Source organism: Vibrio sp. Vb1554 (assembly GCF_033344235.1).
Genome location: NZ_JAWPOJ010000004.1, coordinates 115,344 through 173,014, shown reverse-complemented (window position 1 = coordinate 173,014; position 57,671 = coordinate 115,344). Strand labels below are relative to the sequence as shown.

General features: G+C 43.9%; 50 protein-coding genes (2 of these 50 cut by a window edge). 27 read left to right on the top strand and 23 right to left on the bottom strand.

All coding sequences use genetic code 11. The features are described 5' to 3' along the window. From R8N28_RS05640 to R8N28_RS05630, 3 genes are all read left to right on the top strand, one after another. Positions 1 to 639 carry the end of a VolA/Pla-1 family phospholipase gene (locus R8N28_RS05640; protein WP_065275279.1) on the top strand. It extends 1,770 nt beyond the left edge of the window, so 639 of the gene's 2,409 nt are visible here — the last part of the coding sequence; the start codon falls outside the window, past its left edge; its stop codon occupies positions 637 to 639. A 135-nt stretch (positions 640 to 774) separates the two neighbouring features. Next, complete coding sequence (locus tag R8N28_RS05635; RefSeq protein ID WP_017634171.1) at positions 775 to 984, top strand: YgdI/YgdR family lipoprotein; 210 nt, start codon at positions 775 to 777, stop codon at positions 982 to 984. Between the two features lie 289 nt (positions 985 to 1,273). Continuing rightward, positions 1,274 to 1,831, top strand: a complete 558-nt coding sequence (locus R8N28_RS05630; RefSeq protein WP_005376350.1) for a PhnA domain-containing protein — start codon at positions 1,274 to 1,276, stop codon at positions 1,829 to 1,831. A gap of 185 nt (positions 1,832 to 2,016) precedes the next feature. Here the strand turns inward: R8N28_RS05630 and R8N28_RS05625 are convergent, their stop codons facing one another. The 3 genes from R8N28_RS05625 to R8N28_RS05615 all read right to left on the bottom strand — a co-directional run bounded on the left by R8N28_RS05625 (position 2,017) and on the right by R8N28_RS05615 (position 5,873). Next, a complete protein-coding gene (locus R8N28_RS05625) occupies positions 2,017 to 2,208 on the bottom strand; it encodes a hypothetical protein (protein WP_005376351.1) in 192 nt (63 codons plus the stop codon). Between the two features lie 279 nt (positions 2,209 to 2,487). Continuing rightward, a complete protein-coding gene (locus tag R8N28_RS05620) occupies positions 2,488 to 3,507 on the bottom strand; it encodes a TerC/Alx family metal homeostasis membrane protein (protein WP_031781325.1) in 1,020 nt (339 codons plus the stop codon). Between the two features lie 623 nt (positions 3,508 to 4,130). Next, positions 4,131 to 5,873 carry a bifunctional metallophosphatase/5'-nucleotidase gene (locus tag R8N28_RS05615; RefSeq protein WP_025767787.1) on the bottom strand — a complete coding sequence of 581 codons (1,743 nt, stop codon included), beginning with the start codon at positions 5,871 to 5,873 and terminating at the stop codon, positions 4,131 to 4,133. A 268-nt stretch (positions 5,874 to 6,141) separates the two neighbouring features. Here R8N28_RS05615 and R8N28_RS05610 point away from each other — a divergent pair, with 268 nt between their 5' ends. Further along, positions 6,142 to 7,776, top strand: a complete 1,635-nt coding sequence (locus R8N28_RS05610) for an ATP-dependent endonuclease (protein ID WP_017634174.1) — start codon at positions 6,142 to 6,144, stop codon at positions 7,774 to 7,776. 153 nt (positions 7,777 to 7,929) lie between these two features. On the opposite strand, the gene R8N28_RS05605 is transcribed toward R8N28_RS05610, so the two are convergent. Beyond that, a complete protein-coding gene (locus R8N28_RS05605) occupies positions 7,930 to 8,412 on the bottom strand; it encodes a DUF1097 domain-containing protein (protein WP_017634175.1) in 483 nt (160 codons plus the stop codon). Between the two features lie 227 nt (positions 8,413 to 8,639). Next, a complete protein-coding gene (locus R8N28_RS05600) occupies positions 8,640 to 9,545 on the bottom strand; it encodes a LysR substrate-binding domain-containing protein (RefSeq protein ID WP_005376369.1) in 906 nt (301 codons plus the stop codon). A gap of 301 nt (positions 9,546 to 9,846) precedes the next feature. On the opposite strand from R8N28_RS05600, the gene focA reads away from it, so the two are divergent. Beyond that, positions 9,847 to 11,298, top strand: coding sequence for a formate transporter FocA (gene focA, locus R8N28_RS05595; RefSeq protein ID WP_005390162.1), 1,452 nt, complete (start codon positions 9,847 to 9,849; stop codon positions 11,296 to 11,298). A 137-nt stretch (positions 11,299 to 11,435) separates the two neighbouring features. Here focA and R8N28_RS05590 read toward each other — a convergent pair whose 3' ends face one another. The 3 genes from R8N28_RS05590 to R8N28_RS05580 all read right to left on the bottom strand — a co-directional run bounded on the left by R8N28_RS05590 (position 11,436) and on the right by R8N28_RS05580 (position 12,958). Further along, positions 11,436 to 12,005, bottom strand: coding sequence for a YceI family protein (locus R8N28_RS05590; protein WP_017634178.1), 570 nt, complete (start codon positions 12,003 to 12,005; stop codon positions 11,436 to 11,438). Continuing rightward, entirely contained in the window at positions 12,002 to 12,541 is a 540-nt protein-coding gene (locus R8N28_RS05585; RefSeq protein WP_025767789.1) for a cytochrome b, read from the bottom strand. The genes R8N28_RS05590 and R8N28_RS05585 overlap by 4 nt, the downstream gene beginning before the upstream one ends. Positions 12,542 to 12,715: 174 nt before the next feature. Then, complete coding sequence (locus R8N28_RS05580) at positions 12,716 to 12,958, bottom strand: DUF2164 domain-containing protein (protein WP_042520836.1); 243 nt, start codon at positions 12,956 to 12,958, stop codon at positions 12,716 to 12,718. A gap of 183 nt (positions 12,959 to 13,141) precedes the next feature. On the opposite strand from R8N28_RS05580, the gene R8N28_RS05575 reads away from it, so the two are divergent. Both R8N28_RS05575 and R8N28_RS05570 read left to right on the top strand, forming a co-directional pair. Next, positions 13,142 to 13,774 (top strand): hypothetical protein, encoded by a 633-nt coding sequence (locus R8N28_RS05575; protein ID WP_005376385.1) that lies wholly within the window; start codon positions 13,142 to 13,144, stop codon positions 13,772 to 13,774. 187 nt (positions 13,775 to 13,961) lie between these two features. Further along, entirely contained in the window at positions 13,962 to 14,750 is a 789-nt protein-coding gene (locus R8N28_RS05570) for an EAL domain-containing protein (RefSeq protein ID WP_017634180.1), read from the top strand. Between the two features lie 27 nt (positions 14,751 to 14,777). Here R8N28_RS05570 and R8N28_RS05565 read toward each other — a convergent pair whose 3' ends face one another. From R8N28_RS05565 to R8N28_RS05555, 3 genes are all read right to left on the bottom strand, one after another. Next, positions 14,778 to 16,037 carry a DEAD/DEAH box helicase gene (locus R8N28_RS05565; RefSeq protein WP_005376383.1) on the bottom strand — a complete coding sequence of 420 codons (1,260 nt, stop codon included), beginning with the start codon at positions 16,035 to 16,037 and terminating at the stop codon, positions 14,778 to 14,780. 67 nt (positions 16,038 to 16,104) lie between these two features. After that, positions 16,105 to 16,707 carry an ACP phosphodiesterase gene (locus tag R8N28_RS05560; protein ID WP_053303599.1) on the bottom strand — a complete coding sequence of 201 codons (603 nt, stop codon included), beginning with the start codon at positions 16,705 to 16,707 and terminating at the stop codon, positions 16,105 to 16,107. Positions 16,708 to 16,788: 81 nt separating this feature from the next. Further along, complete coding sequence (locus tag R8N28_RS05555) at positions 16,789 to 16,962, bottom strand: hypothetical protein (protein WP_017820948.1); 174 nt, start codon at positions 16,960 to 16,962, stop codon at positions 16,789 to 16,791. 314 nt (positions 16,963 to 17,276) lie between these two features. Between R8N28_RS05555 and R8N28_RS05550 the strand changes: the two genes are divergently transcribed. Beyond that, positions 17,277 to 18,707, top strand: a complete 1,431-nt coding sequence (locus R8N28_RS05550; RefSeq protein ID WP_005376380.1) for a methyl-accepting chemotaxis protein — start codon at positions 17,277 to 17,279, stop codon at positions 18,705 to 18,707. A 430-nt stretch (positions 18,708 to 19,137) separates the two neighbouring features. On the opposite strand, the gene R8N28_RS05545 is transcribed toward R8N28_RS05550, so the two are convergent. After that, positions 19,138 to 19,806: an HAD-IA family hydrolase gene (locus R8N28_RS05545; protein ID WP_065275278.1), complete on the bottom strand. Its 669-nt coding sequence runs from the start codon at positions 19,804 to 19,806 to the stop codon at positions 19,138 to 19,140. Between the two features lie 195 nt (positions 19,807 to 20,001). Then, positions 20,002 to 20,511 carry a hypothetical protein gene (locus R8N28_RS05540; RefSeq protein WP_005386088.1) on the bottom strand — a complete coding sequence of 170 codons (510 nt, stop codon included), beginning with the start codon at positions 20,509 to 20,511 and terminating at the stop codon, positions 20,002 to 20,004. 145 nt (positions 20,512 to 20,656) lie between these two features. Between R8N28_RS05540 and R8N28_RS05535 the strand changes: the two genes are divergently transcribed. From R8N28_RS05535 to glgC, 4 genes are all read left to right on the top strand, one after another. Then, positions 20,657 to 21,127: a CreA family protein gene (locus tag R8N28_RS05535; protein ID WP_005397614.1), complete on the top strand. Its 471-nt coding sequence runs from the start codon at positions 20,657 to 20,659 to the stop codon at positions 21,125 to 21,127. A 234-nt stretch (positions 21,128 to 21,361) separates the two neighbouring features. Beyond that, entirely contained in the window at positions 21,362 to 22,666 is a 1,305-nt protein-coding gene (locus R8N28_RS05530; protein ID WP_005376376.1) for an inosine/guanosine kinase, read from the top strand. Between the two features lie 236 nt (positions 22,667 to 22,902). Beyond that, positions 22,903 to 24,651, top strand: a complete 1,749-nt coding sequence (locus R8N28_RS05525) for a formate--tetrahydrofolate ligase (protein WP_065275277.1) — start codon at positions 22,903 to 22,905, stop codon at positions 24,649 to 24,651. A 541-nt stretch (positions 24,652 to 25,192) separates the two neighbouring features. Continuing rightward, the gene (glgC, locus tag R8N28_RS05520; RefSeq protein WP_006742254.1) at positions 25,193 to 26,410 is read left to right on the top strand and encodes a glucose-1-phosphate adenylyltransferase; all 1,218 of its coding nucleotides are present in this window, start codon (positions 25,193 to 25,195) and stop codon (positions 26,408 to 26,410) included. Between the two features lie 97 nt (positions 26,411 to 26,507). Here the strand turns inward: glgC and R8N28_RS05515 are convergent, their stop codons facing one another. Together R8N28_RS05515 and R8N28_RS05510 are read right to left on the bottom strand one after the other, a co-directional pair. Continuing rightward, positions 26,508 to 29,669: a chitinase C-terminal domain-containing protein gene (locus tag R8N28_RS05515; protein WP_065275276.1), complete on the bottom strand. Its 3,162-nt coding sequence runs from the start codon at positions 29,667 to 29,669 to the stop codon at positions 26,508 to 26,510. A gap of 277 nt (positions 29,670 to 29,946) precedes the next feature. Next, the gene (locus R8N28_RS05510; protein WP_033906538.1) at positions 29,947 to 30,828 is read right to left on the bottom strand and encodes an AraC family transcriptional regulator; all 882 of its coding nucleotides are present in this window, start codon (positions 30,826 to 30,828) and stop codon (positions 29,947 to 29,949) included. A gap of 206 nt (positions 30,829 to 31,034) precedes the next feature. On the opposite strand from R8N28_RS05510, the gene R8N28_RS05505 reads away from it, so the two are divergent. The 7 genes from R8N28_RS05505 to R8N28_RS05475 all read left to right on the top strand — a co-directional run bounded on the left by R8N28_RS05505 (position 31,035) and on the right by R8N28_RS05475 (position 37,569). Continuing rightward, positions 31,035 to 32,183, top strand: a complete 1,149-nt coding sequence (locus tag R8N28_RS05505; RefSeq protein ID WP_005386076.1) for an iron-containing alcohol dehydrogenase — start codon at positions 31,035 to 31,037, stop codon at positions 32,181 to 32,183. Positions 32,184 to 32,477: 294 nt separating this feature from the next. Next, positions 32,478 to 33,134 (top strand): lysoplasmalogenase, encoded by a 657-nt coding sequence (locus R8N28_RS05500; RefSeq protein ID WP_005376394.1) that lies wholly within the window; start codon positions 32,478 to 32,480, stop codon positions 33,132 to 33,134. Positions 33,135 to 33,296: 162 nt separating this feature from the next. Then, positions 33,297 to 34,031 carry an amino acid ABC transporter ATP-binding protein gene (locus tag R8N28_RS05495; RefSeq protein ID WP_065275275.1) on the top strand — a complete coding sequence of 245 codons (735 nt, stop codon included), beginning with the start codon at positions 33,297 to 33,299 and terminating at the stop codon, positions 34,029 to 34,031. Continuing rightward, positions 34,031 to 34,828, top strand: coding sequence for an amino acid ABC transporter permease (locus R8N28_RS05490; RefSeq protein ID WP_005376396.1), 798 nt, complete (start codon positions 34,031 to 34,033; stop codon positions 34,826 to 34,828). Before R8N28_RS05495 ends, R8N28_RS05490 begins: the two co-directional genes overlap by 1 nt. A gap of 9 nt (positions 34,829 to 34,837) precedes the next feature. Further along, positions 34,838 to 35,656, top strand: coding sequence for a transporter substrate-binding domain-containing protein (locus R8N28_RS05485; protein WP_086047417.1), 819 nt, complete (start codon positions 34,838 to 34,840; stop codon positions 35,654 to 35,656). An 81-nt stretch (positions 35,657 to 35,737) separates the two neighbouring features. Continuing rightward, positions 35,738 to 36,658 (top strand): amino acid ABC transporter permease, encoded by a 921-nt coding sequence (locus R8N28_RS05480; protein ID WP_065275273.1) that lies wholly within the window; start codon positions 35,738 to 35,740, stop codon positions 36,656 to 36,658. A 92-nt stretch (positions 36,659 to 36,750) separates the two neighbouring features. Then, positions 36,751 to 37,569 (top strand): EAL domain-containing protein, encoded by an 819-nt coding sequence (locus tag R8N28_RS05475; RefSeq protein ID WP_017820958.1) that lies wholly within the window; start codon positions 36,751 to 36,753, stop codon positions 37,567 to 37,569. A 106-nt stretch (positions 37,570 to 37,675) separates the two neighbouring features. Here R8N28_RS05475 and R8N28_RS05470 read toward each other — a convergent pair whose 3' ends face one another. Then, positions 37,676 to 38,209, bottom strand: a complete 534-nt coding sequence (locus R8N28_RS05470; RefSeq protein WP_318183329.1) for an RNA-binding S4 domain-containing protein — start codon at positions 38,207 to 38,209, stop codon at positions 37,676 to 37,678. Positions 38,210 to 38,435: 226 nt separating this feature from the next. On the opposite strand from R8N28_RS05470, the gene R8N28_RS05465 reads away from it, so the two are divergent. After that, on the top strand, positions 38,436 to 39,389 hold the full coding sequence (locus R8N28_RS05465; protein WP_025767799.1) for an endonuclease/exonuclease/phosphatase family protein: 954 nt from the start codon (positions 38,436 to 38,438) through the stop codon (positions 39,387 to 39,389). 17 nt (positions 39,390 to 39,406) lie between these two features. Here the strand turns inward: R8N28_RS05465 and cra are convergent, their stop codons facing one another. Further along, on the bottom strand, positions 39,407 to 40,387 hold the full coding sequence (gene cra / locus R8N28_RS05460; RefSeq protein ID WP_065275272.1) for a catabolite repressor/activator: 981 nt from the start codon (positions 40,385 to 40,387) through the stop codon (positions 39,407 to 39,409). 374 nt (positions 40,388 to 40,761) lie between these two features. On the opposite strand from cra, the gene fruB reads away from it, so the two are divergent. The 3 genes from fruB to fruA are packed head-to-tail and all read left to right on the top strand — an operon-like array spanning position 40,762 to position 44,634. Beyond that, a complete protein-coding gene (fruB, locus tag R8N28_RS05455) occupies positions 40,762 to 41,895 on the top strand; it encodes a fused PTS fructose transporter subunit IIA/HPr protein (RefSeq protein WP_025767801.1) in 1,134 nt (377 codons plus the stop codon). 9 nt (positions 41,896 to 41,904) lie between these two features. After that, positions 41,905 to 42,876, top strand: a complete 972-nt coding sequence (gene pfkB / locus R8N28_RS05450) for a 1-phosphofructokinase (protein ID WP_065275271.1) — start codon at positions 41,905 to 41,907, stop codon at positions 42,874 to 42,876. An 18-nt stretch (positions 42,877 to 42,894) separates the two neighbouring features. Beyond that, positions 42,895 to 44,634, top strand: coding sequence for a PTS fructose transporter subunit IIBC (gene fruA, locus R8N28_RS05445; RefSeq protein ID WP_065275270.1), 1,740 nt, complete (start codon positions 42,895 to 42,897; stop codon positions 44,632 to 44,634). Between the two features lie 82 nt (positions 44,635 to 44,716). On the opposite strand, the gene R8N28_RS05440 is transcribed toward fruA, so the two are convergent. The 4 genes from R8N28_RS05440 to R8N28_RS05425 all read right to left on the bottom strand — a co-directional run bounded on the left by R8N28_RS05440 (position 44,717) and on the right by R8N28_RS05425 (position 50,796). Next, complete coding sequence (locus R8N28_RS05440; RefSeq protein WP_065275269.1) at positions 44,717 to 45,427, bottom strand: hypothetical protein; 711 nt, start codon at positions 45,425 to 45,427, stop codon at positions 44,717 to 44,719. Between the two features lie 175 nt (positions 45,428 to 45,602). Continuing rightward, positions 45,603 to 48,662, bottom strand: a complete 3,060-nt coding sequence (locus R8N28_RS05435) for an efflux RND transporter permease subunit (protein ID WP_065275268.1) — start codon at positions 48,660 to 48,662, stop codon at positions 45,603 to 45,605. Then, positions 48,662 to 49,723 carry an efflux RND transporter periplasmic adaptor subunit gene (locus tag R8N28_RS05430; protein WP_318183328.1) on the bottom strand — a complete coding sequence of 354 codons (1,062 nt, stop codon included), beginning with the start codon at positions 49,721 to 49,723 and terminating at the stop codon, positions 48,662 to 48,664. The genes R8N28_RS05435 and R8N28_RS05430 overlap by 1 nt, the downstream gene beginning before the upstream one ends. Then, on the bottom strand, positions 49,723 to 50,796 hold the full coding sequence (locus R8N28_RS05425) for an efflux RND transporter periplasmic adaptor subunit (protein ID WP_065275267.1): 1,074 nt from the start codon (positions 50,794 to 50,796) through the stop codon (positions 49,723 to 49,725). The genes R8N28_RS05430 and R8N28_RS05425 overlap by 1 nt, the downstream gene beginning before the upstream one ends. A 160-nt stretch (positions 50,797 to 50,956) precedes the next feature. On the opposite strand from R8N28_RS05425, the gene vdeR reads away from it, so the two are divergent. Continuing rightward, positions 50,957 to 51,685: an efflux transporter transcriptional repressor VdeR gene (gene vdeR, locus R8N28_RS05420; RefSeq protein ID WP_005376423.1), complete on the top strand. Its 729-nt coding sequence runs from the start codon at positions 50,957 to 50,959 to the stop codon at positions 51,683 to 51,685. A gap of 71 nt (positions 51,686 to 51,756) precedes the next feature. Here vdeR and gcvT read toward each other — a convergent pair whose 3' ends face one another. Both gcvT and R8N28_RS05410 read right to left on the bottom strand, forming a co-directional pair. Then, positions 51,757 to 52,875, bottom strand: coding sequence for a glycine cleavage system aminomethyltransferase GcvT (gene gcvT, locus R8N28_RS05415; protein ID WP_017820967.1), 1,119 nt, complete (start codon positions 52,873 to 52,875; stop codon positions 51,757 to 51,759). 261 nt (positions 52,876 to 53,136) lie between these two features. Then, positions 53,137 to 53,760 carry a helix-turn-helix domain-containing protein gene (locus tag R8N28_RS05410; protein ID WP_005376429.1) on the bottom strand — a complete coding sequence of 208 codons (624 nt, stop codon included), beginning with the start codon at positions 53,758 to 53,760 and terminating at the stop codon, positions 53,137 to 53,139. A gap of 379 nt (positions 53,761 to 54,139) precedes the next feature. On the opposite strand from R8N28_RS05410, the gene R8N28_RS05405 reads away from it, so the two are divergent. The 3 genes from R8N28_RS05405 to gcvP all read left to right on the top strand — a co-directional run. Continuing rightward, the gene (locus R8N28_RS05405; protein WP_005376430.1) at positions 54,140 to 55,435 is read left to right on the top strand and encodes a serine hydroxymethyltransferase; all 1,296 of its coding nucleotides are present in this window, start codon (positions 54,140 to 54,142) and stop codon (positions 55,433 to 55,435) included. 53 nt (positions 55,436 to 55,488) lie between these two features. Then, a complete protein-coding gene (gene gcvH / locus R8N28_RS05400; RefSeq protein ID WP_005376432.1) occupies positions 55,489 to 55,869 on the top strand; it encodes a glycine cleavage system protein GcvH in 381 nt (126 codons plus the stop codon). A gap of 126 nt (positions 55,870 to 55,995) precedes the next feature. Beyond that, positions 55,996 to 57,671, top strand: the 5' portion of a protein-coding gene (gene gcvP / locus R8N28_RS05395) for an aminomethyl-transferring glycine dehydrogenase (protein ID WP_017820968.1). It continues 1,189 nt past the right edge of the window; 1,676 of the gene's 2,865 nt are visible here — the first part of the coding sequence; its start codon is at positions 55,996 to 55,998; its stop codon lies off the right edge, out of view.

Genomic DNA, 57,671 nt, shown 5'->3' with positions numbered 1-57,671 from the left:
GATGCGCTGTACACCTTTAGTTCTGCATCAGTACAGAACTCTGGTGGACAAATTGGTAATTTGTTACTGGGTTCAGACAATTACGGCCCTCAGATCAAACATAACCTCGCTTATGCAGCATCAAAAGACTATGCGAATTACGCTGATGCATCATGTGCGGATCTAGAAGATAAAACATGTTACGAAGCATTTGAGGCTGCGGCAACGGAAGCTCAAGTAGCAGCGCTAGAAGCAGGTTTCTCACAATTTATCTATGCAGCACAGACTACACTAGACACTGTCGATCCGTTCACAAACGCTTCAGATTTAGTGGCACCTGGTTCGCTAACGACACCATTCTTTATGACAGAAGTGGATGGCGATAGCACGGTACCAAACAGCGTTCCAAATGCACCATTCGCGGGTACTGAACCGCTTGCTAATAAGCTAGGGTTGAAGACTGTGAACAGTACGGACACTACTGTGAATGCAACTGCAAGCTTTGTACAGTTTAATGCTACTGCATCGCACAGTACTTTTGCTTCGCCAAATGGCACTTTGTCTGATATTGATCATCATGTAGAGATGCAGATGGAAAACACTGACTTCTTAATGGATGACGCACTAACAGGTGTCACTAACACTTCTGTTTTGAAGTAATCGCAACACCCTTCCTACCAAAGCCCAGTTTCTACTGGGCTTTTTCATTTAATTCTATTCAAACCCACTCATATTTCCTCTGCTATAGTTAAATCGATGTCTTTGCCTAACTCACTTGTTTAAAAGGAAAACTCTATGCGCGTATTGACTGTTATTGCCACTGTATTACTTCTTTCTGCATGCGGAAGTAGCCAATATCTGATGTCGACAAATGAAGGGAAAATTATCACCTCTTACGGTAAACCAGACCTGAACGAGGAAACGGGTATGTACGAATATGAAGACATGGATGGTAAAGAAATGAGTATTTCAAAAGAGCAAATTGTCCAGATTGTCGAACGTTAACGACAGGCCCTCTGTAAATTAGAGGGCTATGTTCTAGCCACCCTCTCTCTAAATTTACCTCTTTTAAGCTTGTAATCGTTGTAGAAATTGACACAACTAATTCATAAGCCAAAACAATTAATAGTGTCTTTTATACTTCCGTATTATTTATTTAGCGAATATTTTACATCTTCACCTTAATCAGGTTGGAGTATTGTAAAATCTAGTCTTTAATTCGCTAACACCCTTTTATTTCTCAGGATAAAGTGGATAATACCGCCACAAAATAACATTACTAAGGTGAGTCCTTATGTCTATTGAAGCTACTCTGCTTGCGCGCTGCGAGTCAAAATGTGAACTGTGTTCTTCTGAATCTCAACTAACTGCATACGCTGTCCCACCTCACGGTAATGTGACGGTTGATACTGCCATCATGGTTTGTGATAAGTGTCTGGGTGAGATCGATGAGCCAAAAGACATTAACCACTGGCGTTGTCTAAACGAAAGCATGTGGAGCCAGGTTCCTGCTGTACAAGTGACTGCATGGCGCCAACTCACTCGCCTAAACACAGAAAGCTGGGCTCAAGATGCTCTTGACATGATGTACATGGAAGAAGAGCAAATGAACTGGGCAATGAAAGGGATGTCTGCTGACGATAAAACGGTTGACTGTAACGGCACTGAACTTAAGAAAGGTGACGATGTAACAGTAATTAAAGACCTACCAGTAAAAGGCACTAACCAAGTAATCAAACAAGGTACAGTGATTCGTGGTATTAGCCTTGGCGATGACCCAAAGCTAGTTTCGGGTAAGGCAAATGGTGGTCAGTCGATGTACGTGATCGCAGAATACTGCCGCAAGAAGTAATATCGCACTTCAGTCATGTCAAAACGGGGCACCAATGGTGCCCCGTTTTTCTATACAACACTTAATCTACTATCATGTCTACCTCCTCTAGAGTGTTTCTTTTCTAGGGAGTAGGTTGAGTAGGCATGTTTTACAAATAAAAAAATACCGGCTCATAGGCCGGTATTTCTTACACTATTTCAATATTAACGGTACATACCGATGTCTTTTTGAATATGTGCTGACAAGTCTTCTGCGTAGTAACTGCGTGGCGCAGTGTTATCTACAAATAGAATGTCCAGTAAGTGAGCAATCAGTCCTTTGAAGTTAACCGCGTAGGTTTTCTTATCCATAGAGGTTGGTAAAGCTACATTTGTCATTTGCATTGCTTGTGCCATGATTGCCTCTCTTTAAAAGCAGTAGTCTGTTTAGTTGGTTGTATATTAGTCAGTTTCTTATTGTTTAAGAAATGACAAATTTTACCCATTCAAATTAGAATTTCTAATAAAACAAACTCATTACAAAACTCAAAAATACAAATGAATAATAACGGCATAAATAATCAAAATTGCTGTAATTACATTGAATAACTGAACATTACCTGCATAATCGCCCCTTAAGCAACAACATATATTTAACAATATTTTTCGTTACTTCTTTTGATTTTAGTGCTTACTTTATATTTTTTGATTAGTAATATTAACGCTAGTTTGACGCTTCGCTTTATTTTTTAGGAGTGATGCCACCACTGCCGATGTCATCACAACAACTAAAAATGTGAGAGACCATGCTGTCGGAATCTCATATTCTGTTCCAACCAATAGCATTTTTACCCCGATAAACATCATGATTACTGATAATGCTGGTTTTAAGTATACAAACTTGTCTAACATTGCTTGAAGAACAAAGTACAGCGATCGCAAACCCAATAATGCAAATACGTTCGCGGCTAAGACTAAAAATGGCTCTCGCGTTACCGCGAATATAGCTGGTATAGAATCCAACGCAAACATAACGTCCATTACTGCAATGACACCAACAACGATCAGCATCGGTGTTGCCACCCACTTACCAGCTTGCTTTAAGATTAAGTGATTTCCTTGGTAGTCATCTGTAACTGGCAATACCTTTCGAATCAACTGCTCCGGATATGGATTAACTTCTTCTGCTTCGCCTTTGTCGCGAGCTAGCTTAACACCTGTCCAAATAAGGAAAGCAGCAAATAAGTACAATACCCAGTGATACTGTGCAAGTAACTGAGCACCAACCGCAATCATGACAGCACGTAAAACTAGCGCACCTATCACCCCCCAAAGCAATGCTCTCGGACGCAAATGCTCCGGCACACTGTATTGTGCAAAGATGATGGCAAACACAAACAAGTTATCAACGCTTAACGACTTCTCTAGTAAGTAACCAGTTAAGAATGAAATCGTTGCTTTGTCGTTCGTATAAGCGCTATGTGGCGCGTAAAAGTCCCAGAATAAATAAATAGAACCTGCAAAAACAAAGGCAAGCAAGAACCAAAAAACACTCCAAACGATGGCTTTTTTCATCGTGATAGCGCCACCACGTGTTTGATAGATATCAAGCGTAACAAGAACAAGGGTAAATAAACCAAAAGCACCATACATCGCTAATGATTCTTGAAGAGGCACCGATTGGCTCAATTGGGTGGTATTTTCGATAAGAGACATATTTCCTCCCATGGCGGAAGGACTTCGTTTGGTGACCTTCCGCATACAATAACAACCAACAGCCACATAACGATTATGTGCTGCTAGTCAATGAATGCGTTGGTCTCGTTGAAGTGTTGATGTGAATAAACCACGTAACACCTTTACTTACCGGATAAGCTGATGCTTAACGAGATGACGATAAGTAAACTTGCGCTAACTACTCCCCAAACGTCGACATAATAACGCCGAGCGTCAGGCTTTCCAACAAAAAAACCTTGTCTTATCGAAATAAAATTCTTATCAAAAATCAGGAAGCACTATAAAAAAGAAAGAAATGGATTCAACCACCGCAACTATAGTAAACAGACAAAAAGCAGCAAATGGCTCAAGACAAACTCTTCATTGGTTAGAGGCCTAACGGGGAAGATAGATACAAAAAAGGAGCATTACTGCTCCCTTTTGTAGCATCCACATTCTTAGCAATTCAAAAGCCGCTTAGAGGCACAAAGTAGACCAGTGTTGACCAAATTGCGATCCAGGCAACCACGACTGCCGTATCTGCCCAATCTTTATTCCACATACTGCCATCCTCATCAACCCATGTAGTAAGTGGAGAGCAGCAAAATCAATACCAGTATCTATTATCGACGTCGCTTTGTGTAAAGTTTGTGACTTTGATTCAAACAGTTTGGCTCATCGGTCAGGAGTTCAATAAAACAATCAGCCATGGACAAACTGGTCACACGCCCTTCTCCTTTCATCTCCTGCAATGCGTCGTACCCCTCTTTCCCTTTCATCGTATAGGCAGAAGAAGTCCCTCGATACCAAACATCATCTTGAACACCTACCCATTGTTTACCATCAAAAATCACTAATGATTGAACTCTTTCACCTTTTGGGGCATCTGCGTGGTACTCGAAGTTTAAATTGTAAGTGTACGGATAACTGCCAGATCCAGTGCCTTCTACGCCATTGTTGAGTGCATTATTTATCGCGCCTTCAAGTGCACGGCGAATAGCGCTGCCTTTTACATCGTAAAAGCCGATAGGAACGGCAAAAGGCAACAGCCGTCCGGCAATGTCTGCCACTGTAATGTTGCCAGGGTTCAAAGAGGTTCGCACGCCACCCGCATTATGAATTGCAAATTGAACGTTATATCCACGTTTGTTTAAACAGTGCAGAAATGATCGGGCAACGGAGGAAGCCAACTCACTCTCACCAAATTCATCGGGAATTCTCACATGACGCTTTTTGGTGTCAACACTAGCAATGACTTGTGACTGTAACTGCCTGACCTGAGGAATATATTTATCGCTCAGGATCGCTTGAGTTTCCGGGTGTTTCTTACAAACCACGACATTCGGTTGACCATGGATGAAGTCGCACGCGGTTTCGAATACACCTTGGTCGAGCTGTTGGTTTAGCGTCGAGTCCCAAAAAATACGTCGACCCAGCAACAGTTCATTTTGTCCACTCAACATCGTTGCTTTACCGTGTTCATCAAACTCAATGACACAGTGCCCCATTGTCAAAGCATGGAAACCCGCTTGCACCACATAGGTATCATTAATTTTGATACCGTAGGGATCGTCTTGTCCTAACCCTATTGATGAAAAATCACCTTGCAACCGGTGGCTGTGTCCACCAACAATTATTCCAATACCTGCAACTTGCTCAGCTAACTCTAAATCACCTTCATAACCTAAGTGGCTCAGAAGAATAATATTTTTTATACCTGATGAATGGATTTGTTTTACGGTCGCCTTGGCGGTTTCAATTGCTGAGTGAAAAGGCGTGTCTGCATCAGGGTTTGCGATGTCGCTCATTTTATCTATGGATAATCCGAAAATCGCGACCCGCTCACCATGGAATTCTTTAACAATGTATTGAGCGCTCTGTGTATCCGGTTGGTAACTATATACATCCTTGCAATCACTGATACGGTGAGGTTTTTTAAGTGATTCATTGGATAAATCCCAGTTGCCAGCAAGCAATGGGAACTGAGTACGTTGGCAAAACAATGCAACTGGCTCATTCCCCATATCTAATTCATGGTTACCTAACGCCATTGCATCAATCTTTAATGCGTTCAATAAGTCGGCATTGGCTTTGCCTTTAAATAGTGAGAAATACAGCGTGCCTTGGAAGCAATCTCCGGCATGGAGGAACAACATCCCATGACCTTGGCGCTGAGCATCATCTCTTAACTGCTCGACTCTGGTTGCGATACGAGAAAAGCCGCCAGCACTGACATAGGGTTCTAGCGTGAGTTCATTGTTTATCTTAAGCTTTAACTGTAATGACGTTGGTTCAAAGTAGGAATGTGTGTCATTGATGTGTGCCAGTTTGATTCTCACTGGCTTATGATTGTTATTCATCTTCATCTTCTCTTTTTTCATTCCTTATAATAATAAGAAGTGAATCATGACAGAATCATGAATTTTATGAAACTGCGATTTAGGATTTCATGTTTAAGTGATCACGATGCTGTCCCCCAGCTTTGAAAGCAAGCCTCGCTTGTAACGGTCTCTATTCAGTAAGAGGCTCTCGTAATTTTGTGAACTGAGCTTAACTCAAAAATTCCGAATTCATATATGCTTAGGAGTAGCAAAATAACTCTCGATAATTCAAATAATTGCAAGGAGGATTGAGATGAGACTAGAACGCATCGAAATCTCCGGGTTTAGAGGCATCAAACGCCTTTCACTCTCTTTTGACGAACTCACCACGCTTATCGGTGAAAACACGTGGGGCAAATCATCATTGCTCGATGCCCTTTCCATCGCACTACCTGCCAATGGCTCATTGTATCAATTCAAACTGAAAGATTTTCACGTTGACTACTCAATTTCTCATCCACAAACACAACACTTACAGATCATTGTTTGTTTTAAAGCACAGGATAAAAACGAAGTAAAAGCGGGACGCTACAGACGCATAAAGCCTACATGGTGCACCAACGAAGATGGTGAGCAAGTCATTTACTATCGTATTAGTGCGTCTCGCGATGAGCACGGCATTAATACAAAGTACGCGTTTTTGGATCATAACGGCAAACCCAAAAAACTTCACCACTCAGAGAAACTCGCTATTGAGTTAATGACACTTCATCCTGTAATCCGACTACGTGACTCCCGACGCTTCCCAGATTTAAACCATGTCAACGGCGATGGTAAAAATGCTCGGATTGAAAAACGAATCAACAACACCTGTCGACGCTTATTGGCTATGCCTGGCCATGTGAATAAAGGTGAGATTCGTAGTAGCCTCGACTCAATGCAAACGCTTGTTGAACACTATTTCGCGTTCAGAAGTGTCAGTAAAGGCAACCCACGCAAACCTCGTGATGGTCTTTTCTATACAAGCCCTTCCTCTGATAAAGGCTTGAGTCAGTTCTTGAAAGAAACCAATGACAAACAAAGCCGCTTGCTTTTAATGGGGTTACTCAATGCCTATCTTCAAGCTAAGGGTCCCACCGATTTAAGGCGCTGTGCGAGACCAATACTGATCATTGAAGATCCAGAAGGTCGACTGCATCCAACTCATCTAGCGAGAGCGTGGTCCTTATTGCAATTGTTGCCAATGCAAAAGATATTAACCACCAACAGTGGCACGTTACTTGGTTCTGTTCCACTGTATTCAATCCGACGTTTAATTCGGTTATCAGACAGAACCATCGCTAAGAGTTTAAACTCAACAAAGTTTGGTCGAGACGAGTTGCGCCGAATTGGTTTCCATATTCGTTTTCATCGTTCAGGAGCATTATTTGCGCGGTGCTGGTTACTTGTTGAGGGCGAAACCGAAGTTTGGCTTTTTCATGAACTGGCTCGTCAATGCGGGTATGACTTGGCTGCCGAAGGGGTTCAAATCGTTGAGTTTGCTCAATCAGGTCTAAAATCACTCATCAAAGTAGCAAAAGAGTTTGGTATTGATTGGCATGTCGTTACTGATGGCGACCCAGCAGGGAAAAAGTACGCGCATGCAGTGCGAGCACAGCTCGACCATGATCAGGAAAGGCATCGACTTACGGAGTTACCCGACCGAGACATCGAGCACTTTCTGTACAACAATGGTTTTGAACTTTTCTTTAAGGACATCATCAAAGTTCCTCATGACCACCCTATCCCTGCTAAAAAAGTCGTAAATCGTGTTTTGAAAAAACATGCAAAACCGGACTTAGCTTTGGCTATTGTTTCTCATTGTGAAGAGAAAGGCATGGAGTGTATTCCTGTTCTTCTGCGCTGGACACTTAAACGCGTTGTTACCATGGCCAACGGCAATACATGAGTTAGGCGTATTTCACACTCAGCGTATTGTCTTGTAATACAAAAAAAGCACACCAATTTGGTGTGCTTGTATCAAACATCATTAATTTTGATTAAGGGTATTGAGAGGGATAAAACTCAATACACAGTGGATACCAATAAGATCGGGGGTTCACTACTGTGCTTGCTCAGCAAGCGAAGAAGAAGTAGCGGTTGATTTCGTATGCAACCATAGCCCTGTCGCTTTCATTAGATAGCCAAACACACCACCTAGCAACAACGATGGAATGACAAGTTGCCAGTTTCCGTCAGCCGCAAATGTTGCGCATGAACCAATAAAAGTACCAGGGATGTACGCGAGCCAAGCCTGTTTAGCTTGAATACACATGAAGAATGCCACAATAGCGGTAATCACATAGCCAATAATTTCCAACCCCACGTAAGTGGAACCGTGAATAATTACCATTGCCCAGAATACGCCTGTCATATTGGTGATTAAGCTGATGCCTAGTCCTTTCAATCCGCTCGTTGGCGCTGCAAAGTAGCTCGTGCAACCTAAAAAACCAGCCCAAGAAAGCAAACCTAAAGAGATGGCGATCCAACCCCATACGCCAGATAAAATTCCAGTAGTAATAGAAATAGCTAAAAGTGTCGTCATGGTAGTCATACCTACTCGGCTATTATCGTACCTATATGGTTCAATAACTGCCTTCATACATTGAAATCAAGGACACATGTTAGATACATCAGCTCAGCTTATCGGTGATATTGATCACAATAAGATATTATTATTTTCACAATTTACATTAAAAGTTTGACGCAACCGATAAATCAACAGATTTAGGGAATAAACCAACTCATCTCGTAGGCATATTTAATCAACCTTTAAAGAACTGAAGGCTTCCCTTTCATCATTCGCAGCCCCTCTCTTTTAATGCAGTCGACTAATGGGTTTTCTGCCATATCTGAACGCCATATAAATGAAAGCGTCCTTTCCATTTTTAACTCAGGTACATTTAATGCCACAAGGTGACCTGCTTCTATATATCGCTCTACATCTAAATACGGTAAGCAAGTAAGGTACTGACCATTAGCAACTAAACTACGTAACACCGGAACGTGTTCGTACTCGCGCCACACATCCAAATCTTCAATAAGGTGGTGAATAGAACTATCAAATGTTTTTCGTGTGCCAGAGCCATGCTCTCTTAGTACCCACTTCGCTTGCTCTAACTGCGCAAGGCTAACAGACTGATTACGCGCAAAAGGATGATGAGAAGCTGCGACAACAGTAAGATGATCACGACACCATACTTCTTGGTGTAAACGGTTATCATCACAGCGCCCTTCAATAATCCCTAAGTCATACTTGTAATCTAATACCCCATCAATCACCCCTTTTGTACTTTGTACACCGAGAGAAATACGCATTTCTGGAAAGTCATTATCAATGATACTGATAAGGTCGGGAACTAAGTGCTCTGCTGGGGTTTGACTCGCTCCCATACGAATCTCACCACTCAATAAATGTTGCTCATAGAAGCCCATTTCAATCTGCAATGCATCTTGTAGCAAGCGTTTTGCTTTTGGTCGTAACCACATCCCCCAATGGGTTAACGCCATTTGCTTGCCTTGCCTCTCAAACAACGGCCTGCCAAGCATCTTCTCTAATTGCGCAAGCGACATGCTCGTCGCTGATTGTGTCAAAGCCAATTTTTCTGCGGCTTGGCTTACACTGCCGGTATCTGCAACTGCGTCGAAAACCGCTAATTGCTTAAGTGAGTAGCGCAAAGTGTCCTCCATTATTAGTGGGTATTTCCCAATTCCCACAATTGTTAAAGCATGCCCCAATAAGCAATAGAGTTCATTTTACCTAGCCCCGTAAAGTTATCAATTAATTTGATGAGGTTTCTAAATATTATCAATTTTACCTTACTAACCGCTCTCCCTATTCTGAGTACGCGGTTCGGGAACACCGCAAGCCTCAATGGTTTTGAAACCGAAGTCATTGAGGCTCTTAATAAAAACAACAATTTCATTTTTGAGTTAATAACCAAGGATTTTTTATGCGATTACAAATTAAGGAGTCAATATGGCGGTGACCAGTTCTCAAAATCACCAGTATTTTTCTCCAAAAGAGATGATGGTTGAAGCGGAAAAATTTGCGTTAAGTAAGGCAAACAAAACCAGCAGTATGACATTAAGCCTCGCCATTATGGCCGGCGCGTTCATCGGGTTAGCATTCTTGTTTTACATCACGGTGACCACCGGCAGTACGGGCGCTGGTTGGGGCTTGAGCCGCCTAGCTGGTGGACTCGCATTTAGCATGGGATTGATCCTCATAGTGATCTGCGGTGGTGAATTATTTACCAGCTCCGTCCTATCCAGTATTTCTTGGGCCAATAAGCAAATCTCGTTCGGTAAGATGCTTTCGATCTGGGGCAAAGTTTACGTTGGTAACTTTATTGGTGCGATGTTCCTACTTGCGTTGGTTACTGCTGCTGGTCTTTATCAGATGGATGGCGGTCAATGGGGATTAAATGCGCTTAACATCGCACAACACAAACTTCACCACACTCTCATTCAAGCGTTTGCACTCGGTATTCTCTGTAACCTGTTGGTCTGCCTAGCGATTTGGCTGACATTTAGTTCTGCAAATGCAATGACAAAAGCAGCAATGACAATTTTGCCTGTGGCAATGTTTGTCAGCAGCGGTTTTGAGCACTGTGTTGCGAACATGTTTATGGTTCCACTTGGTATTGTTATCGCGAATTTTGCACCTGAATCTTTTTGGGCATCTGTCGGTGTGCCCGCGTCACAATACACAGACCTAAACATTAGCCACTTTATTACCGCTAACTTAATTCCTGTCACGCTTGGCAACATCGTCGGCGGAGCGGTATTAGTTGGCCTTTCAAACTGGTGTATTTTTCGCCGACCAGAACTAAAAGCAGCGAATATTTCTTCTATCACTACAACTACAACACTGTCGTCAGTTAAGGATTTCACCATGAAAAATGCCTCTTTTGTTAAAGACATTATGAACCAAAAACCAGTCACCATTCGTGCAGAAACGCCAATTGCAGCCGCGCTGGATGTGTTACTTGATAACAACGTAACTAGCGCACCTGTTGTAGACGTACAAAATCGATTAGTTGGCTTCTTCTCTGCTCACGATGTGATGGTAGAACTATGGTGTGAGGACTACATTCCGGTGAAAGACCAAAAAGTCGTCGACATCATGAGCCGAGATGTGGTCGCAATTGACGCTGGTGATCGTCTCGTTGATGTTGTGGAATTCCTATGTATCGATAAAGAGCAGTTGTACCCAGCGAGCAGTATGGGTATTGCCACTCGCTTGACGTCTTTGTCTCTCGAAGAACGCGCTAAAAGTATCAAAGTAAGTAAGCCACAAGTGCTTCCTGTGCTTGAAAATGGGCAGATGGTCGGGGTGGTTACTCGTACTGAAGTATTAAAAGCACTACGCCCGATTTTTGGTGAGCGTTTAAACTTGGTGGAAAAAAGTGAGTTAGAAACAGCGTAATTCGCTAAACATTTACAACGTCTATTGGCTTTCAATCGCTATCACTGACTGGTTTATCGATGTTAGTGATGTGATTAAGATAATAAAAAAGCGCTCTTCAAGTGAAGAGCGCTTTTAGTGTATCTAAAAGGAACTAATTACTTCTTAATACCTTCGATATGAAGTTCCATATCGACGTAGCTTGAAGCACCCATTACTGGGATGTCAAAGTCAGCAAGCTCTAGGCGAGTGTTGCCAACAAAGCCAGCGCGCTCGCCGCCCCATGGGTCACTGCCAGCACCAACGAATTCAGCCTCAATAGTAATAGGCTTAGTAACACCGTGTAGCGTTAGATCACCAGTTACATCTAGTTTGCCATTGCCTTTATCAACCACTTTTGTGCTCGTAAAGGTTGCTTCACTGTATTTACCAGCATCGATGAAGTCACCACTACGAATGTGTTTGTCACGTTCAGCATGGTTTGAATCTAGGCTGGTTGTATCAACAACAACATTTACTTTTGAGTCAGCAATGTTGTTTTCATCAAAAGAAAAGTCACCAGAAAATGTATTGAAACGACCTTTGATGAAACTGTAACCCAAGTGACTAACTTTAAAGTTGATTGAAGCGTGAGCACCTTTGGTATCGATGACATAATCTGCAGCTTGCGCACCAAATGGCAGTGCCATAGCGATAGCTAATCCTGTAGCGAAAAGTGACTTTTTCATTTTGAAGCTCCTAACATTTTTCTTAATGTGTTGTCTTTATCGATAAAGTGGTGTTTTAGTGCAGCAATAGCATGTAAGCCTGCAATCAGGATGACTGCCCAAGCTGCATAGAAGTGAATCTCACCTGCAATATCTGATTGGCCTGGGAATAACTCTCCCGCTCCTGGCACGGTGAACCAATTAAACACTTCGATGCCGCGTCCATCAGACGTTGAAATGAGGTAACCTGAAACAAAGATGGTGATCAATAGTAGGTACATGACACCATGCGCTGCTTTAGCAGCAAGCACTTCGTAACGTTTGCCTTCTACCTTTGGTGACGCCGTCACATGTTTCCATACGATGCGTGCCAAAGTTAAAATAGCGAGTAAAATACCGACAGAGCGATGGTAATGCGGCGCAGTTCGATACCATTCGCTGTAATAGCTAAGGTCGACCATCCACAAACCCACTGCAAATAGACCAATAATGCACAGCGCTGATAACCAATGCATCACGCGTGCAGTAAGGTTGTAATTCTTTACCAGTGTATCCATCTCAAGTTCCTAGATATATTCCTAAGTTAATGCTGAGCAAGAAACACTACATTAACCTATTTACGTCATATGAAACAGATTATTTACCATCATTTACATCCAGCCAATGGTACCGTATCTATCAAGTTGTTCGAATTTTTTGAAGGAACTTTAAATCGTTTGTAAAACTGAAACTTACAGCTTAATTTCTTGTTCTATCTCATACAGCTCTTCGGAAACTTCTAACATTCTGCGTTCAACCAGTAACTTAGCATCTTCAACACCCTTGTTATAATAAATCGGTCCTAGTTTTTCTGTAATAAAATCAATTAGAAACTCACTATCGAACTGGCCAATTTCAACATCTAGCTCGTCTTGCATGTAATCTTGAATGGCGGTGGCCAACGCCTCTTTTTGTGCGCGTTCTAGCTTTATCATTTTTTCCCTTTCAAATTTTTGTTCAACTTCTGCTTCTTTCGTGTTGCTCTATTAAAGATTAGACACGGTCATTTGTGAGAAATTTGGTGTTTAGATCAAGAAGTTGCCGAAGTAAATTAGTCTATTCTCAAAAGACTATGCTAACCTTTTGCAGTTCGTTTTGTAATTATTAAGGGATATTCTTTGCTACTCGACCTAGTTATTCAAAGTGTTAATGATTTTCAAGACGACTGTCTTAAGCTGTGTGAAAAGCATTACCCTGCGGTGCATAACCAAGGCATGAGTGAGCATCATCTTGGTCTCGCGTTTTCAAGAAGGATGGAACATACTTTTCGTCACTTTGGATACAACTGCGTGATAAAGCCAATCGAAGTGTTGGATTCTCCAGACCTTCCCCATCACTATCGAATTTCATCCGACATTGGCACTGTCTGGGTTCTGAGTCACCATATGGTCAGTGCCGGAAAATCTTGCCGGGAAAACTTACTCTCATCAATTACGGAATGGCAGAGTGAATATGGCTATGCCTTACAGCCTAATGACCTACTCTTTTTGGTTTGCGATCATTGGATAAGTCGCAGCAAAACGAGCCGAGAATTGCTTCATTGGTGGATGGGTGAACTACCCGATCAGATCAACGAATACACAGAACAAGGAATCACACTGTACACCAGCGAGTCGCAACTCACGCAATCTTTGGACACTCGATTCGGTATTAGCCCTTGTTACATTAAGTTTGGGCATCCTTTACGGCGTTCGAACAAACAGCAGTTAGTCAGAAAATATTTGCAGTTGTATGCCGTACTGCAATGGTAGCATCAAATTGAAGTGCTGAGATTATCAATTATTTCATCAATTTGTTTGATATCACTCGACAAACCTACCCATCCATTACCATCGTTCTTGCTTGAGTTAATGAGCACACTTAGATTCATTGCCAATGAAATAGAAAAATTAGCGCGATAACGCTGATGTTGAGACATTGATTTAGGTTGTGGTAACAATGATGAGCATCTCGCAACTACTTAGTTGCATCCGGAAACAAGCCGACGGGCAGTATATTGCGAAATACGCGAACTTCACTCTCCGCAGTGTCTTTCAACCCATATATAAGAACGATATTTCTATCGTTGGCCTTGAAGCACTGGTAAGAATTAGCAATGCCAATGGCAACATGGTTAGGCCAGATCAGTTTTTCCAATCCAAAGCGACTCCCACTCAAGATTTGCTCAATGTTGAACGCTTAAGTCGCCTAATCCATATCAAAAATTTCTCTCAGTCTCGTTTTCACACAAAACAATTGTTTCTCAATGTATTACCGGTAGCGGCAGAGATACTAGTCAAAGACATCACGTATAACCGACTGCTAAAACAAACCATTTATGAATCGCATTTGATGAATGAACAAATCGTCATGGAGTTACTTGAATTGAAGGTGGAGGATGAACTCTCTTTGTCTCAAGCTGCTCGGGAGTTAAGTCTTGAAGGATTTAAATTAGCGATTGACGATTATGGCGTCAATGCATCGACAACTGAGCGAGTGAGAAGCGTTTGCCCAGATATAATCAAGATGGATCGCTCTTTATTGCTAAGGTATGAAAACGGTGATTTTAAAGCGCTTAACGATGCATTATCACTCGCAAAAGCGTTATGCTCTAAAACCGTTATCGAAGGAATTGAAACCGAGCATCAACTTCGCTTAATGAAAAAGCTCGGTTTCGATATGTATCAAGGGTACCTACTTGCTATCCCCCAAACGTTAGACGCCTATGAAGAGGCAAAAACAGCCTGACTATGTAAGAACAAAAGTTTGCGCGGTTTAGCGAGAGCTACGTGATTTACCACGATTCTTATGAATCGCCAATTTTGCTTTTAGCTTACGCTTCTCAGATGAACGACTACGACGACGCCCACCCCCATTTTGTTCAGGCTCAACTTCTTCTACAAGACTTGGTTCGAAACCTGCCAGCCATTCTTGGGGTAAGCGTTGATCAAGCAGATTCTCGATAGCTTGCAACAAGTACTCCTCATCTCTACTCATCAGAGAAACCGCCAAACCTGACTTTCCTGCTCTTCCAGTGCGGCCAATTCGATGGACATAATCTTCTGCTTTGAATGGCATATCAAAGTTCACGACTTGTTCTAGCTCTTGAATGTCTAACCCTCGTGCTGCCACATCGGTTGCAATCAAAGCACGTACCTTACCTTGTTTAAATTCATCCAAAGCTCTTTGGCGGGCACCTTGTGATTTATCGCCGTTGATAGAAACCGCTTTGATGCCATCTAACTTGAGCTCTTTCGCTAACTCATCACTGCCTTGCTTCGTTTTTGTAAATACAAGCACTTGCTGCCAATTCCGCGAGCCAATTAAGTACGCTAGCAATTCACGTTTCCGTTTTTTATCCACTGGATAAACCATTTGTGTTACCGTTTCAGCAGTCGTATTTGCTGGTGAAACTTCGACTTCAACTGGCGATTCCATGAGTTTATACGCTATAGTTTTGATTCGCTTCTCAAATGTCGCAGAGAACAATAGGATCTGTTTCTCAGCAGGCAAACGTCGGAAGATGCGCTGCAAGTCAGGCCAAAATCCCATATCTAACATACGGTCGGCTTCGTCTAACACGAGCATACCGGTTTTAGAGATGTTTACGTTACCATTAAACAGGTGATCCAAAAGGCGGCCTGGCGTGGCAATCAAAATATCAGCGCCCTCTTCTAACTTTCTCTTTTGTACGCCAATGCTTGTACCACCATAAACACACACGATGCGAAGTTCTGTTTCTGCCGAGTACTGATTCAAATTATCAAATACCTGCTGTGCAAGCTCGCGTGTTGGAACCAAAATCAATGCTTGAGGTGTGCCGTTAAGTTTCTTTTGCTGAACGGTTTGTATGATAGGTAAACCAAACGCAGCCGTTTTTCCCGTACCAGTTTGTGCAGCAGCAAGTAAGTTTTTTCCTGCAAGGACGTGTGGAATTGACTTTTCTTGCACTGGTGTTGGCGTCACGATATTTAGATTGCCTAGCGTCTCGATTAGCTTTTGTTCGATGCCTAAATCAGCAAAATTAACAGACATGTGTAACCTCATTATTTTTGGAGCGCAGAGTTTACCAGAGCCCCTAAAGCCATACTACTTTTCTATCTCATTGAGTTGAGTCATTAAGCTGTTGCTGAAAATCATACGACTGGCGCAAAACATCTCGATAAAGTGACGAGAACTTCTCTTCTAATTCAGTGTAATCACTTTCAATCACTTTAAATGTTGTGGTTAAGTCTGCCATTCTAGGACTTCTTTGCGACATCCGATGTAGTGCAAATTCTATATTGTCTAGATCTTGATAGGATTGAAGCCATCGGCCATGCCACATTCTGCTGTGGAGCACCAAAAAACGTGGCGGCAAATGTTCATGAACCTCTCGGTTTACTCGCTCGTATGCCGTTTTTACAAAGTGTTCGAGAGACACGGAATGAAAGTCGTTCCAGTGTTTTGCGAGGCAATGATCCCAAAACATATCTAAAGCGATAGGTGCAAAACGTCTCGCAACACCAGTGAAATGAGGCTTACATTCGTTGACGATTGGATGATGGTCAGTAATACGGTCAACAAATCTATGTAATCTGATGCCATTTGAGATATCGCGATCATACAGCTTGCTTGGATCTCCTTTTACGAAGTCTCCAAGCAAGTTTCCCAATAAATGGCTGTTACTGTGTTCTGCGATATGCAGGTGGGCTAGAAAGTTCATTCGACGCCAGTTTTGGCCTCTAGGGCTTGGTGTGACATGAACCTAGTATAACGTCAATTACGACGAGATGAGAGTGTTCCGCTATTCGGCTTCGTTGTCTGAGCCAACGTATTCCGACAAGATAATGCCAATTTCAAGCGCATCTAGCAGCTCTAGGCTCTCATCGTTTTGGTATTGGTCGCTCATTGTGACCTCCTTTATTTTAAGCTCTCTTGCTTTTACTTGCTGACGGCCTGGCTCTTGCCATATCCACATCAGCAACTCCTTTTTATAGTCTTTATATGACACATTCATGACAGCGAGAAGTAAAGATTTAAAAACCTATGAGCATAATCAAAAGTAAACGATTGCAATTAGATTTCATATCCGCTTAACACTTTAGAGAAATGACTCTTTTATCAACATTCATGTCAATTTAAAGATATAACATACTGTTATAGGCGTCCTTAGATCTCATTTCTTAAACTAAATTTAGTATTCGTTACATATTTTGCTGATTAACTTCGCATATTTTGTTTCGATATAGCAATAGATTTGGTCAATATCTTTTATCTCTAATGGAGCTTTAAATGAGAGAAGTTGAGTTTAGAACGATAGACAGGCTGTTTATCAAGATGTCTATCAACGACAAAATGTGGGTTATATTCCTACTATTTTTAGTAGCCCTCACTTCAGTGGCTGGAAGCCGCTACTTCAATGAAATACAACAATTTGAGCAGCAAGCCATCTCGGCGAGCGAAGCGAAGCTTTCTGGTATCGTTGATGCTCAATCAAACCGCGCTACAGAAATTGACGGCGTATCGAAATCGAACCGCGTAAGCGAGAGTTCTTTTGTCGATGGGTCTGTGACCGCTTATGCCAAGTTGCATTCTGGAGAAGTGATTAAGCTGACTCAAAATGTGTCCACACAATACGAATCGTTAAAATCATCAGCTCTATCGTCACTATTACTCAGCTTCTTATGGGTTATTCCTTTTGCCCTATTCTCTTACTGGGTGGCAACGTTTATCGGAGGAGCTCTGTGGGTTTTATATACAACAACCGAAAAAATTGGTGACGGTGACTTAACCTCTCGTCTTGGTTTCCATCCAGGTCGAGATGAATTCGGTACCATCGGCTGTGCGCTAGACAAGTCTATGGATACCTTAAGTGAACTGGTTAATAGTGTTAAAAATAATGCAACGATGTTGAGCGAGACATCTTCTGCATTCGAAAAAGATATGCAGTTGAGTGAAACCCAGATATCTCATCAATATCAAACGCTTGATTCAGTCGCGACGGCAATGGAAGAAATGACAGCCTCTGCAAAGGAGGTATCAAGTATTTCTCAACAAGCAACGACGCAGTCAGACCAAGATGCCCAGAAGATCGAACTAAGCAGAAGCCGTGTACAAAACGTGATTGGCGAGATAGAGACGTTATCTAGCTATATTGAACAAGCCTCTACGTCAGTAACCAATTTAAACGAGAATACGACGCAGATTAATGACGTGATCACAACGATTAACGCCATTTCAGAACAAACTAATCTTTTGGCACTAAACGCAGCAATCGAAGCAGCCCGTGCTGGTGAACAAGGTCGTGGATTTGCAGTGGTTGCCGATGAAGTACGTACATTAGCAAGCAGAACTCAACAGGCAACAGTAGAGATCCAAGCCATGATTGAGAAGCTTCAAATTGAGAGCCAGAACATTGCTTCAATCACCAACCGAACCGTTCAGCAAGCTCAAACCAGCAGCCAGCTTATTGATGAAATCGGCCATGATGTTACCTCTATTGCCGAGTCAGCACGCTCATTAATGGACATGAGCATTCAGATTTCCACATCTGCTGAAGAACAAAGCGCAGTTGCTAACGATATTGCATCGGAACTTTCAGAAATTCGTAGTCAATCAAGCACAATCAGAGAAGTGGCGGAGCAATCTACCGCTGGCGTCGCTAATCTCACGCAGGCCTCCGTTTCTCTTGGTGAGATATTACAACGCTACCGCACCGCATAACATTGTGGAACTTATGATCAACAAGGGCTCCTTAAGGAGCCCTTTTCTTTAAACCGTGTTCAACTATTACCTTCGGTATTTTCTACGACATCCAAGTGGATATTTGAAGTGAATCTCAAGTTCTCGCTGTACCGGATGAAATAATGTTCTTAAACAAAGCGTTCCGCTATGCTTGATCTTGCCAATTCCAATTTGCTGCTGGAAAACAATATGAATAATTACAAAGACACAAAAGACATAGAGAACCTGAATTGTCCACTCTGCCAAGGAGATGAATATCTCATTTCATCGGATGGCGAGAAATTCACATGCGCTGCTTGCGGATTTCATACAAAAAACTTCTCATCTATCCAATGTCTACATCAAACGCCTTACCTACAGTCTAAACTTAAGCACATCCACAGCTTAAGTCCGGTTTGCCATTAATAGGTCAAACAGAGCAGCCACACAGCTGCTCTTTTAATTCATCTAAATGATGGATGCGAATTACACGCTCGTCATCAACACGATTGATAGCTTCACCATTAAATAACTGCACCGTTTTGATACCGGCGTTTAGTCCCGCCTCAACTCCTTTAGGAGTGTCATCAATATAAAGACAGTCACCTGGTAAAAAGCCCATGCTCATAGCACTGTACATGATTAAATCGGGCTCAGGCTTCCAACTATTCGCATCGAATGCCGAGAACACTTTCCCTCGGAAAGCATCGAGTAAACCGGTTAACTCCAAAGCGTATTCAATTTTATCTTTAGGTCCATTAGACGCCACACAATATTCGATATTATGCGAATCCAAAAACTGAATTAATCGTTTTGCGCCATCCATCGGCTGTAAGTGACGCACAAAAAGAGACTGGACTTCTTCTCGGTATTGCGGCTCTAAAACATCAATTGGGACTTTGATATCTTTCAATTCTTTAGTATCTAAAAGGATGTCAGCGAGCTTTCCTCCTTTAAAGTGAGAAACGCACTCTTCCATCGTTAACTCAGCCCCATGCTGGTTAAATACATTGACGAGCGCTTGGCAACACAGTCTTTCGCTGTCGACCAACGTACCATCACAGTCAAATATCACGCACTTAATATTGGTAATTGCCATAGCCATCTCCAGACGTCTTAAAGGCTCAAGCCCAAGCTGATTTTAAGAATGTTTGGATTAATCTTATTTGAGTTTGGGATTGTTGAAACGACGAGCTTGGCATTTCATGGAAATAGAAGGGAGCAATTACAGTTTTTCTAAGCAAGATCACCCAACGTCATCTTGCTTTACTTTTTATGCACATTGATGTGTAAATTAGTCTTCGATAACCACTGAGTCTAACAGTTTTTGCTCGGTGCTTAGTCTTTTAGCCAGATCAGCCACAAACGAGCTTTTGTATTTTGATTCAGAAACAGCAACATCAGAGATGAGTGTATTTCCTTCGAGATGGCTAACAATAGCAGCACCAATTGGGACTCCAGATTTAAAACCAACATATAATTCAAAATCTGGTGTGAGGATAATCTGTGTCAGATATTCAATGATCATATCTTTATCATACTGCTGTTCCCAGCGCTGAGATTGCAAGATAGAGAACATAATGGTCAGTCGATGAAAATCGACCAGAAAAATATCGTCGGGATTAAATTCAGAGTCACTTTCCAGTAGTGTGTCTTTGTCGACTACTTGATACGTTGCTTTTTCTAGCGTTTTGAAATAGACATCGCGCCCTTTCAAACTCTCTGGTGTCGGAAATTCAACTTCGACCAGATCATACAGCCATGTATTTTTACGCTCGATACTGGCTAACTGTTGTTCATTCATCTTGATACCTTCGTTTAGAGCAGTACATTAGCATGAAGCCCGCAACAAACCTAGCGCACATAGACCTTTCCGTGGCTAAATTTTGTTTTAGGTGCAAACCTCTGATAGATTTCATCAATATCTTTCCTAGTTAAGGACAAAAATAATGAAAAAGATGCTGTTAAGTGCATTGCTTGCTACTACTCTAGTTGGTTGTTCAGATAACGATGTTGCTGACGTGGGGCTCGGTTGGTTTACTTTGAAAGACATCAAAGTCGGTGAGTTGAAAGACGAGGTGGTAACAGGTGTCACATGTCACATCGCCTCTATCGAAGCGGATTTCAGCTTAGCAGATCCAAGTGATAGCTCAATATCATGTCGTCAGACTGGCGAAATCACACCGGAAATGATTGCAAAAATAGATAAGAGTAAGTCCGGTGAAATTGTATTTAAGAAGTCAAAAAGCATTTTCTTCAAAACAATGAAGGTTCGCCGTATTTATGATGCCGATAACCAAACCTTACTCTACTTGTCTTATACAACAAAAGAGACCGATGGTAGTTTTAAGCATAGCCTTTCGACAGTCCCACTTTGGGGTACCAAGGCTTACGTTGAGCCAACTGAAGTGAAAAAGTAACGCGGGTAAATTTAGTTAGCGCGGAGCAGGCTCTTTCCGGGCGCTGCTGAGCAACAAGTTTAAAAAAACAACCCATTGCAATACGACAAGCGTCATAAGCTGCTGCTGCTTTGGTTGCTATTTACTCAGCTCGCTGATTTTTTCAGCGAGCAGACTTCTTTGTAATAAATCGCCACGATTTTCATTTTTTTGTGATACAATCCCGCCTCTTTTTTTTCTCACTCAAGAACAAGCATGAAGTTTCCTGGTCAGCGTAAATCTAAACACTACTTCCCAACTCACGCTCGAGATCCATTAGTAAACCAAATCCGACAGGCACCTAAGCTATATCGCCCAACTATTGTTGGTGTCGGTCAAACCATTGTAGATATCGAAGCACGTGTAGATGACGCGTTTTTAGAGAAATACAACCTGAGTAAAGGACATTCGCTCGTTCTTGAAGAAAGCAAAGCAGATGCACTTTACGAAGAACTGGTTGAGCAAGGCCTGATCACACACCAATACCCAGGTGACACGATTGGCAATACTCTTCACAACTACTCAGTTTTAGCCGATAGCAAATCCGTTTTGCTCGGTGTGATGTCTAAGAACATTCAAGTCGGTTCTTTTGCTTACCGCTACCTTTGCCGTACGTCTTCACGCATGAACCTTAACCATTTACAAACGGTAGATGGCCCTATTGGTCGCTGCTACACCCTAATTTCTCAAGACGGTGAGCGTACATTTGCTATCAACGAAGGTCATATGAATCAACTACTTCCGGAAAGCATTCCTGAAGAGATCTTTGAGAAAGCATCAGCCCTGGTTGTTTCTTCTTACCTCATGCGTGGTAAAGAAGAAGATCCAATGCCTAAAGCGGTACAAAGAGCGATCGACTTTGCTAAGAAGCACGATGTCCCTGTTGTACTTACGTTAGGGACGAAGTACGTTATCGAAGGTAACGCACAGTGGTGGCAAGAATACATTCGCGAAAACATTTCTGTTGTCGCTATGAATGAAGAAGAAGGTGCGGCGCTAACAGGTGAAACAGAGCCGCTAGCTGCTGCTGATAAAGCACTTGAATGGGTTGATCTCGTACTGTGTACGGCAGGACCAAATGGTCTGTACATGGCTGGTTACACCGATGAGAAAGTAAAACGAGAAACCACACACGACATCCTTGAAAGCTCCCTCGAAGCCTTTAACCAGTACGAGTTTAGTCGTGCGATGCGTAAAGAAGACTGTCAAAACCCAATGAAGGTCTACTCTCACATCGGCCCTTACCTTGGTGGACCACTAGAGATTAAGAACACTAACGGTGCAGGTGATGCAGCCCTTTCAGCCTTACTGCATGACATGGCAGCAAACTCTTTCCACCAAAAAGAAGTGCCTAACTCAGAAAAGCACGAAGTACGATGCTTAACCTACTCCTCGCTTTCTCAGATCTGTAAATACGCAAACCGAGTAAGCTATGAAGTGTTGACGCAGCACTCTCCTCGCCTATCGCGAGCGCTTCCTGAACGAGAAGATAGCTTAGAAGAGACTTATTGGGATCGTTAAAACGACAGCTTTAAAGCTAAAAATATATCAAGGTCACCATTTGGTGGCCTTTTTGTTTTTGTCTAGCACTGTAACGAGTAGATTTCGTTAGTATGTCGCACAATACGAAGCAGTAAACTCTTTACAAGCCTAACCGAAACAGTACCATCACCAAGCAGACCTTTGCCTCACAATAATACTCGTTATAACTCAGGTAGTTTTTCAACGCTACCTGAGTACCACTTTGGGGATTCTCCATGCAGTCAGATATCGAAATTTGCCGAAAAACACCACTTTCTTCTATTGATGTTATCGCGGAAAAAGTAGGACTATCACCCGAAGAGTATGACACTCACGGGAAGCACAAAGCCAAAGTCCACCCAAAATGTTTGGAACGACTCAAAGCAAATGATGACGGTAAACTTGTACTCGTCACTGCGATCACGCCGACTCCTCTTGGCGAAGGAAAAACCGTTACGACGATAGGCCTGGCGCAAGGTTTAGCAAAGCTTAATCAATCTGTTATTGCATGTATAAGGCAACCTTCGATGGGACCCGTCTTCGGTATTAAAGGTGGCGCAGCGGGCGGCGGTTATTCTCAAGTAGCTCCAATGGAAGAGTTAAACTTACACCTTACTGGTGACATTCACGCAGTGACAGCGGCGCACAACCTTGCTTCAGCCGCTCTTGACGCTCGCTTGTTCCATGAGCAACGCGAGGGTTATGATGCCTTTGAATCACGCACCGGGTTAAGAGCACTTAAAATCGACACGGCAAGTATTACTTGGAAACGAGTGATGGACCATAATGATCGTGCACTACGTAAAGTCAAAATTGGCCTCAATGATGCAGGAAAAACCATCAATGGTTTCGAGCGTGACGAAGGGTTCGATATTTCAGCTGCTTCCGAGTTAATGGCTATAATTGCACTAGCCAAAGATTTAAAAGATTTACGTCAACGTATCGGGAAAATTGTCGTAGCGTACGATTTGAACGGAACCCCCGTCACTACGGAAGATCTACAAGTTGCAGGAGCAATGGCAGTAACACTAAAAGAGGCGATTGCACCAACACTGATGCAAACTCTAGAAGGTGTTCCTACGTTGATCCATGCAGGTCCATTTGCAAACATCGCCCATGGAAATTCATCCATTATCGCGGACGATATTGCGCTAAAATTGTCAGGTTACACGGTAACTGAAGCCGGTTTTGGTTCGGATATGGGATTTGAGAAAGCGTGTAACATTAAAGCTGCTGCCGCCAACAAAGCCCCGGACTGTGTAGTGATCGTAGCAACATTACGCGGCCTCAAAGCGAATTCTGGACACTACGATTTACGCCCAGGTATGGCTATTCCAGATTCCATTTTTAATCCGGACCAAGCAGCATTGGAGGCTGGGTTTGAAAATTTAAAATGGCACATAAATAACGTTCATAAATACGGTTTACCTGCTGTCGTTGCCATTAACCAGTTTCCACAAGATTGTGTGAAAGAGCTTAAAGCTCTTGAAGAGCTGATTCACCAATTTAATCCCGAAGTTAAAGTAGCCATCAGCACCGCTTTTTCGCAAGGCGGACAAGGCGCAACGGAACTAGCTCAACATGTTATTGATGCGTGTACCACGCCTGTAGAGTTTTGTCCGTTATACAACAAAGAGCAATCATTACTCGAAAAGCTCATGGCAGTATGTGAAGCGGGCTATGGAGCAACCAATATAGAAATGACTCCTATCGCGACTGAACAGCTCAAACATTTTGAGCAATTAGGCTTTAACAACTTAGCGGTTTGCATCGCGAAGACACCACTATCGATAACCACAGACTCCGCAGTCAAAGGCGCACCAACTGGTTTTACCGTCCCAATCCGCGAGCTGCGCTTGTGTGCGGGCGCAGGATTCGTTTATGCATTATCTGGTACCGTGATGACGATGCCAGGCTTACCTGATAAACCCGCATTTATGAACTTAGATCTTGATGATGAAGGAAATATCGTCGGTCTCTCTTAGTGCAGTGATAACGTATCGCTATCAGTGAAGTGAGCATATTCATTGAGTGAGTGGTCTACTTACCTATCCACTCACTCACTCTCAACAACTGTGAAAAGAGTTGTCTCAGGCCTTCTACTCTTGAATTGTTGATACAAAGCTCTCCTGCCTTACATCAACGCGCCTGTTTTAGACCTTTAGAGTTAAGACGCTAACCCTAAGCCTTGTTTAGCCATAGTTATTAAGCTAGAAAAACCTATTTATCTTCTTGTTTTGTCGCCACTTTACATTGTAAATCCATACTTGTTGACTTCTCCTTTCTACAATTTTGCGCCAATTTGATGCACGGGCTATTTAGCGCTTCACTAATATGGTGCAGTTGTCTTACAGTGAAATTTTAACCTCCTTGATTTTTAAGGAGATATTCTATGGCTCGATTCTTGTAGTAGACTTTTCACTAATAAGCACATTAGCACATGCTTTTCAAAACCTCTGCGTTGCATACCACCTCCTTCAGGTTAGCACCGTTTTGATGCATGTCAGAAAAGGGAAAGGGAATACTATGGAAGACGCACTCGCCGTAATTTTAGCAGGAGGGATGGGGTCTAGACTCAGCCCACTCACCGATGACAGAACCAAGCCAGCCGTACCTTTTGGCGGAAAATATAGAATTATAGATTTCACACTAACCAATTGTTTACATTCGGGTTTACGCAAGATCCTTGTTTTAACCCAATATAAATCTCATTCACTTCAAAAACACTTACGAGACGGCTGGTCGATATTCAATCCAGAGCTAGGCGAGTACATTACTGCTGTTCCACCACAAATGCGCAAAGGTGGTGCATGGTATGAAGGAACCGCCGATGCGATTTATCACAACATGTGGTTGCTATCGCGAAATGATGCAAAGTATGTGGTTGTGTTATCCGGCGATCATATCTATCGAATGGACTACGCCGCAATGCTTGAAGAGCATAAAGAGAAAGGTGCTAAGCTCACCGTTGCCTGTATGGATGTTCCCGTAGAGGATGCTTCAGCATTCGGTGTAATGGGCACCGCAGAAAACGGGCTAGTTACTTCATTTATAGAAAAACCAGAATGCCCACCTACCCTTCCAGGAAGCAAAACCAGAAGCCTCGTTTCCATGGGAATCTATATCTTTGATATGGATGTTTTGAAAGAAGCACTCGAAGACGACTCAAAACTCGATTCATCAAGCCATGACTTCGGAAAAGACATCATACCTAAGCTAATTGATACCGAATCCGTTTACGCTTATCAATTCTGTGGAAGTAAAGGGCGCGTCGATAAAGATTGCTATTGGCGCGACGTGGGTACCATTGATTCCTTCTATGAAGCGAATATGGATCTACTAGAACCTGTGCCGCCAATGAACCTTTATCAGTCTAATTGGGCGATTCGTACTTACGAGCCGCAGTTTCCACCAGCTCGTACTGTATCGTCGGCCACGGGTAATGAAGGCATTTTTATTAACTCCATCATTGCTACCGGTGTCATCAATTCCGGAGGCTCGGTACAGCACTCCATTATTTCCTCTAATGTACGCATTCAAGATAGTGCAACGGTAGTCGATTCCATCATTTTTGATGACGTAGAAGTTGGTGAAGGAAGTCAGTTGGTAAACTGCATAGTTGATAAACATGTTCGTATTCCGCCACATACTCAAATTGGCATCAACAAACTTGAAGATGCGAAGCGATTTAAAATCTCAGACAAAGGTATTGTCGTCATACCCGAAAGTTACCAATTCGATTAAACGACAAACTATCACAACAAAAAAGCGCACGATAGTCATCGTGCGCTTTTGTTTAAGTGCCTGTAAACATTAGGCTATAACAAATAATCCATAATAATTAGATGTTACATACCGTTGACCAGCTACCATCTGTACCCGGTTCAGCCGCTGTCCACCAGTTCGCTTGGTAAACCACACCGTTGTGGATGATCTTATCACCTTGGTTAGCGTGGCTTGGATTACCTGCCCAATCCGTTTGTGGCAGAGCTGGGTATGTCACTAAACCTGTCGTATCACACGTACCTGGTTCAGTGGTACCACCACCCGTGCCCGCATTGAGGTCACCAATTGGTAGATCTGGCTGTTCAAACTTAAACGCAAACTCTTTACCACCAGAAATCACTGAGTAGTTAGCCGGACCAGAGATTGGCAGGTAGTAAACCATATCAAGCTCGTAAGTGCCGCCCGCTGGCAAGTCTTTCCATGCTGGTAGAGAGAACGACACACGGTGCATTACGCCATCTAAGCCACCAATGTTGTTTGATCGAGTATGTCCAGAAGCAATCACTTTCAAACCACCACCTGATTGGTCTTTCGCGTTGTCCGGCGCAGATACTGGGATATCGAATTGGAATTCAGTACCGCCAGGGATCGCTTGACCAGTGTTGTTCGTAAACGTGATTTTCGGGTTAATTGGATAGTTTTGGTCGCCAACTTTGAAGCCGCCAACACTAACAGTAATGTCTACTGCTTCAGTTGGTGTTGGACCAGTCGCTACTTTGTTACCGTAAGGCGTCGCAGACTTAAACTTGTCGTAGATAGCTTTGGTCATAGTGTTACCCATGTGGTATTCACCATTACCCGCCGCACAAGCTTGTTCAGTTGCATCTACTGCCGTACGATTACCATTTGCATCCAGTACGTAACAGTTGTAGTCACCTGCTAGTTCCCAGAACATGATACCGCCGATCTCTTTATCGATAACGTAATCGGCTTTCACCTCGATAGAAGCTTTATCTTCCGTAGATAGGAATACGCTCTTCTCTGCGTTCCACAGCCAAGGTGCCACAGCAACGCTATCGTAATGACGAGTATAAGTACCAACAAACTTATCTGAAGGATCGTTGACTGGGTCGAGACCGTAAGCAGCTGCGTAAGAGCCCCAAATACCGTTTTCTAGGTTCTTAGCATGCCACATTGGGTTAGAACCAGCGCCCATTTCGTTTCCTTTAGGGTCGGTATCATGCCACATGTTGTCGATACCAATAGCGCCGTGACCACAGTTGTTCTTCTCACCTTCACCTGTGCCCGGTTGGCACTCTGCTTGGTTTGGTAGTGCCGCTCGGCCCCATAGGCCATTTTCGCCACCAGTAACACCTTGCCAACCACGGGTGTAGTAAGGAACACCAATGTTAATACGACCTGCTGGCATAGAACCACGGAAGTAATGGTAAGCCCAGTCTGTGTTCAAGTAACCGATACCACCGTATGCAGCAGTGCCGTATACGTTCCACTGCGCTAGCTCCGAGTCTTTACCTGTATCGAATAAAGCCGCGTTGTGACCAACGTGATCATTCCAAGCCCCATGCAAGTCGTAAGACATGATGTTTACGTAGTCTAGGTACTTAGTTACATCGAAGGTTTCCATCCCACGTAGCAAGTAACCTGAAGATGGTGCTGCGATAGTCAGCATATAATGAATACCATCTTGCGCGGATGCCGCATCAAGTTTCTCACGCAATACTTTCATCAGCTCTTGGTAAGACGCCCATAAATACTGACGACGTGGTTCCATGAAGTCTTTGTCGTAAGGGTTACCAGCACCAGCCATTGACGTCGGGTATTCATAGTCGATATCCAGACCATCGAACTTGTACTGACGCATCATTTCAACGGCTGAAGTTGCGAACTTCTCAATACCAGCATGATTAATAGAACCGTCCGCATTCGTCGTCATGGTGTAGAAGCCACCATCAGCTACACGATCGCCGTTCGTATCGAAGTGACCGCCCGTTTCAGCCCAACCACCAATCGAGATTAGCGTTTTAACATCATGTTTTTGCTTGTAAGTTGCTAGTGCACCAAAATGACCTTTAAAACCAAGAGCGGGATCTACCTCAACGCCTGGCCAAGTTTTACCTGTAGCAGGGTTGTTAGGATCATTTACGTCGCCAACGTTTACTTTGCCGTCAGAACCAATGCTCACAAACGCGTAGTTAATGTGAGTAAGTTGTTCCCAAGGAATGTCTTTAACAAGGTAAGTCGATTGTGGGTCGTCACCTGATCGCCAACTGGTGAAGTAGCCGATTACACGACGTGGGTGATCAGCCCCCATTTTCTCACGGCCTTCTTCGTCATAAATAGAACAGTAAGGAACATCTACACCCGTTGTTTGATAAAGACCATCAGGACGACAATTAGATGTCACTGCGCCGCCGTTTACTGTTAACGTCGCAATTGCAGAATCTGCTGTTGCTCCAGCATCATCGGTTGCTCTCGCATAAACACTTAATGAGCCAGCTTGTGAAGGGGTTACATCCAGCGTGTATGGCGCTGTTGTAGCAGTGCCAGCAAGCACACCTGCAACATAAAAATCAACTTTAGCAACGGTACCATCCGCATCCGTAGCATTTGCAGTCAGTGTTACGGAACCACCCAGGTCAATAGAGCTCGCAGAAAGCGCGACATCCACTGTCGGCGCTTCGTTACCAGGTTGCGCTGATGCCACAGTTAACGTCACAACACTTGCCGTACTAACGGCACCTGCATCGTCATAGGCCTTGGTAGAGAACTCGTGCTGTCCTTCAGTTGCTGTCCACGATGCAGCATACGGCGCAGACGTTGCCTGACCAACTAATACACCATCAACAAAGAACTCTACTTTGCTAACAGTACCATCAGTATCTGCCGCATCTGCAGCTAGGTTAACAACATCACCCGCAGTCACAGAAGCCGACGCAGAAGGCGATGTCAGAGTAACCGTCGGGACTTCATTCTGAGGTGGATCAACCGGTCCAGTGCCATCACAAGCGCCAAGTGTTTCCCACTCGCCCCACTCACCAGATTGCGCTGGATTATTGTTTTGCGTCCAGTAACGCGCTTTATAAGCATTACCTTCATGCTGAACTTGGTCGCCACCGTTATAAACTTTTGATGATTGCCAAGTTTCTAGAGGGGCACAGTCAACTGCTGCGTAGCTATTGAAGGCCATAAGACAAGAAGCGGTGAGTGTGCTTAGTGTGAACACGTTTTTCACTGCGTTGCCGTTGTTAAGGTGCATAATCGCTCTTCCTTAAGTTATTGTTAAAACAATACTAAATGCGCTAAACGAAACGCATCTATACTTTTATTTCGACGTAAAATAACTTAAGTACAAGTTGGTAATTTCACACTATCTATTTACGAGTTTTCCACACCGCCTCGCAACAATCCACTAAATGATTGCAACAACGTACCTATTATTTGGCACCAGTAACTAATTTTATAACTCAAATAAATATGTCACTCGCAAATTAATAAAAAAGGTAAAAAAAGTCGCCATTTTGAAATAAAGATCACTAAGCCTTTGTTGACCTTGGCGTTTCATTAAAATGCCGCTTGTACTCGCGACTAAACTGTGATGGGCTCGTGTACCCGACCATTCTCGCTGCATCATTAACACGTCGCCCCTCTAACTGGATCAATTCGCGCGCTTTGTTAAGTCGAACTTTCTTAATATATTGCAGCGGAGATTCAAGCGTGACATTGCGAAATGCTTGATGGAAAGCAGACACACTCATGTTGGCTTCTTCAGCCAATGCTTGTACGTTCAACTGTTCGTGATACGCTTGATGCACGCGATTTAGTGCTTTAGCGACCCTCGCGTAAGAACCTTCTTGATGTGCTAGGTCAAATAAAACATACCCCTCTTTGCTCACCAAAGTACGATACACAATTTCCTCAAGAAGCAGCTCGCCAAGCATGATAACATCAAGCTCGTCACACATTGCTTTCATTAACCGCTTGCACGCATCCAACATACCTTCATTCATACGTACCGACTTAAGGCCGCAACGGGTCGCATCCAGACACTTATTACTGAATTTCTCAGCCTCTAATTTTTTAACGAGTTTATGAAGAAGCGTTGGCGAAATATCTATCGAAATGCCAAGTAAAGGCTCATTGTTTGTCGCAAACGCTTCGCACTCTAGTGGCATGGGAACCCCGACAACAAGGTAATCATCGGGCCCATATTGCACTGGTGTATCACCAATATGAATGTTCTTATGCCCTTGACCCAAGACGATGATGCCGGACTGATAGACAAACGGCTGGCGATGATTCCCTTTGCTACTGCGATAAAACCATACGCCATCTATCGCTGTTTTCTTCATACCTTCTAGGTCATGCAGCCCCTGCTTTTCAACATATTGCTGCATGATATCTGCGAGAGTGTGCATTAGAGCGCTCCATCAATGACCAACGAGTTTGGTCTCTATTATCGTTTCGAGCACTATACTTCCTCTCGACTTTAACTTTCTAGCTCAAGAGCATTAATTTTGTAGAAATAGGCAAATTATTTGCAGAAATCGACCTGTTAACCATCGTTAATCAGGACTAATATGCATGTATTCAATCTCCTTCACTGGAAGCAAGAGGGCTAATAATGAACTTTTCTTATGTAAACCCAACCAAGATTTTCTTTGGTCAAAAACAAATCGCAGCAATCAAAGAAGCTATCCCATCCGACCAAAAAGTTTTAGTGGTATACGGTGGTGGCTCCATCAAAAAAAATGGCGTGTACGACCAAGTAGCAGAAGCTCTTGAGGGACATGAATGGCTAGAGTTTTCAGGTGTTGAACCAAACCCAACCAAAGAAACACTCGATAAAGCAGTCGCAATGGTAAAAGAGCATGGCGTTGACTTTATTTTAGCGGTAGGTGGTGGTTCAGTCATCGATGGCTCCAAATACGTAGCAGCGGCATCAAAGTATGATGGTGATGGTTGGGATATCATGATTGGTAAGCACCAAGTCACTGAAGCGACGCCTCTAGCTGCAATTTTGACATTGCCAGCAACAGGCTCAGAGTCAAACATGGGCGCAGTTATCACTAAAAAAGAAACTCAAGACAAACTTCCGTTCATGTCTCCAGCAGTGCAGCCAAAATTTGCCGTGTTAGACCCAGATGTAATGAAAACACTGCCAGAACGCCAGCTTATCAACGGCATTGTTGACGCATGGGTGCACGTATGTGAGCAATACTTGACGCTTCCTACCGGTGCAATGGTTCAAGATGGTTACGCAGAAACACTGCTGAAAACTTTAAAAACACTCGGAGAACAGTTTGCGGAACGAGACGACGATATGTGGCGCGCAAACTTAATGTGGTCTGCTAACCAAGCATTGAATGGGTTAATTGGTAGTGGCGTTCCACAAGACTGGGCAACACATATGATCGGCCATGAATTAACGGCTCTATGGGGCGTTGATCATGCGCGTTCTCTTGCAATTGTCCAACCGTCGTTACTTCGTAACCAAATGCAGTTTAAGCGCCCTAAGTTAGAACAAATGGGTCGCAACGTATTTGGTCTTGAAGCAGGTGAGGATTTAGCAGAGCGCACAATCGAATCTATCGAAGCGTTTTATCATCAACTTGATGTCGCAACTAAGCTCGAAAACTATGGTGAGAGCCGTGAACAAGCTATCGATGCCATCATTGATCAACTAAACAAACACGGCATGACTGTTTTAGGTGAAAACCAGGCGATCACACTTGAACGTAGCCGAGAAATCTTAGAGTTAGCTGTCTCATAACTGCAACAATTCTTCACTGCCCTTCCTAGGGTTTAACGGTATTGTGACTTAACAGTCACAATACCGTTTTTTTATGCTATTTTGTAAGCCACATCACGTTCAAAACGAGGAGGCTTCTAAAAACAACGATTCCCTCCAGACAAAAAATCGGCCGTGTTGGTTAGTAAAGAGACAACTGTCCAGCTTTACACAAATAAAAATAATTGAGATCAAAGAACGAGTTAACTCGTTAATTAAGTTTTGATTTGTTGTAGTGATGTACTACATAATTTTGTCTGTTCGAGAAAACACTTTATGTGGCTAGTTGTTGTCGTATTAGCATTCATACATATCATCAGTATCCGTAAAGGCTCTAAATGGCTCTTTTACGTTTCTAAACCATTACCAGTGCTCTGTATGCTTGGTATTTTAATTCAGTCCCCGGCTTACCCAATGCCATATGCGCATTGGATTTTGATTGGCTTATCGCTCTCGTTGCTTGGTGACGTGTTATTAATGCTCCCTAGAGACAAGTTCATTACAGGATTAGTGCTCTTTTGCTCTGCCCATCTCTCCTATAGTTATGGTTTTGCCATCATGTCAGCGTGGCATTTTACACCTTGGCTCCCAATTGCCTTGTTCGGACTCGGTATATGCGTCTACTGGTTGTTCCGACCGGATCTCGGTAAAGAGAAACGGCCAGTTGCCAGTTATATATTGGTACTGATGACTATGTGCTGGGCTTCGATCGAGTATTATTTGAGTGGGAAAACACAATCCTCCTCCTTTGCAGTGCTCGGAAGCTTTATCTTTATTATCTCTGGCATCGTATTGGCTTTCGAACGCTTTGGAGGACGGTCAATATTTTCACGACAAGTTGTCATGGTGACCTACTATTCTGCACAGACACTAATGGTTATGTCTGTTGTTGCGATTGTTGTTCGTTATCCGTATCTCGTTGAACTGAGTTAGTCATACTCTAGACTGCACCAACATTAAAGAAACATGGATGTCTCTTGTAAGCGATCTGAATAGAGTCTTAAAATCATCGCCTAAACATTAGCTTATTCTTAATGAAATTACGCGCACAACTTGCTATTGTAAAAGGATATTTTTCCGTTATAGCGTGCCCCTTTGAAAGAGAATACTCCCGTCGTTGAGTTTAGCGACGTAAATAAGTGGTATGGCGATTACCACGCTCTAAAAGACATTAACTTCTCCGTGCATTCTGGCGAGATCGTCGTGGTGTGTGGCCCTTCAGGTTCCGGAAAATCAACGCTCATTCGTTGCATCAACCATCTTGAATCGATTCAAGAAGGCCAGCTTCATGTGTTCGGCCAGCCTTCTCACGCAAAATCTCTCAAGCCCGGTAAAATCGGCATGGTGTTCCAACACTTTCACCTTTTTCCTCACTTGACTGTACTGGAAAACCTCACCTTAGCGCCGATTCGCACACTCAAATTATCAAAACAAGAAGCTGAAAAACGCGCAAAACATTACCTAAAGCGAGTCAATATTGAAGAGCAAGCGAGTAAGTATCCTATCCAGCTTTCTGGCGGTCAGCAGCAACGCGTCGCGATTGCCCGCTCCTTGTGTATGGAACCGGATTTACTCCTGTTTGACGAGCCAACTTCAGCGCTTGATCCGGAAATGATCAACGAAGTGTTGGATGTCATGGTTGAGCTGGCTCAAAGCGGAATGACGATGATTTGCGTCACGCATGAAATGGGATTTGCCAAAAAAGTAGCGAACCGCGTGGTATTTATGGATGAAGGCCAAATCTTGGAAATGAACTCTCCAGTCGCCTTATTTGAGACACCACAGCATCCACGCACCCAAGCATTTTTGAACCAAATTTTAAGTTACTGATGATAGTTCGCGTAATCAAACCTGTCCTTCAAGCTTTACTGCAAATGACGCTCCTCTTCATAGCGATTGTGTGGGTGTTGGACTCTGGTGCCGACGCTATGGGCTATCAATGGCAATGGGAGCGCGTACCTGATTACATCGCTTTTTATGAAGATGGCGAATGGTGGCCGGCAGAACTTATTGATGGGCTATTGGTCACGCTTAACATCTCTGCTATTAGTCTATTTTTTACCTTAGTGTTGGGGTTGGTCACCGCGTTACTAAGGCTTAGCGATTCGAAAGTCGGCAATGTTATTGGTACCACTTATGTCGAAGTAATACGTAACACGCCGTTGTTGGTGCAAATCTATTTACTCTACTTCGTGTTTGGCCCCGTGATTGGTTTGGACCGATTCAGCACCGCCGTTTTGGCATTATCCCTTTTCCAAGGAGCCTACACCGCGGAAATATTCCGTGCAGGTTTAAACAGTATTCCTAAAGGGCAATTCGAAGCAGCACAAACTCTCGGACTATCACCGTTTTACACCTACAAAGACGTAATTTTGCCTCAGGTTTTACAGCGCACATTACCGCCATTAACCAATGAAGTGGTTTCTTTGATCAAAAACTCTTCCATTGTAAGCGTGATGGCGATTTTTGATCTAACAACACAGGCACGCAACATCGTCTCAGAGACGGCGATGCCGTTTGAAATTTGGTTTACCGTGGCAGCAATTTATCTTGCTCTCACTCTGTCACTTTCTGGCTTGTCTGCATGGCTAGAACACAAACTCGGAGCCAGTTGGCGCAAATTATAAGGAGATAACATGAAGTTATTCAAAGCGACCATTACTGCATTATTAGGGCTAGCCATCGCTATGCCTACAATCGCGAAAGAAGATGTTGCCACACCCAATGTAGATCAAATCAAAGAACGAGGCACTTTGCGAGTTGGTATGTCAACATTTGTACCTTGGGCAATGCGTAACAAGCAAGGTGAGTTAATCGGTTTTGAAATCGATGTTGCCAAACGCTTAGCACAAGATTCAGGTTTGAAAGTGGAATTCGTACCAACTGCGTGGGATGGCATTATTCCCGCACTACTGGCGAAAAAGTTCGACGTGATCATTGGTGGCATGTCTGTTACGCCTGAACGCTCCAAAAGCGTCTTGTTTACTGAGCCCTACTCACACTCAGGCGTTCAAGTAGCAGCAAACAAAGAACTCGCCTCTGGTTTTAGCGAATTTTCGGATTTTGATTCACGACGCGTAAAAATTGCGGCTCGTCGCGGCGCATTCACCGTTCAAGTAGCCAGAGAAACCTTCCCGAAAGCGAAGATCCTGCAATTCGATGACGACGCACAAGCGTTCCAAGAGGTGCTGAATGGTAACGCCCACGCGGTCATTGCTTCTAGCCCAAAACCAGAACATGAGACAGTGAAACACAGCGACAAACTATTCCTTCCATTCTCTGAGCGACTATCACAAGGTAACGAAGCCTTTGCAGTTCGTTTGGGGGAAGAAGATAAAAAGGCCTTTTTCAATAAATGGATTGAAGCAAGAACCCAAGATGGATGGTTAAAACAACGTTATGAATACTGGTTCTCGACATTAGATTGGCAAGATCAAGTCGCGCAAGGCCAGTAATCTTAATGGCTCGTGGACGCCGCGAGCCTATACTCTCCAATCATTCATTTTACTTTTCCATAACTTATCGGAGTCAAATTTTTGGGCGAACACACTACCACTCGCACAGCACCCGCGAAATCCAGCACAGGCTACCTTTTACCGCAATTAAACACACTAGACTGGGTACTACTTGTTATGTGCGGTATCGGTGGTGTTTGGCTGTACCATCGGTCCGCTGTTGGTGTGCATTATTTGTGGCAGTGGAAAGAGGCGCTTGAATTACTTTTCACGCCTAGAGCAGATGGTAGTTTGCCCTACTTCTTCCAAGGTTTGATTTCGACGTTAAGGCTCAGTGTTTGGGGCATAAGCTTCGCATTAGTGTTTGGCACTTTGTTAGGCTTAGGACGCTTCTCTCGTTCCGTTTGGTTGCGCACACCTGCCAATGCGTTTATCCAGTTAGTGAGAAACATCCCTCCGTTGGTATTTGTTTTTATTTTCTACTTTTTCATTTCTAACCAATTGATCCCGTTACTTGGTTTGGAAGATATTCTACGAAACTACAACGGCGAACCAAATGCGCTACAGCACTTTCTGTTTGGGCCTTCGAACCTTTGGGAAAACCTTGCCTCTGGCGTGTTATGTGTCGGCTTACTCTCTTCTGCCTACATTGCAGAAGTTGTGCGCGGTGGTTTACAAAGTATCGACCAAGGTCAGTGGGAAGCGGCTGACTCATTGGGCTTGTCTCGATGGGTGAAATACCGATTTGTTATTGCGCCACAGGTGCTTAAATCAATCACACCTGCACTTGCCGGTCAAACCATCTCTTTGGTGAAAGACACCTCTATTGTTTCACTGATTTCGATACAAGAAATGACGTTTGTTGGGACAGAGATGGCAAATTCATCAGGGTATATATTTGAAATTTGGTTGATTGTCGGCCTTGCTTACTTCTTAATCTGTTTTGGTCTGTCACTTATTTTCCGCCATATTGAAGCAAAATCGGAAGCCATTTCAAATTAACTCAACCGCATATGTAATTAGGCACATTTGATTCTTCAAATCAGAATTGCACCCTGTTACATTGGCAAGATGCTAAATTTTCGGCGTTTTTCATGGAGTTAAAGAATCAATCCGACTACGAGCGATACATAAAACAAGATAATCTTGGTGAATATTACGTAGTTCTCAATCAATTCACTTTTCACAGTGTTTATCAGCCAATTTTTGATAGACGCCAACGTATTATTGGTATGGAAGCCTTACTGCGTATTCGTGGCATTGATGGTTCCCTAATTCGTCCTGACGTGTTTCTGGCCAATAATGGTCTTGATCCCTACTTTCGCTTATGTGTAGAGTTTTTATCCAGAGCAATGCACATTCGAAATTTCGCACGCTATTTCGCAGGGACGCCGATCAAACTGTTTCTTAACGTCATGCCTCAAACGCTACTCACACTAACCAAAGACATGGGCTTTAAAGATAACGGCCTGCTTTACAAACGCCTTTCCGAACTTGGTATGAGCCCATCAGACGTAGTTTTTGAAGTAGTCGAAGAGTCATGCGGAGATACGGATTTATTAATCAAAGCCGTACAGTTAATGAAAGCAAATGGTTTTATCTTTGCTATCGATGATTTTGGCGCCCAACATTCTGATATCGCACGTGTTCAGCAGCTCTGCCCTGACATCATCAAAATCGATCGTTCCTATTTACTAGACTACTGCGCCGGAGAAACCTTTTCCATACATAGCGCCGTTGATCTAGCGGATCATATGGGAGCAAAAGTCATTATAGAAGGGGTTGAAGAAGACGTGCAGCTACAAGCTATGTATCAACTTAATTTGGATTATTACCAAGGCTTTTACTTAGGAAAGCCTTGCGCCATTCATCACTGGACAGATAGCCTAAACATCGAGACGACAGTGCATTAACACTACCCACTTACAGCACAGTGAAACCAAAAAAGCGCCGATATAATATGCTCGGCGCTTTTTAGTTTTACTCAGATGTCACTTATTTAGTTAAGCGTTCATTTCCCTAGAAAAAATCAATAGAATTACGTCCACTCTTCGGATCACGAGTGGCTTGCGGTTTGTCTTCTTTTTTGCCTTTCTTAGCAGACTGAGACAACGCTTCTTTCTTCGCTTTACGCTCTTTATGTGCCGCTTTACGGCCTGTTGATTTAGGCCCAGAGGCTTTAGGTGACTTACTTTGACGAGACTTATCTTTACGAGAAGACTGCGCTTCTTTTTTCGCTTTCTTTTCTGCTTTTTGCTCTGCCGTTTCAGGTTCGGTTACTGGCGCATCGCAAACCACAACATAATATTCCTGGTTAAACTCAAAAAAGTCACCATCATACATCTTGCGGCGCTTACGTGTTTCTAGTTCACCATTCACCGCGACGTAGCCTTCCTCGATGATATGTTTTGCTTCGCCGCCACCGCTGACCAAGTTTGCGATTTTAAAAAGCTTGTACAGTTCGATTGGATGCGCATCAACATCGATGCCAATCGCTTCGATCTCAATCTCTTCGCCTTCTAAATACTCTTCGTGGTCGTAATCTTGGGTCATGTTACTTACTCTTACTATTTGATGCCCTGAAGTTTAAACGCAATGCTTAAAAATAGAAACCTCTGCCGATGTTCAATCACCGATTCGCCTTGGCATTTGAGCACCTCTTAACCCATTTAACTTGTCGCTTGTTAGCTTGTATACCGATGCGTAGCTCAAACGAAGCTGCAATTACGCAACCTGAAGGTATATACTCTCTAAGTTATTGTTGAAAAGAGCGAATACTTTGTCTCAACCAAGTAGAATTACCTTTGTCACTGCGAACTTGTTTAATTTTGTCGCACCGCCTAACGCCTACTATGATTTCGAGAACATATACTCGTTAGAGCAATGGCGAGACAAACTTTCGTGGACGCAACGTCAAGTTGAAAAACTGGAAGGCGACGTGATTGGCTTACAAGAAGTATTCAGTATCGAGAAGACCCAGGCATTCTTTTCAACCATCGGCTACCCCTACTTTGCGACCGTTGACACCCCACATGTTGAGGATGAGTACATTTACTCAAGCCCTGTTGTGGCAATCGCCTCTCGGTTTCCAATAGAAAAAGTACAAGCGGTAGAGTTTGACTTAGCAACGCTTGAGCCTTTTGGAGTAAGTGTTGCTCCAGAGTTCAGTCGCAAACCTATCTATGCCCAAGTAATACATCCTGTACTTGGTCATATCGCCGTTTACGTAACGCACCTGAAATCTCAACGCCCGGCCGACTCAGAACAACCAGAAACGTCTAGCACGATTATTGGGCGCTGGTTATCCACCCAGCAAAGAGGCTGGGAAGCAGCGATGTTAAGAGACGCGATGCAAAAGAGGTATCGAAAAGAACCAATGCCGACAGTGTTAATGGGCGATATGAATCAACCTATTACTCCTATCAGCGTTAACAGCGCATTGGTATCCAATACTGGTGACAGCGTCACTGAATTACAACTCAAAGATGGTTGGTTATTGCAAAGTGACACCCTGAAGGATGAACGCCCAGCCACGCACTATCATTTTTCCACTGGGAATGTACTCGACTATATCTTGCTCTCACAAGAGTTTGATACCTTATCAGATATATCGGTTGCCGAGGTTGTTGACTATCAGGTGTCTAACCAACATCTGATCAACCCGATTTATGACAGAGATAAAAACGCCAGCGACCACGCATTTGTGGCGCTGACTGCTGAAGTAAAGCTTTGAGCAACCTATTTAGTTACTTAGTGACGTTTCACAATTTTACGCGGGATAAGTTCTACACCAGGCTTGTAACGCTTGGCGGAAGCGTTGAGTGCTAACTCCATTGCGCTGTCCGCGATCAACTCAAACTGTTGAGGCAAAGAGTTGATTTTCACAGGCAAGAAGTCCAGCAGTCGATTATCACCAAATGTTGCTAAACGCACCTTTCCCATCAGTTCTGGTTTTTCTAGCATTACATCCAACACACCTTCTAACAGTGTATATGACGTTGTAACAATGGCATCTGGCAATGCGTTCTCTGTTAACCACCTCTCTAAGACTTTCTTGCCTTCTTCCCGGGAGAAGTGTTGTCCATAACCCACTGTTGCCGTTTTACAACCTTGTTGAGAAGCAGATAGAAAACCGAGCTCACGCTCTTTTGAGACTTGAAGATCTTGCAATGCACCGATTAAGCCAATGGACTTTATATCCTCGGACAGTACTGACTGAGTGAGTTCAAGTGCGGCATCAAAATCTTCGCTGATGACACAACAAAAGTGCTCATCATCCATTGGACGGTCTAGCGCGATAACTGGCGTACCAGAATTTTGCAACTTAAGATAATACTCGTTTGCAGTGGGCATACCACTTGCCACAAACAACGCATCAATACGACGACTGACTAATGCTTCCGCCACCTTTTGCTCTGTATCAGGATCATCATCAGAGCAGCCAATCAAAATTTGGTACCCCGCTTTCCGAGAGTTTTGCTCTATCAGCTTTGCAAGACGCGCATAACTGGTGTTCTCTAAGTCTGGGATGATAAGCCCAAATGAGCGTGAATTACCTGCCCGCAAGGAAGACGCCGCATGATCTGGCTTATAATTGTACTCTTCTACAACGGCCATCACCTTTTTCTGAGTCTTCTCGCTGATGCGGTATTTCTGCGCTTTTCCGTTAATCACATAGCTTGCAGTTGTCTTAGAAACACCCGCTAATTTGGCTATTTCATCCAGTGTCATATTCTAAACCTTATTCTGTGCGCGCGATCATATTAATACATCAACGATCTTTCGATAAGTTGAATTATAAGCTGAACCGATTCAGTATAAAAGCTGAAAGGATTCAGCAAAACTTAAAAATTGACGTAAATCACCCGAACACGCAACAAACCAATTTGTGAGCTAGGCTATAGGACAGCGGCAAAGGCTCGTTTGTTAACGTCAGTTTTTAAAACAGTTTTTCTGAGTCTTTTAAAAAATTTACCAACAAGCTGAATCGATTTAGCTTGAAAGATAAAAGGTTTGAGGATTGAGTAAGCGCTCAGAAGAAGCGGCGTTCAAATTCTCACACAGAATACATTTTTAAATTGATACCTTAAGGCTGGAGAAGCACCATGCTTAAGCTAAATAAGAACGACATTACCCTCTCGCAATCAGCGACAGATAAGTTTGAAGCAATAAAGAGTATTGCTCATAGCCTGACTGATAAAGGCCTAGTTGAACACGGTTACGTTGAAGGCATGCTAAACCGTGAAAACCAAAACTCTACGTTTTTGGGGAACGGTATTGCTATCCCACATGGCACGACTGACACTCGCTCAATGGTGAAAACAACGGGTGTTGCTGTGCACCACTTCCCACAAGGTGTCGACTGGGGTGATGGCAATACTGTGTTCGTCGCTATCGGTATCGCAGCTAAATCTGATGAGCACCTTGGCATTCTTAAACAGCTCACCAAAGTGTTAGGCGCAGATGGCGTAGAAGAGCGTCTGCGTAATGCAAAAAACGAAGACGAGATCATCGCCCTACTGCACGGTGATGTTCAGCTTGAAGCAGACTTTGACGCTTCTTTAATTCAACTCATGTTCCCTGCGAGCGACATGCTACAGATGAGTGCTGTTGCTGGTGGTCTGTTAAAAAATACGGGATGTGCTGATAACGAATTCGTTGCTGATCTCGTTACCAAACAACCAACTCACCTAGGTAATGGCCTGTGGTTAATTGGCAGTGACAAACATGTCACTCGCACAGGCGTGTCATTTGTCTCGACGGCAAACGACTGCGAATATGAAGGTCAAAAAGTGCGTGCACTTGTCGCGTTCGCAGCATGTAACAATGCTCACCAATCTATCCTAAAAACGCTTTCTAATATTGTGTTTAACAATGAACACGGCAAGCTTTTAGATGCATCAGTAGAACAGATTCTTGCTTTGTTCAAAGGTGAAGAAGTCACAGCTGCATCTTCAGAAGAAGGCAATACCGCTGTATTTAAAATCAAAAACTCCCACGGCCTACATGCTCGTCCGGGGGCAATGTTAGTCGCAGAAGCGAAAAAGTTTGAATCCACTATACGTGTTGCCAACCTAGACGGAGATGGAAAAGCAGTAAACGCGAAGAGCCTAATGAAAGTCATCGCGCTGGGCGTTAAGCACGGTCACCAACTTCAATTTACAGCAGAAGGCCCTGATGCGCCGCAAGCCTTGGAGTCTATCGGAAATGCAATCGCTTCTGGCCTTGGTGAAGGTTAAGGATCCGATATGACAAAAAAAACAAATAAGGTTGTCACTATTACGCTCAACCCAGCATTGGATTTAACAGGTTCAGTAAATGAACTAAACGTTGGTTCCGTGAGCTTAGTACAGCAAAGCAATCTCCACGCTGCTGGTAAAGGTGTCAACGTAGCAAAAGTATTGAGCGATTTAGGCGCAGACGTCACGGTTACCGGCTTTCTCGGTAAAGATAACCCTGAGCTATTTCATCAGCTTTTCAATGACATCAACGTTAAGAATGAATTTGTGGAAGTAAAGGGTGCCACTCGTATCAACGTTAAGCTGGTTGAGGCCAATGGCAACGTCAGTGATATCAACTTCCCTGGCGTTCAAGTAGCGGCCGACGAAATTACTCGCTTTGAGGAGACACTATTTCGTCTAGCGGAGACGCATGATTACTTTGTACTTGCAGGTAGCTTACCTGGAGGCGTAACCGCCGAACAATGCGCTGCATGGATAGAAGCACTGCATCAACAAGGCAAAAAGGTGTTGTTCGACAGTAGCAAAGCCGCATTGAAGTCAGGTATTGAGGCTCACCCATGGTTGATTAAGCCTAACGATGAAGAACTTGGTGATTTTGTTGGCGAACATCTAGCAACACCTGAACAATGCCAAGCTGCAGCGCAAACACTGAGCGACAAAGGCATAGAAAACATCGTGGTTTCTATGGGACCTGACGGTGTTATGTGGCTCAACCAAGGCGAATGGCTTAGTGCAAAACCGCCTCGAATGAATGTAGTGAGCACCGTTGGCGCAGGCGATACGCTGGTCGCTGGCTTGTGTTGGGGCCACATGCAACTGATGCCTAAAAACGATTTATTGCGCTTCGCTACGGCACTTTCTGCTTTGGCAGTTAGTCAAGTTGGCGTAGGGCTAACCAGTCAGGAAGAACTGGAAAATATCAAGCGACAAACTGAAGTTAGCGCGCTTTACCCTATTACAAACTTAGAACAAAACTAAGGAACAGAAGGTTATTGTATGAATATTGCCATTATTACTGCCTGTCCAAGCGGTGTAGCAAATAGCATCCTTGCGGCAGGATTACTAGAACAAGCCGCCGCAAAATTAAACTGGAATGCCAAAATAGAATGTCAATCAAGTGTGGTTGAACCAACACTATTGACGGAAGCTGACGTTGAACAAGCAGAAGTCATTGTCATTGCGGCAAATACTAGCGTCGACACTTCTCGTTTTGTAGGAAAAAAGGTTTACCAAGCGGAAATTAACGAAATAGCAAAAGACGCAACTGCGTTTCTCCAGCAAGCGGTTGAAAACGCCACTTTACTTGAAAAAGCAACCACACTTGCAGCCCCTATCACTGCAGATACAACATCAGCAGCGAAGAAAATTGTTGCAATCACCGCTTGCCCTACTGGCGTTGCGCATACCTTTATGGCGGCAGAAGCTTTAGAAGAAGAAGGCAAGCGTCGTGGCCATCAAATCAAGGTGGAAACTCGTGGTTCAGTTGGCGCTAAAAACCAACTGACTGAGCAAGAAATTGCAGATGCCGATCTGGTGATCATTGCTGCGGATATTGAAGTGCCACTTGATCGCTTTAACGGCAAAAAGATGTACCGCACGAAAACAGGCCCAGCTCTGAAAAAAACAGCCGAAGAGATGGACAAAGCATTCGAGCAAGCCACGATTTACCAACATTCAGGTTCTGCAAATTCTGCTTCGGCAGCAGACGAGAAGAAAGGCGCTTACAAACACTTGATGACAGGGGTATCGCACATGCTGCCTGTGGTTGTCGCTGGTGGTTTGATCATCGCCCTATCGTTCGTGTTTGGTATTGAAGCATTTAAAGAAGAAGGCACACTAGCAGCAGCCTTGATGAACATTGGTGGTGGTTCTGCATTCGCATTGATGATTCCTGTACTTGCTGGCTATATTGCGTTTTCAATCGCTGACCGTCCGGGTCTGGCTCCTGGTCTTGTTGGCGGTATGCTAGCAAGTTCAACGGGTGCTGGTTTCCTAGGTGGTATCGCAGCTGGCTTCATTGCCGGTTATGCAGCGAAGCTCCTTGCGGACAAAGTAAAACTCCCACAATCGATGGAAGCGCTTAAACCAATTCTGATCATTCCATTTGTAGCAACATTGTTCACTGGCCTTGTCATGATCTACATCGTAGGCGGCCCAGTTTCAGGCATCATGAACGGCCTGACTGACTTCCTAAACAACATGGGTTCTGACAGTGCAGTACTACTGGGTATTATCCTTGGCGCAATGATGTGTTTCGACCTAGGAGGCCCGGTAAACAAAGCCGCTTACGCATTTGGTGTTGGCCTTCTGGCTTCACAAACTTACGCACCAATGGCGGCAATCATGGCCGCAGGTATGGTTCCTGCGCTAGGTATGGGTTTAGCGACCTTCATTGCGAAGAACAAATTTGAACAAAATGAACGTGAGGCAGGTAAAGCATCATTTGTCTTGGGCCTGTGTTTCATCTCTGAAGGCGCAATTCCATTTGCTGCGAAAGATCCAATGCGCGTGATTCCATCTTGTATGGCAGGTGGCGCGCTTACTGGTGCCCTATCGATGCTATTCGGTGCGAAATTAATGGCACCACACGGCGGTCTATTCGTGCTGCTAATTCCTAACGCAATTTCACCAGTATTAATGTATTTAGTGGCTATTGCAGCGGGTACAGCGGTAACTGGCTTTACTTACGCATTCTTAAAAAGCAAAGCAGAAGCGAAACAAGAAGTCGCAGCTTAATTAGAGCGACTCCGGTTAACAATGCCACCCTCGAATTTGGCATTTAGCACCTCCCTTTAATTCCGGTTAAGGGAGGTGTTTTTTATTCCGCAGCCGGAACGGCTACAATGTCTACTTCCCCACTGCTCATATCCACCGTTGCTTGATAAGCGCTATGCGGGTCACCGTAGTGCTTGAAGGTAAAGTGGTAAACGTTAGCTGGCGTCCACAAGGTTTTTGATTCTGCGGGCAGAATGTCATAGCCGTCTTGCTGATAAAGCTCTGTCGCCATTACATTTGCGATTGCCGCCTGCTGGTTAGCGTCTCGATCCACCTTTGGCTCTAGTGACGGGTTACTTGGATAAGACTCACCGTTGTAACTCATGAGTCGATAGGAGCCATTACTCCAAACGATAAAGTCCTGCCAACCATTACTGTAACTGTCGGCTAGTACAATAGGCGTGCGAGTTACCGACATTCGATTAATAACGTTTCCCTCATTATCAAACATATATGCAGAGCAGCCACCACTACCACAGAAATAGCGATCTTGAAGCAACACTATGTGTTCTGCCTTGCCGTCGCTGTTTAGGTCGGCGCTACCCGATAGATAACGTAGATTGTCTTGCTCGAGCGACAGCCCTTCAGGGGCTAAAACCTTACTATCAATCCAACTGGAAATGACTTCAGCACTAACACTGTTGACTTTAGGGGCAGGTTGTTTGGTTTCTGTCGGCATGCTATCCGTCGCGGTGCAGCCAACCAAGGTGAAAGAACCAATGAAGAAGAGTCCGTTTAATATGCGCTTATTCATGTAATCTCAATCTTTGATGTGTCGTTACATGAGTATACGCATGATTTGCATTGTAATCGTAAGAAAATCATTAAAATCAAGCAAATGAATGGTTTGGTATATATTAGTAAGATCAAAAAAGCCCCGAAGAAAACCTTCAGGGCTAGGCAGGAAGCTGGCAAATAGCCAGGAGTCCCTATGCAGTGGTCGGTTTTACCCTAAACAGAATTGCAAACATCACTGGCACCACTATCAGTGTCAGTACAGTAGCAAAACCAAGACCTGCCATAATCGTTATTGCCATCGAGCCAAAGAAGGCGTCGAAGACCAGTGGAATCATCCCCAAGATAGTTGTTAGCGCAGCCATACTTACCGGACGAACGCGGCTTATCGCACTATCAACAATCGCGAGGTAAGGATCTTTACCTGACTCCAACTCAAGGTTAATTTGGTCAAGCAACACAATACCGTTTTTCAAAATCATGCCACTTAGGCTTAACAAACCAAGGAATGCTGTAAAACTGAACGGCATGTTCGTGGTAAGCAAACCAAAAGCAACGCCAATGATTGCTAACGGAACGGTGAACCAAATTACCAACGGCTTTTTGATTGAGTTAAACAATAAAATAGTAATGATGAACATCAACAAGTAACCCATCGGCAATGAACCGAATAGGCCTTCTTGTGCATCTTTGGATGATTCGTACTCACCACCCCATGTGATTTCGTATCCTTCTGGAACATGCAATGCCATCACTTTAGGCTGTACACGAGCAAATAAGCTTGCTGCCGTGTCGTCACTCAACACATCATGGTCCGCGAGAACGGTTAACGTACGCTTACGGTCACGACGCTGAATTAGCGGCTCACTCCAATCCAGTTGAACGCCATCAATCACTTGATCAACCGGAATATACGTTTGCAACGAAGGACTCCAAATGGTCACGTTTTGTAGTGATTCAAAATCTACGCGTTCTTCTTCAGGAAGACGTGTCATAATTGGCAACGTATGTGTACCATCACGCAAGTAACCTAAGGTGCTACCACCAAACGTCATTTGCAGTGTGCTTGAAAGATCTTCTTTCGAAATACCTAGGCGACGAGCTTTAGACTCATTGAAAGCGGGTACAAGTTCCTTGGTGCGCTCTCGCCAATCGTGACGAATGTTTCGGGCACCAGGGTCGGTATGAAGGATGTCTTCAACTTGCACCGCCAAGTCACGTAAAACTTGTGGATCAGGGCCAGTAATACGCGCTTCGATCTTAGACGCTGGTGATGGACCAAATTCCATCAATTTAAACTGGAACGTAGGCGCATCAAATGTTTTCGCCAGATTCGCATCTAACTTATGCAGCAAACCAAACATTTTCTCACGATCAGTCGCGCGAACTTGGAACTGAGCGTACGCTTCGTAACTTTTTTCTGGTTGATAGGTTAAAGCAAAACGCTGTAGACCCTGCCCAATCGAAGCAGAAACAAAGTCAATATCATCTTGCTGACGAATGTAGCTTTCGACCTCTTCAGCTTTTTTGATCGTTTCACGGATGTCAGTACCCTCTGGCATCCACATATCCACGTAGAACATCGGCGTATTCGATGGTGGGAAGAACTGCTGTTTTACATTACCAAATGCCACGACAGCACCCACTAATAGCGCCACCATGCCAGCAACGGTAAGCCAGCGGAATCGTAATGCAAATTTCAGCGATGCCCCAAATACGACAAACAACCAGCCTTTATAAGGATCATCTTCGCTAGTACCCTGCTCTTTGTTTTCCTCTTTCAACAAAAGATCGGCAAGGAAAGGCGTCAGTGTAATAGCGGTAATCCAGCTTAAAAATAGTGAGAAACACAGCACCCAGAATAAAGAGCCCATGAACTCACCTGTCGCATCTTGCGACAAGCCGATAGGTGCAAAAGCCGTAATTGCAATAACAGTTGCGCCCAGCAAAGGCCATTGTGTTTGCTTTACAATATCGACAGCCGCTTGAACTTTGGTACGCCCTTTCTTTAGGCCAACCAATATGCCTTCCACGACAACAATCGCGTTATCAACCAGCATACCCAAGGCAATAATTAACGCGCCAAGAGAAATACGATGCAGTTCGATGTTGTTGTAATTCATCAAAATGAAGGTACCAAATACCGTCAATAACAACACAACTCCAATGATGACACCACTGCGTAAACCCATAGTAAACAGCAACACAATGATTACGATCGCCACTGCCTCCGCTAGACTAATTACAAACGCTTTAACAGATTCATCCACCTCATTGGCTTGGTTGTAAAAGTAGTTCATATCGATGCCAGCAGGCTTGATAGACTCAAGGCTCGCGAGCTCCGCATCCAAACGTTCACCAACCTCAACCACGTTCACACCCGATGCAAACGAGATACCGATATTAATCGCTTTTTGACCGTTAAAGAGTACGACGTTGCCTGGCTTCTCTTGAATACCGCGAGAAATCGTTGCTACGTCTTTTAGACGAATTAGATTTCCTGTGTCACGGCCATGAATGATCAGATTTTCTAGTGCTTCTACAGTGTTTAAGGTGCCGCTTGGGCGAATAACAAGGCTTTCGCCATTGACCATCACTTCCCCTGCTGAAACCACATTGTTTTGCTGGTTCAACAAGCTCGAAACCACATTCATGTCTAAGTTCAGTGCAGCAAGGCGATCAAGTGAGATCTCAACGAATAGCATTTCTCGCTGATCGCCCGTGATGTCTACCTTACCAACACCATCAACAAGCTCGATTTCACGGGTCAGGTAATCCGCATAACGTTTCAGCTCTACATAGTCGTAATCGTCACCAGTGAGCATTAACATCACGCCATAAACGTCACCGAAATCATCAATGATCTGTAAAGACTGAACACCTTGAGGCAATGATGGTCGTAAATCATTAATTTTACGGCGCATTTCATCCCAAATTTGCGGCAGTTCATCAGGACCATAGTCCATTTCCATGCTCACCGTTATTTGAGACATACCATTAGAAGACGTAGAGGTAATTTTGTCGATATAAGGGAGTTTTCGAATCTCTTTTTCTAGAGGATACGTCAGCTCTTCTTCAACTTCTTTTGACGTCGCGCCAGGGTATGTTGAGATGATCATGGCATCTTTGATCGTAAATGCCGGGTCTTCTAATCGTCCAAGCTCCAAAAATGACGTTAAACCACCAACAGCAAGGATAATAATGAACAACCAGCTGATGACTTTGTTTTTTATTGAATACTCAGCAATGTTCATTATTGGTTATTCTCCACAACATCCACATGTTTACCTTCGCGTAATTTACGCAGATTTGAATTAATCAGAATATCGCCCTGGCTAACACCTGACGACACAATGGCTCCATTGCCATTCACTTGAGAAATCATGACAGGCACCCGTGTGACAATGTCACCTTCTTTTTTCCACACAAAGAACTCATTCCCTTCACTGCCTGCTTGAAGCGCCGTGACAGGCACACTGTAACCATCAATAGAGGTAATGCCCGCCTTCACCATATCGACCAAAGCGCTTACGCTGGTTCCCGGTAATATCTCTGTTTTTGGCTGTGGCATCGTCAAGTACATTTCGTAGGTTTGAGTTTCAGCGTTGGGTTCACTTGTGTGCTCTAAATAGTCCAAAGCAAATCTGCCATCGATGCCGGAAAAGGTTGCTCTAGGCTTGTAGCTCATGCTGTCTGAGTTTGGGTCTACCATCGCTAAAACATTGTCGGAAAGCTCAATACGCACGTAAACCAAATCGTTTTGGTATAGGTTTAACACGGGTTCACCAATTGCCACACGCTCAAAACGTTCTTTGAAAACATCAGATACTTTACCGGCGAACGGGGCGAATAAACGGGTGTAATTCAATTGATTGGTCGCGTTATAGAAAGTAGCCTCAGCTAGCTCTTTATTGGCTGTTAGCTCATCAAGTTCCGCTTTTGAAATCATTTGACGTGCATGCAAGTCTTCACCGCGTTTAAGCTGACGAATTGCAAGTGTGTATTGTGCTTCTGCGTCATTCACGGCTTGCTTCTCTTTGCTATCATCTAGCTTTGCGATCATTTGCCCCTGCTTCACAACGTCACCCGCTTTAACCAATACGTGCTGAACTTCCCCAGCGCGGCGAAATGCCATTGGCGTTTGTTCTGCAGGCACTACTATGCCTTTGAACGCGCGATGTTGACTTTGTACTGGTGCATCCACCGAGATAGTCGACACAAAAAGTGGCTGCTCGACGATAGCTTGGTTTTCATTTTTGCACCCTGTTAAAACTGCAAGTGCAATCGCAGAGATCGTAAGTAGAGAACGTTTCATTAAATGCCTCCCTCACGAACCCAAGCTTTCACCACTTGTCCTTCAACCAGTCTCTCAACACCAGCAATAACAACGTAATCATTGTTATCAAGCCCGGCTTTCACACCACCTGCTGCGTCAAGTGAGACAGTGACTTTATTGACCTGCTGCGTGCTTCTGTCCATTACCCAAACTTCACCTTGCGTCCCATTTTTGTTGACCCAAGCAGACTGAGGTAACGTCATCGCGTCCGATACATGTTGTTTAGCCATGTGTACCTGCCCTGTCATACCTGTCAGCAAATTGCGATCTTCTGGCCGAGTGATGGTCACGATCGCCTCATAACTATTGGTATCGATGTTTGGCTGCGTCGAAATTTCTTTAAATTGCCCAGGGATACGTTTTCCTGGCTCGCTATCCATCGTCACCCACATATCGGAGTTTTGCAGTGACTCAAGTGATACAGATTCCGCATAACTTACTGGCAAGGTGAAAGATACATCCAACGTCGTGTTATCAATGAGATTCAAGATCTCCTGCTTCTCTGCTACTACTTGAAACGGGTTGACATAGGTATATGACACAATGCCATCAAACGGTGCGTGAATTTTGGTATAGCTCAAATCGGTTTTAGCTTGTTCGTAGTTCGCCAATGCCGCTTTATATTGAGTTTCTTTCTGATCGTACTCATCAGTACTAATGAGTTTTTTTCCGTAAAGGTTTTTCGCGCGGTCCCATTGTGTTTTCGCTAACGCGTACTGCGCTTGAGCGGCATCTAACGCAAGCTGAAGATCTTTAGGGTCTAACGTTGCGAGCACTTCACCTTTTTGGACTTTTTGACCCATGCGTACACGTAATTCATCAACCTCTCCACCAACCTGAAAAGAAAGCTGCGCGCGATGTGTTGCATCAATACGCGCTAAAAAGGCGTGCGAGTCTTCAAGTTCTAGGTCTTTCACCGCCAGTAATTTTACAGGTTTGATTAAAGGTTCAGACGGCTCAGAAATGGCTTTATTACACCCAGTTAGCATCCCAGAAAGACTTAATGTCACCACTGCGCCAACTAAAGTGCGCTTTAAATATTGTTTTCGCACCCGCTTTCTCCGTAGGTTTTATATATTACACAGCCGTGCAGTATAAGCAGAATTTGAAATTGATCAACATATTTTCCAGGTGGATAGCAAATTAATTAGTCAAAGCGTTCGGTTTCTGGTAAAAGTAAGCGCGTGATTAATATTCGGGAAAATTCGAACTATGAATGAAAGAAAGCAGGGGCGTAGAAGTGCTGAAGCAGCAGAACAAACTAAGTGTCTGATCCTTAAAGTGGCAGCAGATATGTTTTGTGAACTTGGTTACGAGCGTGTCTCGCTGCGCAATATCAGTGAAAAGGCTGGTGTTTCACATAGTTTGATCCGTCACCACTTCGGCAGCAAAGAGAAAATCTGGCAAGCGGTTAGCGATGCAATGGACGAGTTCATGCAGTGCTATATGGCTGAACTCATCAATGAAATGCCGGAGAACACACCTTCGAATAGAAAAATTTATCTGTTTATGGTTCGCATGCTAGCATTTGCTCTCGTCAATCCTCATCCAGTACAGATGATCGCCGATGCCATTCGACAAGGCGATGACGGTGCTCTGCTGCAGTATTTCTTAAAGTCAAAAGATGAGTTCGCTGCGATATTTACCGGAATTTTCGAGCAGTACAACAGCGAAAACCCTAATGCACAATTTGATCAGTGGGAATCAAAGTGGCAAATGTTGATCTTCGCACATGGTGCTGTCAGTCTCGCGCCAATGATGCAAGAAACATGGCCGGATATTGCAGATAATCGCGAAAAACTGCTGATCAAGCATTGGGAATTGTTTAATACCATTATGGCCTCTCAATTTGGGATCCCAAAAGAAGAGATGATTCATCCGGAAAAGCTTGAAGATATCGTTATTGATATGTGCTGTACTATTGATGAAGCAGTAAACTAAAAGTAAACAAGCGAAAAGAAGACATAAAAAATGCCGAGCTACAAAGCTCGGCATTTTTGTTTCAATTCGTTTTAACCACGGTAGTAGCGTTGTGGTACGAACGGCATTTTTTCAACTGTCATTGGTAGCATTTTACCACGCACTTCAGCGAACACTTCAGTACCAATCGCCGCCAAATCCGCACGAACATAACCCATTGAGACTGGCTTACCTGCATTCGGACCCGCCGTACCGCTGGTTACAACGCCAATTTTAACGCCGTCAGCATCAAACAGTTCAACACCTTCACGCACTGGCGCTTTGGTTTGACCTACTAGACCCACACGCTTACGCGCCACATCTTTAGTCTCAATCTGCTTAAGAATAATGTCTGCGCCAGGGAAACCACCTTCACGTTCACCACCAATACGACGAACTTTTTGGATACCCCATAGCAAGCTCGCTTCAACAGGTGTTGTTGTTGTGTCTAGGTCATGACCGTATAGACAAAGGCCACACTCAAGACGAAGCGAATCACGAGCACCAAGGCCAATCCATTCAACTTCATCTTCAGCAGTCAGTTTACGTGCTAGCTCTTCCGCTTTGTCAGCAGGAACCGAGATTTCGTAACCGTCTTCGCCTGTATAACCACTACGAGAAACAATGCACTCGGCGCCTAAAATATCGACTTTACGAATATCCATGAACAGCATTTCAGAAACTTCTGGTGCAAAACGCGCCAATACAGCCGCCGCTTTAGGGCCTTGGATTGCAAGTAGAGCTCGGTCTTCGATAATTTCTAGCTCAACACCAGATGGTAAATGCGCTTGTAGGTGTGCGATATCTTGCGCTTTACATGCTGCGTTCACAACCACAAACAGATGATCGCCTAGGTTAGCCACCATCAAGTCGTCCATGATGCCGCCCTCTTCATTAGTGAAAAAAGCGTAACGCTGTTTACCAGACTCAAGATCCACAATATCCACTGGAACTAATGTTTCTAGGAACGCAGCTGCACCGTCACCAATTAGGCGAAGCTGTCCCATGTGAGAAACGTCAAACAGACCTGCCGCATCACGAGTATGTAAGTGTTCCTTCTTTACGCCTAGAGGATACTGAACAGGCATATCGTAACCCGCGAACGGGACCATTTTGGCACCAACTTCAACGTGAAGTGCGTGTAGTGGTGTTTTCAGTAGTTCTTGAGTCATTTTCGTCTCCATTTAGATAGACCCGAGAATGCTATCGGCATTCGATGTGTTTCCAATAATAAACATGGCTCATTCTATTTTGCACGAACAAGACGTAGATCGACTTGCAAAAGTGTGACTCTTAACATTTTAATCACAACAAATCGTACAAAAAAAAGCGCTTTAATGAGCAAGTTCTCATCAAAAAAGCGCCTTTTCATCATAACGACCACCAACAGCAATCGTTTGCTTTCACTATAGGAAATTTACAAGTATTTATCACTATTTGGCTGTCACCCACAAAATGAGCGCATCTTCCTCGCTAACACTGGTCAACATATGTCCCATATTTGCATCGTAATAAACGCTGTCTCCCTCGCTTAAAACAACAGGTTCGTAAAACTCAGAATAGAACATGACCTCACCAGATAAGATAAGCAGAAATTCTTCGCCATCATGACGAACCCAGTCTTTATATTCATCAAAACTACGAGCTCGAATTTGGCTCTTAAACGGCATCATTTTCTTATTGGAAAGTTGTGTCGCGAGCAGTTCATGTTCATAAGTTTGTGTTGGGTGTGGTTTACCTTCATTCTTCTTGGTAACATCCCTACGCCCTGTCGCTACCTTTTTTCTAGGTGGCTCAAATAGTTGTGGCATGTCAATTTGTAAGCCAAGTGCCAATTTTTGCATCGCTTGAAACGTCGGGGAGATCTGCTCATTTTCTATTTTGCTCAGTGTAGATCGAGCAAGCCCGGTTCGCTGACTGGCCTCTTCTAATGTGATACCGAGTTTCGAGCGGATATCCTTAATACGCTGGCCCAGTTTTAACGGCTCGATATTTTGGTCATGTTGCTCTTTTGCCAACGTCATCGATGGGTATTCATCGTAAATACTTTCTGCCATAAATCCCTCTATAGATATCCATATTTTTTGTCTTACTCGCATTGTGCATGAAGCACATAGTGGATAGAAGTCCACCAAGTGAATTAAACCGTGCTCTTGTTAACAAATTTTGAAATCTTGTTTCCTATAGGAAATTTTTGGTTGATTGTTCCCGTCACAGGCGCTATGTTACCAACTTGTTAGATGTAGAGATGCATATTTCCGTAAGAGATTGGTAAAGGAAACACGCAATCCAACGGAGTTTTTGCCCAAATTTAGGGCCGGATGTTCACTCTGTTCTGCTACGCAGTTCAGCTGTTTTTGAGGACAAATGAACCACAACCGCAAATCATAACTCATCTATTGCGGGTTCATTTTCAGATTTGGAAGGTCAACTACCATGAATAAGAGTTACCCTAACCACAGCTTGGAAAACTTTTTCTCTACCAACCTCTCTGCGACAGATGATGCTGTCTTTGCTGGAATTCAAGCGGAATCCGCTCGCCAAAACGAACAAATCGAACTTATCGCTTCTGAGAACATTGTTTCTAAAGCGGTAATGCAAGCTCAAGGCACATGCCTAACAAACAAATACGCTGAAGGCTACCCAGGTCGTCGTTACTATGGTGGTTGTGAGCACGTAGATACAGTGGAAGCCATTGCTATCGAACGCGCAAAAAAACTTTTCAATTGTGAATACGCAAACGTTCAACCACACTCAGGCGCACAAGCAAACGGCGCAGTAAAACTAGCACTGCTTCAACCTGGTGACACCATTCTTGGTATGTCTTTAGACGCAGGTGGTCACCTGACGCACGGTGCACGCCCTGCACTTTCTGGTAAATGGTTTAATGCAGTTCAATACGGTGTTGATCGCGAAACACTGGAAATCAACTACGAAGATGTTCGTGAGCTAGCACTTGAGCACCAACCTAAAATGATCATCGCAGGTGGTAGCGCTATTCCACGTACTATCGACTTTGCAAAATTCCGTGAAATCGCAGACGAAGTAAATGCAATTCTTATGGTCGACATGGCACACATCGCCGGTCTTATCGCAACAGGCGCGCACCCTAGCCCACTGCCACACGCACACGTTGTTACGACTACAACACACAAAACATTGCGTGGCCCTCGCGGCGGTATGATTCTTACTAACCACGAAGACATCATTAAGAAAATCAACTCAGCCGTATTCCCTGGCCTACAAGGTGGCCCACTGATGCACGTTATCGCAGCCAAAGCGGTCGCATTTGGTGAAGCGCTTGGCCCTGAATTTAAAACTTATATTGATTCGGTGATCAATAACGCAAAAGTCCTAGCGGAAGTATTGCAAACTCGCGGTTGCGACATCGTAACTGGTGGCACAGACACGCACCTAATGCTGGTTGACCTTCGTCCGAAAGGGTTGAAAGGCAATAAAGCAGAAGAAGCTCTAGAGCGTGCTGGGATCACATGTAACAAAAATGGCATCCCATTCGATACAGAGAAGCCTATGATTACATCGGGCATCCGTTTAGGAACGCCTGCGGGTACAAGCCGCGGCTTTGGCGCTGAAGAATTCAAACTCATCGGTAATTGGATTGGTGACGTACTGGACGGTTTAGTGAACAACCCTGAAGGTGACGCAGAAGTTGAAAAACGCGTTCGCAAAGAAGTAAAAGAACTTTGCAGTCGCTTTCCTCTATACCAGTAAACGATTTTTTTAAAATCATAATAATTCCTGACAAGTTATTCGGAGATTAAGCAATGGACAAAACACTGAAGTTTGCAGATAGCCACGAGTGGGTACGTGACAACGGTGACGGCACAGTAACAATTGGTATTTCTGAGCATGCACAAGAAATGCTAGGTGACGTGGTATTCGTTGACCTACCAGACGTAGAAGACGAAGTTGAAGCAGGTGAAAGCTTCTCTCTCGTTGAATCTGTAAAAGCAGCGTCAGACATCTACGCACCAATCACTGGTGAAATCGTAGAAATCAATGAAGAACTAGAAGACAGCCCAGAGCTAATTAACGAAGAGCCGTACGAAGGTGGCTGGATCGTAAAAGTGAAGATGTCTGATGTATCTGAACTAGATAACCTGAAAGACGCAGACGAATACCTAAACTCTATCGAAGAAGAGTAATTAGGATGTGACGAAAGCTGTTCCCTAGCCTGTTTAGAGAACAGCTTTTTTTCTAGGTTCGGACGTATAATTTAATTTATCAGTAACGCAAATCCGTTACCCGAACCAAGGAGTAGGTAAAGGACAATGACTGAATTACTTCAAAGCCTCAGCACACAAAACGAGTTCGTTGCTCGCCACAATGGACCAAACAAATCTGACCAACAGAAAATGTTGGAAGCGATCAACGCAGTTAGCCTAGATTCGCTTATCGACGAAACCGTACCAGCACAAATTCGCCTAGAGCAACCAATGAGCTTGGCAGAAGCGAAAAGCGAAGCAGACATGCTGGCAGCAATGCGTAAGTTCGCCGATCAGAACCAAGTTAAACGTACATTCATTGGTCAGGGTTACTACAACACCTTCACGCCGAACGTGATTCTACGCAACGTGATGGAAAACCCGGGCTGGTACACTGCTTACACCCCTTACCAACCAGAAATCTCACAAGGTCGTTTAGAAGCACTTCTAAACTACCAACAAATGGTGATGGATCTTACTGGTATGGAAATCGCGAACGCGTCATTGCTCGATGAAGCAACGGCAGCAGCAGAAGCGATGACACTTTGTAAGCGTGCGGGTAAAAGCAAGAGCAACGTATTCTTCGTTGCTGACGACGTTCACCCACAAACCATCGAAGTGGTAAAAACTCGTGCGAAATTCATCGGCTTTGAAGTCTTGGTTGGTTCTTTAGAATCACTACCAGAGCAAGACGTGTTCGGCGCACTAGTTCAATACCCAAGTACAACAGGTGAAGTTCGTGACCTAACGGACATCATCGCTAAAGCGCAAGCAAACAAAACACTAGTGACTGTAGCAACGGACCTTCTTGCTTCTACCCTACTTAAACCTGCTGGTGAAATGGGCGCAGACGTAGCAATCGGTTCAGCACAACGTTTTGGCGTGCCGATGGGTTACGGCGGTCCACACGCTGCCTTCATGGCAACACGTGACAAGCACAAGCGTACTATGCCAGGTCGTGTTATCGGTGTTTCTATCGATACTAACGGCAACCAAGCACTGCGCATGGCAATGCAAACGCGTGAACAGCACATCCGTCGTGAAAAAGCGACATCAAACATCTGTACTGCTCAAGCACTGCTAGCGAACATGGCGTCTTTCTACGCGGTTTACCACGGCGCAGAAGGTCTACGCACGATTGCTCGTCGTACGCACCACATGACAGCCATCCTAGCCGCTGGCCTAACTAAAGGCGGCTTCGAGCTTGCTCACAACAGCTTCTTCGACACCATCACTATCAACACAGGTGCACAAACTGAAGACCTATACGCGAAAGCACTAGCCGCAGACATCAACCTACGTAAGTTGGGTACTCAGCTAGGTGTGAGCTTCGACGAAACCACAACCGTGGCAGATGTAGAAGCCCTATTCGCAGTATTCGGTGTGAAAGAAGAAGTCGCAGCACTATCAACTGAAATCGCAGGCAACGAGTTTGCAGCCATTCCAGAAGCATTGCGCCGCACAACAGAATATCTAACACACCCTGTGTTTAACACGCACCACAGCGAAACACAGATGATGCGTTACCTAAAACAGCTAGAGAACAAAGACTTCTCACTCACGCACGGCATGATCCCACTGGGCAGCTGTACGATGAAGCTGAACGCAGCAGCAGAGATGATCCCAGTTACTTGGCCTGAGTTTGGTTCGATCCACCCGTTCGCACCAGCAGAACAAGCAGCTGGTTACGCAGCACTCGCAAAAGACCTTAAAGAAAAGCTATGTGAAATCACTGGCTATGA

Coding starts and splice junctions, on each gene's coding strand:
- R8N28_RS05635 (WP_017634171.1), top strand. CDS start 775: ATGCGCGTATTGACTGTTATTGCCACTGTATTACTTCTTTCTGCATGC.
- R8N28_RS05630 (WP_005376350.1), top strand. CDS start 1,274: ATGTCTATTGAAGCTACTCTGCTTGCGCGCTGCGAGTCAAAATGTGAA.
- R8N28_RS05625 (WP_005376351.1), bottom strand. CDS start 2,208: ATGGCACAAGCAATGCAAATGACAAATGTAGCTTTACCAACCTCTATG.
- R8N28_RS05620 (WP_031781325.1), bottom strand. CDS start 3,507: ATGTCTCTTATCGAAAATACCACCCAATTGAGCCAATCGGTGCCTCTT.
- R8N28_RS05615 (WP_025767787.1), bottom strand. CDS start 5,873: ATGAAGATGAATAACAATCATAAGCCAGTGAGAATCAAACTGGCACAC.
- R8N28_RS05610 (WP_017634174.1), top strand. CDS start 6,142: ATGAGACTAGAACGCATCGAAATCTCCGGGTTTAGAGGCATCAAACGC.
- R8N28_RS05605 (WP_017634175.1), bottom strand. CDS start 8,412: ATGACGACACTTTTAGCTATTTCTATTACTACTGGAATTTTATCTGGC.
- focA (WP_005390162.1), top strand. CDS start 9,847: ATGGCGGTGACCAGTTCTCAAAATCACCAGTATTTTTCTCCAAAAGAG.
- R8N28_RS05590 (WP_017634178.1), bottom strand. CDS start 12,005: ATGAAAAAGTCACTTTTCGCTACAGGATTAGCTATCGCTATGGCACTG.
- R8N28_RS05585 (WP_025767789.1), bottom strand. CDS start 12,541: ATGGATACACTGGTAAAGAATTACAACCTTACTGCACGCGTGATGCAT.
- R8N28_RS05580 (WP_042520836.1), bottom strand. CDS start 12,958: ATGATAAAGCTAGAACGCGCACAAAAAGAGGCGTTGGCCACCGCCATT.
- R8N28_RS05570 (WP_017634180.1), top strand. CDS start 13,962: ATGATGAGCATCTCGCAACTACTTAGTTGCATCCGGAAACAAGCCGAC.
- R8N28_RS05565 (WP_005376383.1), bottom strand. CDS start 16,037: ATGTCTGTTAATTTTGCTGATTTAGGCATCGAACAAAAGCTAATCGAG.
- R8N28_RS05560 (WP_053303599.1), bottom strand. CDS start 16,707: ATGAACTTTCTAGCCCACCTGCATATCGCAGAACACAGTAACAGCCAT.
- R8N28_RS05555 (WP_017820948.1), bottom strand. CDS start 16,962: ATGTGGATATGGCAAGAGCCAGGCCGTCAGCAAGTAAAAGCAAGAGAG.
- R8N28_RS05550 (WP_005376380.1), top strand. CDS start 17,277: ATGAGAGAAGTTGAGTTTAGAACGATAGACAGGCTGTTTATCAAGATG.
- R8N28_RS05545 (WP_065275278.1), bottom strand. CDS start 19,806: ATGGCAATTACCAATATTAAGTGCGTGATATTTGACTGTGATGGTACG.
- R8N28_RS05540 (WP_005386088.1), bottom strand. CDS start 20,511: ATGAATGAACAACAGTTAGCCAGTATCGAGCGTAAAAATACATGGCTG.
- R8N28_RS05535 (WP_005397614.1), top strand. CDS start 20,657: ATGAAAAAGATGCTGTTAAGTGCATTGCTTGCTACTACTCTAGTTGGT.
- R8N28_RS05530 (WP_005376376.1), top strand. CDS start 21,362: ATGAAGTTTCCTGGTCAGCGTAAATCTAAACACTACTTCCCAACTCAC.
- R8N28_RS05525 (WP_065275277.1), top strand. CDS start 22,903: ATGCAGTCAGATATCGAAATTTGCCGAAAAACACCACTTTCTTCTATT.
- glgC (WP_006742254.1), top strand. CDS start 25,193: ATGGAAGACGCACTCGCCGTAATTTTAGCAGGAGGGATGGGGTCTAGA.
- R8N28_RS05515 (WP_065275276.1), bottom strand. CDS start 29,669: ATGCACCTTAACAACGGCAACGCAGTGAAAAACGTGTTCACACTAAGC.
- R8N28_RS05510 (WP_033906538.1), bottom strand. CDS start 30,828: ATGCACACTCTCGCAGATATCATGCAGCAATATGTTGAAAAGCAGGGG.
- R8N28_RS05505 (WP_005386076.1), top strand. CDS start 31,035: ATGAACTTTTCTTATGTAAACCCAACCAAGATTTTCTTTGGTCAAAAA.
- R8N28_RS05500 (WP_005376394.1), top strand. CDS start 32,478: ATGTGGCTAGTTGTTGTCGTATTAGCATTCATACATATCATCAGTATC.
- R8N28_RS05490 (WP_005376396.1), top strand. CDS start 34,031: ATGATAGTTCGCGTAATCAAACCTGTCCTTCAAGCTTTACTGCAAATG.
- R8N28_RS05485 (WP_086047417.1), top strand. CDS start 34,838: ATGAAGTTATTCAAAGCGACCATTACTGCATTATTAGGGCTAGCCATC.
- R8N28_RS05475 (WP_017820958.1), top strand. CDS start 36,751: ATGGAGTTAAAGAATCAATCCGACTACGAGCGATACATAAAACAAGAT.
- R8N28_RS05470 (WP_318183329.1), bottom strand. CDS start 38,209: ATGACCCAAGATTACGACCACGAAGAGTATTTAGAAGGCGAAGAGATT.
- cra (WP_065275272.1), bottom strand. CDS start 40,387: ATGACACTGGATGAAATAGCCAAATTAGCGGGTGTTTCTAAGACAACT.
- fruB (WP_025767801.1), top strand. CDS start 40,762: ATGCTTAAGCTAAATAAGAACGACATTACCCTCTCGCAATCAGCGACA.
- pfkB (WP_065275271.1), top strand. CDS start 41,905: ATGACAAAAAAAACAAATAAGGTTGTCACTATTACGCTCAACCCAGCA.
- fruA (WP_065275270.1), top strand. CDS start 42,895: ATGAATATTGCCATTATTACTGCCTGTCCAAGCGGTGTAGCAAATAGC.
- R8N28_RS05440 (WP_065275269.1), bottom strand. CDS start 45,427: ATGAATAAGCGCATATTAAACGGACTCTTCTTCATTGGTTCTTTCACC.
- R8N28_RS05435 (WP_065275268.1), bottom strand. CDS start 48,662: ATGAACATTGCTGAGTATTCAATAAAAAACAAAGTCATCAGCTGGTTG.
- R8N28_RS05430 (WP_318183328.1), bottom strand. CDS start 49,723: ATGAAACGTTCTCTACTTACGATCTCTGCGATTGCACTTGCAGTTTTA.
- vdeR (WP_005376423.1), top strand. CDS start 50,957: ATGAATGAAAGAAAGCAGGGGCGTAGAAGTGCTGAAGCAGCAGAACAA.
- gcvT (WP_017820967.1), bottom strand. CDS start 52,875: ATGACTCAAGAACTACTGAAAACACCACTACACGCACTTCACGTTGAA.
- R8N28_RS05410 (WP_005376429.1), bottom strand. CDS start 53,760: ATGGCAGAAAGTATTTACGATGAATACCCATCGATGACGTTGGCAAAA.
- R8N28_RS05405 (WP_005376430.1), top strand. CDS start 54,140: ATGAATAAGAGTTACCCTAACCACAGCTTGGAAAACTTTTTCTCTACC.
- gcvH (WP_005376432.1), top strand. CDS start 55,489: ATGGACAAAACACTGAAGTTTGCAGATAGCCACGAGTGGGTACGTGAC.